We start from the raw sequence: 57,158 nt of genomic DNA, 5'->3' as shown, positions 1-57,158 counted from the left end.
GTCCCTCGGGGGCGGGTGACCGTCAAGCCCCGTCCGCGGCGGGTTCCGGATCCGGCCGCGCCGGACCGTGCCGGCAGCCGGGTTCCCGGCCGCGCCGGACCGATGTAAGGACCGGTCGAGGACCGGGTCAGAGGCGGTACATTCGGAGAGTGTCAATTCGCGCTGGAGTGCGCGGTAGCGATAGCCTGAAGACACTATGGCCGAATTCATTTATACGATGCACAAGGCGCGCAAGGCGCACGGTGACAAAGTCATTCTCGACGACGTGTCGATGTCCTTCTACCCCGGGGCCAAGATCGGCATGGTCGGCCCCAACGGCGCCGGCAAGTCAACCATTCTCAAGATCATGGCCGGCCTCGAGCAGCCCTCGAACGGCGAGGCCCGACTCAGCCCCGGATACTCCGTGGGCATCCTCCTGCAGGAACCCCCGCTCAATGAGGACAAGACCGTGCTCGGCAACGTCGAGGAAGGCGTCGGAGAGATCAAGGCGAAGCTCGACCGCTTCAACGCGATCTCCGAAGAGATGTCCGACCCCGACGCCGATTTCGACGCACTCATGGAGGAGATGGGCAAGCTCCAGGAAGCGATCGATGCCGCGGACGCCTGGGACCTCGACTCCCAGCTCGAACAGGCGATGGACGCTCTGCGCTGCCCGCCGCCGGATGCCGAAGTCTCGGTCCTCTCCGGTGGTGAGCGCCGCCGCGTGGCACTGTGCAAGCTGCTCCTCGAGAAGCCTGACCTGCTGCTCCTCGACGAGCCGACCAACCACCTCGACGCGGAGTCCGTGCTCTGGCTCGAGCAGCACCTGAAGTCCTACCCCGGCGCCGTCATCGCCATCACCCACGATCGGTACTTCCTCGACCATGTCGCCGAATGGATCGCCGAGATCGACCGCGGACACCTCTACCCCTATGAGGGCAACTACTCGACCTACCTCGAGAAGAAGCGCGAACGACTCCAGGTCCAGGGCAAAAAGGACGCCAAGCTCGCCAAACGTCTCAAAGACGAACTCGAATGGGTGCGGTCGAACCCGAAGGCCAAGCAGACGAAGTCGAAGGCCCGCCTGGCCCGCTACGAGGAGATGGCCGCCGAGGCCGAGAAGACGAGGAAGCTCGACTTCGAGGAGATTCAGATTCCGGCCGGACCGCGCCTGGGCGACATCGTCATCGAAGCCGACAACCTCGAGAAGGGCTTCGACGGGCGACTGCTCATCGACGGCCTGAGCTTCTCGCTTCCGCGCAACGGCATCGTCGGCGTCATCGGACCCAACGGCGTCGGCAAGTCCACCCTGTTCAAGACCATCGTCGGACTCGAAGAGCTCGACGGCGGTGACCTCAAGATCGGCGACACGGTCAAGATCTCCTACGTCGACCAGTCCCGCGGGGGAATCGACCCCGACAAGTCTCTGTGGGAGGTCGTCTCCGACGGCCTCGACTTCATCCAGGTCGGTGCCGTCGAGATGCCCTCGCGCGCCTACGTCTCGGCCTTCGGATTCAAGGGACCCGATCAGCAGAAGAAGGCGGGAGTGCTCTCCGGCGGTGAGCGCAACCGGCTCAACCTCGCCCTGACGCTCAAGCAGGGCGGAAACCTGCTGCTGCTCGATGAGCCGACCAACGACCTCGACGTCGAAACCCTCGGTTCGCTCGAGAACGCGCTGCTCGAGTTCCCGGGCTGCGCTGTCGTCGTCTCGCACGATCGCTGGTTCCTCGACCGCGTGGCCACGCACATCCTGGCCTGGGAGGGCACAGCGGAGAACGAAGCCGACTGGTACTGGTTCGAAGGCAACTTCGAAGCCTATGAGAAGAACAAGGTCGAACGTCTCGGTGAGGACGCCGCCCGTCCGCACCGCGTGACCCACCGTCGCCTCACCCGCGACTGAGTCCCGAGCGTCGCTGCGACCCAGTCGCAGTGCTCGTCTCTGAGGCCACACACTGGTGCCCCGGTCATTCGTGACCGGGGCACCAGTGCATTGCGCGGGCGAATTTAGGAGAAGAGCTGCCCCAGCAGCAGAATGCCCTTGAACAGCAGCCGGACGAGGTAGGTGCCGGCGACACCGACGACGATCGCGATCAGCGCGATGGGTCCGATCTCCATCTCCGTGTTCTCCCGCATCCACACGAGCGCGAGGATGGTGATGACGACGAAGAGCGCGACATTGACCAGACGACTGAGGATCGTCCCGAGGACCTCCATCATGGAAGTGTTCTCACTCATCGGGTCTCCTTGACTCGCACCATGCCCTCTTGGGCGACGGTGGCGAGCAGTGAGCCGTCCTGAGAGAAGATGCGTCCGTAGCCCAGCCCGCGACCGCCCTGCGCGGCAGGCGACTCCTGGACGTAGAGCATCCATTCGTCGACCCTGACGCGGCGATGCCACCACATGGCGTGATCGAGGCTGGCCACGCGCAGCCCGGGAGTCTTCCACGTCAGACCCTGACGTCGCAGCACGGGTTCGAGGAGATTGAAGTCACTGGCGTAGGCGAGTGCTGCGGCATTGAGCACGGGATCGTCGCCGAAGGCCGAACCGGTGCGGAACCAGGCGTGCTGTTCGCTGCGTTCGGTGTCCTTGACGCCGGCACGATGCAGCGAAGCTTCGACGGGGCGGACCTCGAAGGGGCGTTTGGCCAGCCACTCGGTCGCCTGCGGCGAATCGTCGCCGGCGAGGATGTCCTGCAGCTCCGGGCAGTCGAGGGGATCCGGCAGCCCGGTGGGCATCGCCTCGGAGTGCTCGAGGCCCTCCTGCTCATCCTGGAAGGAGGCGATCAGGGAGAGGATCGGGGCGTTCTTCTGATAGGCGTGGACCCGTCGGGCCGAGAAGGACCTGCCGTCACGCAGACGTTCGACACCGAATTCGATCGGCTCGGAAACGTCACCGGCGCGCAGGAAATAGCCGTGCAGAGAATGGATCAGCCGCCCCTCCGGCATCGTCGCCGCGGCCGCGACGACACACTGCGCGAGGACCTGACCACCGTAGACTCGTCCGTCGGGCTTGTACTGACTGCCGCCGACGAAGAAGTCGCTCTCCCGCGAGGCAGAGGTGAAATTGAGAGGTTCGAGGTCGAGGAGCTTGCGCAGCTCGGCCACATTCGCCTCGGCTGCGGTGTATTCGGCATCGGTCATTCGGTTCTCCCAAGCTCCTGCACGGACATTGCGCCGGCACGGTCGTTCTCGCGTCGTCCACGATCCTATCGCGAGCGACACCAACGGGCCGAAGATGGCATGATGGGGACCATGCACCTAGGCACCACCGATCCCCATCTGGGCGAATATACGCGGGTACTGTTGGAACTGAGATGGGGTGACATGGATGCCTATGGGCACGTCAACAACGTCACCCAGCTGCGCCTCCTCGAAGAGGCCCGTGTCAGGGCGCTCGGATCTCCGACCCACAGCTCCGATGCTCCGACGACCCCCGGTGAGTTCGGCGTCGCCGAGTCCGTGACCGGCATCGAGATTCCGCAGGTCTTCGCCGCCGCGTCTGCGACCACCGAACTGCTGGTGGCCTCGCACCAGATCGAGTACCGGAAGCCGATTCCCTATCGTTCCGGTCCCATCGCCGTCGACCTCGTCATCAGCGAGGTCAAGCCCGCCTCGATCACGGTCGGCTACGTCATCTGCGAGCCCGACGGCTCGGTCGCCTACTCCCTGGCAGAGACGGTGGTCGTCTTCATCGACGTCAGCAGCTCCAGGCCGCGCCGCCTGAGCGAGGGGGAGACGCTCGCCCTCGAATCGGTCCTGCGTCCGGGTGTCCCGCTGCGGAGCAAGCGGCGATGACGGCGCTGGAGGTCGCCGACCCGCTGGCGATGAAGGACCTGGCCGCATTCACCTCGATGGCCCACCGGCTCGACGCCGACGGAGCGATGCGCCTGCACGTGTCCTCGACCGTTCTCGTCGTCACCGTGGCACCGCTGTACCCGCACGGCATCGGAGATTCGACCCCGCTGGTGCTGGCGATGCGGATGCTGCGTCTGCGCGGACCGGAGATGGACGGATTCGACGAGGTGGTGCCGCTGTCGAACCTCATGGATCGGTTCGCCCGGGAGGAGAACGGCACCACCCTGCCGGTTCCACCGAATCCGGTGCTCGTGTCGTGGAGCGGGATCGCTCCGCCGAAGAGCCGCTGGCTGTCCGTGGACTCGATTCCGGTGCATCAGCTCCGCTCCGCCGCCGAGGCTGGGGTCGAGGAGATCAGCGCGGGCAGTCCCGAAGGGGCGGGGTCGCAGGCGGTCAGGTCCCTGCGCGCACGAGTGTGGTCGCGGCCGATGGAGGCCGCCGGCGGCACGAAGCTTCCGGCCAGCATGGCCTTCGCCGCCGAGGGGCTGAGATTTCTGCCGGGGGACTCCACCGACCTCGAGGTGATGGAGTCGACCGGATGGCTGCGGCTGGTCAGCCCCGGCGGCCACCTGCTCACCCGCACCCGCGTCTGACACGGCGTCATTCGTCTCACGTGCGGGTGGGGGTAGGGCGCCGACGTCCCAGTCGGCCCGCCTCAGCGGACGTTGGGGTTCGTGTTGACCATTGCCGTGGCGGCTCTCTGGAAATAGTCCCAGAAGACCTCGTCGTAGAGCGGAGGCAGCCCGACATCGTCGAGAGCGGCGCGCATGCAGCGCAGCCACCGGTCGCGTGCGTCGAAGTCGACAGGGAACGGGAAGTGCCGCATCCGCAGGCGGGGGTGGCCGCGCTCGGCCTGATATGTGCCGGGGCCGCCGAAGTACTGTTCGAGGAACATCTGCAGCCGGTGCTTCGCACCCTCGAGGCTGTGTCCCTCGGGGTACATGGCGATGAGCACCTCGTCCCGGTCCACGTGCTCATAGAAGACATCGACGAGCCGCGTGAAGGTCGGATGTCCGCCGACGGCTTCGAAGATGGTCTCATTCGACGTCTGCTTCACTTCTCAGTCGTCCTTGTCCGCGGAGTCGAGTCCGGATTCGTCTGCACTGGTCCGGATCTCGTCATCGCTGGGCAGTGGTGAGGGGGAGTCCTCGGCACGGTGCTTCTGCGCGGGAATCCGCGTGGCTGCGGTGGTGCGTGCCGCGGCCGTGGGCGCAGCGTCGGTGCTCCGCGGCTCATCGGCGGATCGGCGCTGACCTGTCGTGGTCTGCCCGGGCGCGGACTCGGCCTGCGGCATGGTCTTGAGCACGGTCTCCTGGAGCACCGGGAAGTGGATGCCGCGCCGATCGAATTCGTCCATCAGCTCGGCACGGAAGGCACGTTCGACCTTCCACTGCAGATTCGGGCGGGTCTTGATCATGGTCCGAATCACCCGGTATTCGGCAGACAGGGACTGGATGCCGGCGATCTCCGGAGGTTCGAGCATCGCAGGGGCGACGTCCGGATCCCGGGTGAGCGCGGCCGTGACCTTCGCGGTGATGTCCCGATAGTCATCCATCGAGGTGGTGTAGTCGACGGGAATCTCGAGCACTGCGCGGGCCCAGCCCTGGGACAGGTTTCCGACCCGGAGGATCTCGCCGTTGCGCACATGCCACAGTGTGCCGGTGAGGTCACGCACCTGAGTCTTGCGCAGACCGACGTCCTCGACCTCACCGACGGCTTCGCCCAGATCGACGGTGTCACCGATGCCGTACTGATCCTCGATGACCATGAAGAAGCCCGACAGATAGTCGCGCACGAGTTCCTGGGCACCGAAGGCGACGGCCACACCGACGATGCCGGCCGAAGCGAGAATCGGTGCGATGTTGAAGTTGAGGTTGTCGAGGATCATCAGCGCGGCGATGGCGCTGATGACGATCGTCGTCACCGAGGACAGCATCCGACCCACGGTCTTCGCGCGTTGGGCACGACGCTCGCGGATGACCTCGGGCTCCGTGCCCGCCCGCTGGGCCTGGACGGCAGTGCCGGAGAACTTGTTCGCCGCCTGGCTCGTGCTGCCGACGGTGCCCTTGGCCACGGCCGCCGAGAAGCGGCGGATGAAGAGCCGGACGATCATATTCAGCGCCACGGCGGCGACGATGATGACCAGGATCTTCAGGGGAGCATCGAGGAGGAAGTCCCAGTCGATCTCGGGTGCTGATATGAGGTCAGAGTTCAGTGCTTCCAAAGTCATGATGTCTGAAGACTAACGTCCCAATTTCAATGATCGCTTGGAAGTGCTGGACACTCGCTGAACTTCGAGCGCTCGCTGCGCATCGGCGAGATTCTCCCGCATCAGGCGCAGCAGGCCCTTCGGCGCCGCCGGATGCTCGGCCAACCAATCCTGCGCCGAGGCGACCGTGGCCGAACTCACCGGCGGGAACAGCCGCAGAGTCATCGTCTGCGCCATCTCCAGGGTCCGGGTCTCCCACCAGCCGGAGACGCGCTGGAAGTACTCCTGGGCGAAGGGGCGCAGCGGTGCCTGAGCCTCGATGGGTCCACCGGTCTCGGTCTCCAAGCCCGTGGCGAAGCCCGTGGCCAGGGCCGCGAGTTCGGAGTTGGGAAGTTCGGCATCGTCCATCATTCGGGTGAAGGCGAGCGATTTGGCCGCCGAGGTGGGGCGTGCGGACCGTGCGGTTGCCGCCTGGCGGAGGCCGGTGGCGCTGGGGTCGCGCTCGGCCATTGCGGCAATGGCAGAGTCGTCGACGGCGTCGTGTCCGGCCAGGGCGATGAGGATCTCCCATCGGAGGTCGGTGTCGACGGTGATGCCGTGGACCGTCGTCGTGGACTCCTCCGACCAGGATCGCAGCGTGGCCAACTGCTCGGCATCGGTGGCGTGCTTGATGAACCCGCGGACGAGCTGGAAGGCCTGGTCCGTGCCCTCAGGCACGGTCGTGAGCAGTTCGGCGAACCGTGCGGCCACGTCGGTGTGGGTGCGGGTGCGGGCCTCGGGCGGCAGATAGGAGCCGACGGCCGTCTCGAGCTGGCGCAGCTGGGTGAGCAGCCCGGAGGAGTGGGTGATCCCGCCGATATGGGCGAGCACCGTGTCGATGTAGTCCTGCACCGGACGTTCACCGTCGCGGACGGCATCCCAGAGGGTGCTGAGGACGAGCAGCTGGGTGAGCGAATCGTCGAAGTCGCTCAGCCGTCTGGCTGCCGTGTCCATGCTCTCAGGATCGAAGCGGACCTTCGCGTAGCTGAGGTCGGCATCGTTGACGATGACGACATCGGGTTTCGGCAGTCCGCGGGCGTCGGCGACGACCGTGGCATCGGAATCGATGTCGAGCGGGAAGGTGTGCTTGCGCACGAGCCGACCGGACCCGTCATCGGAATAGAACCCGATGGCCAGTCGGTGCGGACGCAGGGAGGGCGCGGGCTGACCGTCGAGGACCCAGGGCTTCTGCGTGACGCGCAGCTCGGCGACCACCTTGGCGGTTGTGCCGGTGCTCTCGTTCGGCTCCTCAGTTGTGAGTTCGGCCTCGATGAGGTTCACCCCGGACTCCTCGAGCCACAGCTTCGACCAGCTGGCCAGGTCCCGACCGCTCGTGGCTTCGAGTTCGTCGAGCAGATCGCTCAGTTCGGTGTTCGACCACGCGTGTTTGTCGAAGTACTGCTTGAGTCCGGCGAAGAACTCCACGCGGCCGACCCAGGCGACGAGCTGTTTGAGAACAGAGGCGCCCTTGGCGTAGGTGATTCCGTCGAAATTGACCTCGACATCGGCGAGGTCCTCGATGGAGGCGACGATCGGATGGGTGCTCGGCAGCTGATCCTGCCGGTAGGCCCAGGACTTCTCGACCGTGGCGAACGTCGTCCATGCCTCGGTGTACTTCGTCGCCTCGGCGGTGGCGAGGGTGGACATGAACTCGGCGAAGGACTCGTTGAGCCACAGGTCGTTCCACCACCGCATGGTCACGAGGTCGCCGAACCACATGTGAGCGAGCTCGTGGAGGACCGTGACGGTCCGGCGTTCGACCAGAGCCTCGGTGGGGCGGGAGCGGAAGACGTAGTTCTCGAGGATCGTCACCGCCCCGGCGTTCTCCATCGCCCCGGCGTTGAACTCGGGGACGAAGAGCTGATCGTACTTCTCGAACGGGTAGGCCACACCGAACTCGCGTTCGTAGAACTCGAAGCCGGCGCGGGTGATGGCGAACAGGTTCTCGGCGTCGAGGTGCTCGAACAGGGAGGCCCGGCAGTAGAGGCCCAGCGGCACCGGCGAACCGTCGGACGAGGTCAGCTCCGAGTGCACGCCCTGATAAGGACCGGCGATGATCGCGGTGATGTAGGACGAGATCGGCGTGGTCGGGGCGAACTGCCAGACGGCCGTGCCCGGGATCGGAGGCTCGCCGAGGTCGACGAAGACCTCCTCGGGGTCGCTCGGATTCGGAGTCGGGGAGTTCGACACCACGGTCCACGAGGCCGGAGCGACGACGGTGAAGGAGAACGGGGCCTTGAGATCGGGCTGTTCGAAGACCGGGAAGACCCTGCGGGCGTCGGGGACCTCGAACTGGGAGTAGAGGTAGATCTCATCATCGATGGGGTCGACGAAGCGGTGAAGTCCCTCACCGGTATTCATGTACGAGAAGTGCGCATCGATGATGAGCTCATTCTCTGCGGCGAGGCCGGGCAGGGTGATGCGGGAGGGGGCGACCACCTCGGCGGGTTCGATGTCGAGTCCGTTGAGTCGGATGCGCTCGACGCTCGCGGTGATGGCATCGATGAACGTCGTCGACTCGGGCACAGCGGTGAAGCGGATTCGCGAGCGGACCCGGAAACTCTCACCCTCTCCCGTGAGGATCAGCGTGTTCTCGTAGCTCTGCACATCGACCAGGGACGACCGTCGGCGTGCTTCGTCGCGGGTGAGGTTGTATTGGGGCACTGTGGGGTGACCTCCGCTTCGGAACCGGGTGTACTCGGCCATTGTTTCATGAACGTGCAGGGAACTTGTCGGGTCCTTCGTCTCATCGTCGAACGGGCACGTTTCCCGCACGGACATGCCTTGGTAGATTGGCCTCGGACAGCGCGGGCGGTTCGCCATCACCCGCACCCCGTCAACAGAGGAGTCAGATTGAGCAAGGAAACACTTGACCTGTGGTTCGACACGGCCTGCCCCTGGGCCTGGATGACCTCCCGGTGGGGGCTCGAGGTCGCCAAGGTGCGCGACATTGATGTGAAGTTCCACCCCATGAGCCTCAATTTCCTCAACCGTGACCGGGACATCCCCGAGGACTACCGTGCGCTGATGAACCGGGCGTTGGCCCCGATGCGTGTGGTCACGGCCGCCATCGCCGAGCACGGCGAGGAAGTCGCCGAACCGCTGTACACGGCGATCGGCACCCGCATCCACCCGGGTGGGGAGCAGGACTTCGAGAAGGCCGTCTCCGAGGCCCTCGCCGAGGTGGGGCTGCCCGCCGAGCTGCAGAAGTACGGCGAGACCGAGGACTACGATGCGGCTCTGCAGGCCTCCCACGACGAAGGTCTGGCACTCGTCGGCGACGATGTCGGAACCCCGATCTGCCGGGTTGCCGGGACCGCCTTCTTCGGTCCGGTCGTCACCCCGGCACCGAAGGGCGAGGACGCAGGACGCCTGTTCGATGGTGTCCTCGCGGTCGCCTCGACGCCGGGCTTCTTCGAGCTCAAGCGCACGCGCGACCAGGGACCGGTCTTCGACTGACCGCTCCGGCCCACCGGCCGCATCGCGGCCGACCCACCGCTCCACGACAGATCCGTCTCACGGATCGCTGAAAGGCACCCACACATGAAGGTTCATCTCGGAACCGACCACGCCGGCTTCGCATTCAAAGAGGTCCTCAAGGCTCACCTCGGGGAAGCCGGGCACGAGGTCGTCGACCACGGCGCCCTCGAATACGACGCCCTCGACGACTACCCGGCGTTCTGCATCGCGGCCGCTCAGGGCGTTATCGATGACCAGGCGGCAGGCGTCGAGGCGCTCGGCGTCGTCATCGGCGGATCCGGCAACGGCGAGCAGATGGCGGCGAACAAGGTCAGGGGCATCAGGACGGCCCTGGCCTGGAACCCGGACATCGCCAAGCTCGCACGCGAGCACAACAACGCCCAGGTGGTGGCCGTCGGTGCTCGGCAGCACTCCGAGTCCGAGGCCGTCGACATCGTCGATGCCTTCCTGGCCGAGCCCTTCTCCGGAGACGATCGCCATCAGCGGCGCATCGCCATCATGGCCGACTACGAGGTCAAGGGCCAGGACGCGCTGTGACCTCGCGTGACCACCGCGGCAGGGAGACTGCGCACGGGGGAGTGCGCTCGTGAGGATACGGGGCGCCGTGCTGCGGGAGATGGAACGGCCGCGTCCCTTCGCGGACTCGCAGCCGATGGCCGTCGAGGAGCTCGAACTCGATGCGCCGGGTCCCGGCGAGGTGCTCATCCGGATGAGTGCCGCCGGGGTCTGCCATTCCGATCTCTCCGTCGTCGACGGCAACCGCCCCCGCCCGCTGCCGATGCTGCTCGGGCACGAAGGAGCGGGCACCGTCGAGCAGCTCGGCGAGGGCGTCGACGATCTCGAGATCGGTCAGCAGGTGGTCACGGTGTTCCTGCCTCGGTGCGGGGAGTGCGCGAACTGCCGCACCGACGGCAAGCTGCCGTGCACTCCGGGCAGTGCCACAAATGGTGCCGGGACTCTGCCCTTCGACGGTCACCGGGTGCGGCTCCACGATGACACCGGCGCCGAGGTGCTCCACCACCTCGGCGCGTCCGTGTTCGCCACCCATGCCGTGGTCAACCGGGCGTCTGTGGTGCCGGTGGCCGATGACGTTCCGGCACCGATCGCCGCCGTGCTCGGCTGCGCCGTGCTCACCGGCGGGGGAGCGGTGCTCAACGCCGGTGCTCCGGGACCAGAGGACGAGGTGATGATCGTCGGTCTCGGTGGTGTCGGCACCGCCGCACTGATCACTGCCCTCTCGATCGAGACCGCCGGTGTGATCGGCGTCGATGCGAATCCCGAGAAGCTCGTTCGGGCCAAGGAACTCGGCGCCGTCGAGGTCTATACCCCCGAGCAGCTCGGTGACCGGAAAGCGCCGATCGTGATCGAATGCGTCGGTCACGCGCGCGCCTTCGAGACTGCGTTCTCGGCGACTGCGGTCGGCGGGACGACTGTCACGGTCGGACTTCCGGCTCCGGACGCGATCTCGCAGATCACCCCGGTGACGCTGACCGCTGAGGCGCGGACCGTGGTCGGCTCCTACTTGGGCTCGGCAGTGCCGAGCCGGGACATTCCCGTCTACGCGGATCTGTGGCGTGAGGGAAAGCTGCCCGTCGAAGAGCTGATCTCTGACACCATCGGACTCGAGGACCTCAATTCCGCCTTCGACGCGCTCTCCGAAGGGCGCGTGGTGCGTCAGATCATCGACTTCTCCCGCTGAGTCCCGCGCGGCGGCGGCCGGGCCGACCGGAGGACTGTTCCGGGAGGTTCCCTGAGAGCTGTTTCGGAAGGTTGGCTGAGTGAGCCGCGGGGGATTTCGACGGACTTCGCTGATTTTGCCGATGTCGGTGGACTTCGCCGGTGTCGGTCAACAGTTCCGTTGAAAACAACGTCTCCCTCGACAATGTTTTCAACGGAACTGTTGACCGAGCGGACGTGACGGTCCGGAACCGGTCGTTGTGACCCGTGCGGGCATTGCTCACGACATGACCATGGACGTGATGAAGTACGACCTCACGCAGCCAGAAACGAAGAATGTCCCACGCCGTCGAGTGAACGATGACGTGAGACATTCCCGTGAGCGGGTGGCACCCCCTCGTTGGTCGGGATGACAGGATTTGAACCTGCGACCCTCTGTTCCCAAAACAGATGCGCTACCAAGCTGCGCCACATCCCGCGACCAGGACTATCTAACCATAGGCCGCGGCTCGGGCGCACCTTGTGGACGCGTCCCGGCGTCGATGGGATGCAGCTCACACATATGTCGGTTCGACTGCAGCTCGCGGCGCATCAGGGGGTTGTGGCACAGCTCACGAAGTGCCGATTTGGCCGACGGCGAGATCGTCGACTATAGTCGATCAAGCAACACGGGGATGTAGCTCAATGGTAGAGCCTCAGTCTTCCAAACTGATGGTGCGGGTTCGATTCCCGTCATCCCCTCCACGATGTCGCCGCTGGTCACAGCGGCGACATTTTTCTTTCCCGCGATGTTCCGCCGGATCTGGAGGCGGGACAGTGTCTCTGGGGTAGGATTCCGCTCAACCCCGATCCGCCTGACGCAAAGATCCCGATGCCTCCCGAACCTCGACCACGGCCGCCCCGCCGAGCGCTCTCCCGCCGCAGGGTGATCGCCGGTGCGCTGTCGGGCGCGGGTCTGCTCGGCGCAGGATTCGCCGCTTCCGGGGGCACCGATCTGCTCCGAGCCGTCGGTCGCGATGACCCGACGAGGTCGGTCACCGTGGCGTATACCTCGGCGACGGAGCGAACGGGCATCGACGCCGAAGCGGCCGCACGCCTCCCGGCCGGGTCTCGAGTCATGCCGGAACTCTCAGACACCGGTCCGGACCGGAGGCAGCAGGAATTCCTCGATCGCTGTCGGCCGTGGGTGGAGTCGCTGCCGATGCATCGACGTGAGCTGGCCACCTCGGCGCTGCTCGATCTCTGGGTTCTCTCGGATTCCCTCCCCGGCACCGTGGCCAGCTGGACGGGGCCGTGGCGGTGCATCTGGCCTCGCGACACCGCATTCTCCGCGATCGCGCTGGCGCGGGTCGGCGGGATCGACCTGGCTTGGAGTCATCTTCTCCACCTGCAGTCGCTGCAGGACGCCGACGGATCCTTTGCCGCGCGCTACCTGCCGGAGACCGGAGGGGTCCCAGATGATCGAGCAACGCAGTCCGACGCGATAGGACTCCTGCTCTGGGCCGTCGCCGAAGTGGCGGATTCGGCAGCACGGAACGGCCGTCCCGTGAACCTCGAGGACATGGCGCCCATGCTCCGCCGGTCGAGCTCCCGTCTGATCTCGCACACCTCCCACGGCACCCGACTTCCCCCGGTGTCTCCGGACTACTGGGAAGTCGCTGAATCGAGGGTGACACTCGGGATCGCCGGGCCAACCCTCATCGGCCTCCAATCGCTGCTCGAGCTGGCGGAGTCCTCTCCGCAGATCTTCGCGGGCAGCGCCGGGGGAGTCGCCGGCCTCGAGGAGGCGGCCGACGGCTTCCGTGAGACCTTTGCGCGGACCTTCACCGCGAACGGACTGCAGCGCTATCCCAGTTCGGGCGGACTCGATTCAGCTCTCTCCTATCTCCCGGCAGCCGGCCTCGTCGCGGGTCGCCGGGCCCACGGCCGAGGTGCGAGAGCCGACCTCGCTCTGGGCATCGCCGATCTCGATCGGGCCAGGCGGCTCCTCGAGCAGCCTGCGGGCGGCATCCGACCCGGCCACGGCTGGATCCTCGATCGTTCGAGCTGGACGCCGTCGACCTCACTCATGGCACTGGGCTACGCCCGCCTCGGCGCCGTCGAGACCGCCGAGGAGATGCTCGATTGGCTGAGCGAGCATCGCACTGGCCCGGGCTCCCTGCCGGAGAAGGTGAGTGAGGACGGCGTCCCGGTCTCGGTCGCTCCGTTGTCCTGGACGGCATCGAACGTCGTCATCTGCCTCGACGAGCTCTACGGCGGCACCTGAGCGGTTTCGTGTTTTGCCCGGTGTTTCGCGTAATATGGGTGACTGCGTCTTGCGGACGTACGCGAACATGTCGCGGACTTTCGCTCCCCTTCGGTCACGAGCTGACCGTCCAGGTCGCCGAATGACCGAATTTGCATGACTGTCGAACTTGAAAGGTCCCACTGTGAATAGCTCCGTCGAGCAACTCGACCCCACGCGGGTCAAGATCAGCGTGGAAGTCCCATACGCCGAACTCAAACCGAGCGTCGACGAGGCATATAAGACGATCGGTGCTCAGGTCACCGTTCCCGGCTTCCGCAAGGGGAAGGTGCCCACGCGCATCATCGACCAGCGCATCGGCCGTCCTGCAGTGATCCAGGAAGCCATCAACAACGGCCTCGACGGCTTCTACCGCGATGCCGTCGAAGCCAACGATCTCAAGCCCATGGGGCAGCCCGAGGTCGAGATCTCCGAGGTTCCCGGACTCGACGGAACCGAAGACGGCGACCTCACCTTCACCGTCGAGGTCGACGTGCGCCCCGAGATCGAACTGCCCGCCTTCGATTCGATCTCCGTCGAGGTCGATCCCATCGAGGTCACCGATGCCGACGTCGATGCCGAACTCGAGCAGCTGCGCACCCGCTTCGGAACCCTGACCTCCGTCGACCGCCCCGCGGCGACCGACGACTTCGTCACCCTCGACCTGGTTGCGACCATCGACGGCGAAGAGATCGACACCGCCTCTGACATCTCCTACCAGGTCGGCGCCGGAACCATGCTCGAAGGCATGGACGAGGCTCTGGACGGACTCTCCGCAGAGGAGACCACGACCTTCGAGACCACCTTCGCAGGCGGCGAGCACGCAGGTGAGACCGGCAACGTCTCGATCACGCTCTCGGCGGTCAAGGAACGCGAACTGCCCGAGGCCGACGACGACTTTGCTCAGCTGGCCAGCGAGTTCGACACCATCGCCGAACTCCGCGATGACCTGCGCGAGCAGGCCGCGAAGCAGAAGGAGACCGACCAGGGCGTCCAGGCCCGCGACAAGGTGCTCGAGCACCTCATCGAGACCCTCGAGGTTCCCGTGCCGGCCAAGGTCGTCAGCGAAGAGGTCGAACGTCACCTCGAGTCGGAGAACCGCCTCGACGACGAAGAGCACCGCACCGAGGTCACCGAAGAGACCGAGCGCAACCTGCGCACGCAGTTCATCCTCGATGCCATCGCCGAGGCCGAGCAGGTCGAGGTCAGCCAGCCCGAACTCATCGAGTACCTGATCTCCGCCTCGCAGCAGTACGGAATGAACCCGAACGAGTTCGCCCAGATGCTCGACAGCTCCGGTCAGGTCAACGCCCTGGTCGGTGAGGTCTCGCGCCGTAAGGCTCTGGCAGCAGCTCTTGCCGGTGCCACGGTCAAGGACACCGCGGGCAACGTCGTCGACATGGAGGCCTTCACCTCGCCCGCCGAGGACGAGGCCGATGACGCCGAGGCAGTCGCCGCCGAGGCGACCGCGCCGGAAGGCGACGGAGAGAACTGAGGGACGACCGCCTCGGCGGACCCCGAATCTGACGGTGGGCACGGAGATCTCCGTGCCCACCGTCGTTTTCTGTCTGCGGGAACCTGCCCGGGAACGACCTGCCCGGTGCGAACCTGGCCACCGTGTCCGCGCGTGCCCGGGTCGCACATGTCTTGGTGTGCCGTGGAATTCCCGTGCGAGGTCCTGTCAGCTGGACGGATTCGCCCTCCGATCACGCTGATGGCGAACATGGGGGCCGCGCCGGACTAAAACCGTGGGGCGAGCAGTTAGAGTCCATATCAAGCCATCAACAGACAACAGGAGTGAAACGTGAGCGCACACGACATGACCTCTCCCGTCGGCCTTGACGCCGGTGGGGGAATGGGTCTGGACGACCATATCTTCAATCGTCTGCTCAAAGAACGCATCATCTGGCTCGGCTCAGAAGTGCGCGACGACAACGCCAACGCCATCTGCGCCCAGATGATGCTGCTGGCCGCCGAGGATCCCGATTCGGACATCTCGCTCTACATCAACTCTCCGGGCGGCTCGGTCACCGCCGGCATGGCGATCTACGACACCATGCAGTACATCAAGCCCGACGTGTCCACCGTGGCCATGGGCATGGCGGCATCGATGGGGCAGTTCCTGCTCTCCTCCGGTGCCCCCGGCAAGCGCTATGCGACCCCGCACGCCCGCATCCTCATGCACCAGCCTCTCGGCGGAATCGGCGGCACCGCCACCGACATCAAGATCCAGGCCGAGCTGATCCTCAACATGAAGAAGCAGATGGCCGAGCTGACCGCTCAGCAGACCGGAAAGTCGCTCGAGCAGATCCTCAAGGACAACGACCGCGACCACTGGTTCACCGCTGAGCAGGCCCTCGAGTACGGCTTCATCGACAAGATGATCACCCGTGCCTCGGACGTCGAGAACAACTGAGCGGGAGTGAAGGAAGAATGAATTCAATGAACTTTATGCCAGGCTCCACCTCCGGAAACATGCCGCAGTCCCGATACGTCATGCCGCAGTTCGAAGAGCGGACCCCGTACGGCTTCAAGCGTCAGGATCCCTACACGAAGCTCTTCGATGATCGTGTGATCTTCCTCGGTGCGCAGGTCGACGACACCTCCGCCGACGACGTCATGGCCCAGCTGCTCGTCCTGGAATCGCAGGACCCGGACCGCGATATCACGCTCTACATCAACTCGCCCGGTGGTTCCTTCACCGCGATGACCGCGATCTACGACACGATGCAGTACATCAAGCCGGAGATCCAGACCGTCTGCCTCGGACAGGCTGCCTCGGCCGCGGCCGTGCTGCTGTCTGCCGGCAGCCCCGGCAAGCGTCTGGCTCTGCCGAACGCCCGCGTGCTCATCCACCAGCCCGCCATGGAGGGGCAGGGACAGGGTCAGGCCTCGGACATCGAGATCCAGGCCGCCGAGGTGCTGCGCATGCGCGAGTGGCTCGAGGGCACCTTGTCGAAGCACTCGAACAAGACCCCCGAACAGGTCTCGAACGACATCGAGCGCGATCTCTTCCTCACCGCCGAGCAGGCCAAGGACTACGGTCTCGTCGACCAGGTCCTGTCCTCGCGCAAGGAAGCCAACTGATCATCCCTCGATGATCTCCGCACCAGCGTTTCGGGTCCGGACGGTGCCCAGCCGTCCGGACCCGAAACGCTGTCGGGGAGACGACACACCGAATGACGTCGCTGGAGGCTCGTGTCAGCGACGTATGGGAAGCTATTGAGGTACAGGAAACACGAGCGGTAGAGTTGGGGCCAAGCGCCCTGGCGAAAGGTTGTGACAGTGGCTCGCAGTGCGGACGGAGCAGACCTGCTCAAATGCAACTTCTGTGGCAAATCACAGAAGCAGGTTCGGAAACTCATCGCCGGACCCGGGGTGTACATCTGCGATGAATGCATCGGTCTGTGCAACGAGATCATCGAAGAGGAGCTCAGCGAGACGAGCCCGGATCACGCCGAACTCGAACTGCCGAAGCCGCGTGAGATCTTCGACTTCCTCCAGGAATACGTCGTTGGGCAGGAGCCCGCGAAGAAGGCGCTCTCGGTCGCCGTGTACAACCACTACAAGCGCATCCGCTCACTGCAGAGCAACGAGGACACGAAGACGCTGGGCGCCGAAGACTCCGAGGTCGAGATCGCGAAGTCGAACATCCTTCTCGTCGGACCGACAGGATCCGGCAAGACCTATCTGGCCCAGTCGCTGGCGAAGCGGCTCAACGTTCCCTTCGCCGTCGCCGACGCCACCGCGCTGACGGAGGCCGGCTATGTCGGCGAAGATGTCGAGAACATCCTCCTCAAACTCATCCAGGCCGCCGACTTCGATATCCAGCGCGCCGAACACGGCATCATCTACATCGACGAGATCGACAAGATCGCCCGCAAGTCCGAGAACCCCTCGATCACGCGCGACGTCTCCGGTGAAGGCGTTCAGCAGGCGCTGCTGAAGATCCTCGAGGGCACGCAGGCCTCGGTTCCTCCGCAGGGTGGTCGCAAGCATCCCCACCAGGACTTCCTGCAGATCGACACCACGAATGTGCTGTTCATCGTCGCCGGCGCCTTCGCCGGGATGGAGGAGATCGTCGCCGGACGCAAGGGCAAGCACGGCATCGGGTTCGGTGCCCTGCTGCAGTCGAAGAACGACGAAGAGGATCTCTACGCGGACATCCTGCCTGAGGATCTGCTCAAGTTCGGTCTGATCCCCGAGTTCATCGGGCGTCTGCCCGTACTCGCCACGGTCTCGACCCTCGACCGGGCCGCCCTCATGTCGATCCTCACCGAACCGAAGAATGCGCTGGTCAAGCAGTACCAGCGGATGTTCGAGTTCGACAACGTCTCACTGACCTTCGAGACCGAGGCGCTCGAGGCCATCTCCGATCTCGCGCTGCTGCGCGGCACCGGTGCGCGCGGTCTGCGCTCGATCATGGAAGAAGTGCTCCAGCCGGTGATGTTCGATGTGCCGTCGCGTGAGGACATCGCCGAGGTGGTCGTGACCAAGGACGTCGTCGACAGCAATGTCGCCCCGACCCTCGTTCCCCGCACCCAGTCCCGGACGAACAAGAAATCAGCTTGAGCCCTCACCATAGATGAGGCTCTTCGCCGACACCCGTCCGCTCCGCTACGCCGACTTCCGGCGGCTGTGGCTGGCCAACATCGTCACCGTCATCGGCGCGCAGATGACGGTTGTGGCGATCCCGGCGCAGATCTTCCACATCACCGGGTCCTCCGGTTACGTCGGCTTGGCCGGGGCGTTCGGTCTCGTGCCGCTCATCGTCTTCGGACTCTGGGGCGGGTCGCTGGCCGATGTCATCAACCGACGCACTCTCCTCATCATCTCCACTCTCGGACTCATCGTGACGAGTGCGCTCCTCGCGCTCATCGCCGTTCTCGGCGTCGAGAACGTGTGGTTGCTGCTGAGCGTCTTCGCCATGCAGCAGGCCTTCTTCGGTCTCAACCAGCCGGCCAGGGGCGCTCTTCTGCCCACCATCGTTCCCTTGGCCCTTCTGCCGGCGGCGAACTCGCTGAACATGACCGTGGCCACCCTCGGCGCTGTCATCGGCCCTGTCATCGGCGGAGCCCTCATTCCGGTGTTCGGATACCAGCTGCTCTATGTCATCGACGCCGTGTTCCTGGCGGCCACGCTCTACGCGGTGCTCCGGCTGCCCCCGCTGATTCCGCAGAAACAGTCACACACCCGTTCCGGGATCAAGGGAGTCATCGACGGCTTCCGCTACCTGGGAACGAACACCGTGGTCATGGTCTCGCTGCTCGTCGACGTCATCGCTATGGTCTTCGGAATGCCCCGTGCCCTGTTTCCGCAGATCGCCGTCGAGACCTTCGACGGTCCGCCCGCAGGCGGCCTCGTCTTCTCCCTGCTCTTCGCGGCACTGGCCGGAGGCAGCGCCCTGGCGGGCATCTTCTCCGGCTGGGTCTCGAAGGTCCAGCGTCAGGGGCTGGCTGTCATCGTCGCCATCATCGTGTGGGGCGCGGCGATGACGCTGTTCGGCATCTCCCTCGAATTCGCGAGGGGATTCTGGCTCGCCGCCCTCATCATCGCGCTGTTCGGTTTGGCGCTGGGCGGGGGAGCGGACATCATCTCCTCCGCATTCCGATCGACGATGCTGCAGGAGGCGGCCACCGACGATATGCGGGGTCGGATGCAGGGGGTCTTCATCGTCGTCGTCGCCGGAGGCCCGCGGCTGGCTGACATCCTCCACGGCTCCGTCGCCGAACTCACCGGCACCACGCTTGCCTCGGCGGGAGGCGGCATCGCCGTGATCGTCCTCGTGCTCGTCTGTGCGGTGATGTTCCCCGCATTCCGGAAGTACCGAGTCGAACGCGGCGAGGGACCCGAGCAGACAGTCGCCCTCGACAACTGACGGGAGCGCCCGGTCACCTCAGCGTGTGCAGGTGACTGGGCGCTCGGGCGTCATTTCGGAGAGCTTGTGGTTCGCTCAGCCCTGGGTGGCCGAGTATACGGCGTTCTCGGCGGGTTGGACCACGACGAAGCCCGGGCCGTGGAATGCCAGCTGCACCGACTCGCCGGATCCGCGACCGAAGAAGGTGCCGACGCTGACATCGGTCTTGATCTGCGGCGCCAGTGCCGATGACCAGCAGACCGCCGCCTGCGGGTCGACGAAGGTCGGCTGCTGTGAGCAGTCGAGGACCATCGGCGCACCCTTGCAGCAGATCGCGGCGGTTCCCTGGCCGGCGAGTTCGAGGTTGAACAGGCCCGAACCGCTGACCATCGCCCCGACACCGCCCTTGATGCGTCTGATCTCCCAGTTCAGGGCATCGTCGAAGGCGAGCAGGTTCGCGGTATTGACAGTCAGCGCGTCCTGCGGTCCCTCCAGGGCCATCATGAAGATGTTCGAGGCCTCCCGGGCGAAGAACACCTCACCGTGGCCTTCGACGCGCATGACGTTGCCGCCTTCACCGGTGGCCGCCTTCTTCATGAACTGGCCCATCGACTTCGAACCCTGGTGGGCGAATTTCACGTCACCCTGGTAGGCGACCATTGCGCCCTTCGTGGCGATCATCGGAGCGTTGGGGGTGATGACCGTGCGCAGCATCTTGTCCGACTGCAGTGTCCAGCGTTCCTGATTCTGGACTTCGGCGTTGCGCTTCGAAAAGAGTTCGCTTCTCATGGTTCAAAAGCCTTTCATGCGAGAAGAAGTCCTGTACTTCTTCGGCTGTCGAGACAATCGTAAGCGCTCGATGGGCGGGACGGCCCTGATTTGGTGTGTTCATCTTGGAACAGCAGCGCCGGGTGTGCGAGCTCGTATGCTCGCACACCCGGCGGGTGCTGTGTGCTGTGGTCGGGCGGTCACCGCCCGGGGGCCTCAGTCCTGAGGCACGAAGTCGACCGCGGTGATCGCGATCTCCTCCCCGGACTCCTCGGCGACGAGATTCTCGATTCGTCCGGCGGCGACCAGGTCACCGTGAGCGGCCCCGATTGCGGCCACGACCGCGGCCGGGGCCGCAATCGTGAGACTGCGCACCTGAGTCTTCTGGGAGACCTTCGCCTCCGTCTTGGTGCGACGGATCTCGGTCAGCACCGCGGCCACGGAGGCCAGCAGTGTCGGATCGACCGCGGATGCCGGGTCTGCCAGCTGCTCATCTCCCGGCCAGGGCGACCGATGCACGGAGCCGGTCCGCCACCAGGACCAGACCTCTTCGGTGACGAAGGGCATGATGGGAGCGAACAGGCGCAGCAGGACGTCCAGGGCCGTGGCCAGAGTGACGTGAGCCGAGAGCTGCTCCGACTCGCCGGCGGCTCCATAGGACCGGTCCTTGACCAGCTCCACGTAGTCGTCGGTGAATTCCCAGAAGAAGCTCTCGCTGACCCGCAGCGCATGGGCGTAGTCGTAGTCGGCCATATGCGCGGACGCGGACTCGACCACCTCGGCGAGCTTGGCCAGCAGCGCCCGATCGAGCTCATGGTTGACGGCGCCGAGCTGACCGATGAGTCCGGCATGCACACCCTGTGCCAGGGCGAACTTGGAGGCGTTGAGCAGCTTCATCGCGAGGCGACGGCCGATCTGCATCTGGGTCACATCGTAGGCCGTGTCGGCACCGAGCCTGGCGCTGGCCGCCCAATAGCGGACGGCATCGGGACCGTACCCGGGCTTCGGCTCGGCGAGGATGTCCGAGGGCACGACGACGTTGCCCTTCGACTTCGACATCTTCTTCCGGTCGGGATCGAGGATCCACCCGGAGAGTCCGGCGTGCTTCCACGGGGCGACGTCGTTGAGGGAGTTCGCACGCACGACAGAGGAGAACAGCCAGGTCCGGATGATGTCGTGGCCCTGCGGGCGCAGATCGAAGGGGAAGACCTTGGAGAAGAGATCCTCGTCCCGGCTCCAGCCGCTGAGCAGCTGCGGGGTCAGCGATGAGGTCGCCCAGGTGTCGAGCACATCGGGGTCGGCGCTGAAGCCGCCGGGGACGTCGCGCTGCTCGGCGGTGAACCCGGCAGGCACCTCGGCGACGGGGTCGACCGGCAGGGACTCGGGGACGATCGGGTTCTCGTAGTCCGGCTGTCCCTCGGCGTCGAGGCGGTACCAGAGCGGAATCGGCACACCGAAGTAGCGCTGTCGGGACACCAGCCAGTCACCGTTGAGATTCTCGACCCAGTTCTCATAGCGGGAACGCATGAAGCTCGGGTGCCACTCGATCTCACGGCCGCGGGCGATGAGCTCATCACGCAGCTGCGCGGAGCGTCCTCCGTTGCGGATGTACCACTGGCGGCTGGTGACGACCTCGAGCGGCTTGTCGCCCTTCTCGTAGAAGGGCACCGGGTGGGTGATCGCTTCGATCTCACCGATCAGGTCACCGGATTCGACGAGCATCTCGGCGATGTCCCTGCGGGCAGAGAACGTCGTCTTCCCGGCCAGCTTCTCGTAGTTGGCGACCGCGTCCGGCTTCGGGGATGCCGCGATCCACTCGGGAACGTCAAGATTCAGGCGTCCGCCCCGGTTGATCACCGCGCGGGTCGGCAGATCGAGTTCTCGCCACCAGGTGACGTCGGTGAGGTCGCCGAAGGTGCAGACCATGGCGATGCCGGTGCCCTTGTCGGACTTCGCGAGCTCATGGGCACGGACTTCGACGCTGACCCCGAAGAGCGGGGAGACGACGTTCGTGCCGAAGAACGGATTGTAGCGCTCGTCCTCCGGGTGGGCGACGAGTGCGACGACGGCCGGGATCAGCTCGGGCCGGGAGGTGAGGATGACGATCGGGTCCGCCGAGGTGTCGGCCAGTCCGTCCGCTCCCTCCGGGAAGAACTTCACCTTGTGGTAGGCGCCGTCCTTCTCGCGGTCCTCCAGCTCCGCCTGAGCCACAGCCGTTCCGAAGGTCACGTCCCACATCGTCGGTGCGTCCTGCGAGTAGGCGTGGCCGTTGGACAGGTCCGTGAGGAAGGCGCGCTGGCTGACCGATCGGGAAGTGTCGTCGATCGTGCGGTAGGTGTACTTCCAGTCCACGGACAGGCCGGTGGAGCGGAAGAGATCCTCGAAGATCTGCTCGTCCTCGGCCGAGAGCTTCTCACAGAGTTCGATGAAGTTCTGGCGGGAGATCTTGACGAAGTCCCGCGAATTCTTCGCCGGCTTGGCCGGCGGTTCGAAGCTCGGGTCGTAGGGCTGGCTGGGGTCGCAGCTGACGCCGTAGTAGTTCTGCACACGTCGCTCGGTGGGCAGACCGTTGTCGTCCCAGCCGAGGGGGTAGAACACGTTTTTGCCCTGCATGCGCTGGTAGCGGGCGAGGATGTCCGTCTGCGTGTAGGAGAACACGTGACCGACGTGCAGGGATCCCGAGGCCGTCGGCGGGGGAGTGTCGATGGAGTAGACCTGCCCACGGTCGGTGTCGACGTCGAAGTCGTAGACCCCGGACTCGCTCCATGCGGCGTCCCACTTGTCCCGCAGACCCTCGAGGGCCGGTTTGTCCGGTAGGTTCACTGACTCGTGTGTCGAGTCCGAAAAGGCAGGTGTGTTCATAACTGCTGATTTTCTCACCCGGACCGTCTCTGGCCAAACCGGTCGTCTCCGGGACGGACACCGTTCGATGAAGCTGCCTCGGCGAGGTCGGGAAGCCGGTCGGGTGGTGGCCCGTCTCACAACCTGAAGACGTCTTGAGACGAGTTGAGTGGCAGTAATGAGATTATTGGCTCATGGCGACCTTGGACAGAATTCCGACAGAGAATCCGCCGCCGACCTCGACGGCATGGATGAACCCGGCACGGGCGATCGCGATCGTGGCCGTGGTCGCCATCCACTCCTTGGGCACAATCGTCGAACAGAACTTCGCCGCCATGGGCGCTGACTGGTGGGTCGCCAATGCCGTGGACTCCGCCTGCCGCTGGTCGGTGCCGGTGTTCATCATGATCTCCGGGGCGCTGGCCCTCGACCCGGCGCGGGGCAGCAAACCCCGGAAGTTCCTCAGCAAACGGGTGTGGCGAATCGGGATCCCGCTGGTGTTCTGGACCGCGGTCTATCTGCTCTTCCGCCGGTATTATCTCCAGCCCGGAGATGACAACTGGAACCCCGGCATCGCCATCCTCACCGGATCCCCGTTCGTCCAGCTCTACTTCCTCTACGTGCTTGCGGGTCTGACGCTGCTGACTCCGTTCTTCCGACTGCTCAGCGTCCACGGCTCCCGCCGCCTGCAGTGGGGCACCGGCCTGATCTTCCTCGGGATCGGCATGCTCGACCAGTGGGTGTCGATGATCTTCGACGTCGGGGAAGCCAACATCGCCACCCGCTTCCTTCCCATGGCCGGCTTCTACATCCTCGGTTGGGTGCTCCGCGACATCGTGCTGAACAGGCGCGCGGTGATCCTCTCGTGGGCGACCTTCCTCGCTTCGGTCGGCGTGACCACACTGTGGGCCGGGTTCGGTCCGGGGGAGAAGCCCTGGATGTTCCCCTATGAGTACCTGTCTCCGGGCGTGGTCGTCGCCTCTCTGTCGGCCTACCTGCTGCTGCATCACCACATGCGCACCGGTTTCGGCTTCCTCCACTGGTTCTACCCCTACTCCTTCGGCGTGTTTCTGCTCCACCCACTCGTGCTCTATCCGGTCCGCAACGAGATGGGATTGCCGACGACGGTTCCCGGAGTGCTCCTCCACGCCTTCGTCATGCCGATCGCCTACACCGTCGTCTGCGCCGTGGTGACCTGGGTGGCCGTGAAGATTCCCGGAGTGCGAGCGGTCTTCGGCGAGGGCGGCCCACGCAACCCGCACTCCCGACCTTCCGGGAAGTCGGCTCGAGCAACGCCGAGTCCCTCAGGGTCGGCGGCTGGTCCGACACAGGATCCCTCCGAGAAGTCGGCTGGTCCGACACAAGGTCCCTCCGGAAAGTCTGTTGGTGCGACCGAGAGCCCCTCGGGAACGACACCCGACCCGGATCCACAGGACGCCTGAGGATCCGTAGACTGGTCATCGGAAGTCAAGAGCACCCAGACCGATCGAAGACAGGGGTACGAAGATGGAGACGTTGAGAGCAGTGGTGACGGGCGCGAGCTCGGGCATCGGGGCCGCCACCGTGCGACAGCTGCGCGAGCAGGGCTGGGACGTCGTGGCCGTGGCCCGCCGGGAGGACAAACTCAAGGCCCTCGCCGAGGAGACCGGAGCCAGCTACTTCGTAGCGGACATGACCGATGACGAGGCCGTCGCCTCCTTCGCCGAAGAGGTCATCGCCGCCGGCCCCGTCCACTCCCTCGTCGCCAATGCCGGAGCCGCCTACGGCACCGATACCGTCGCCGAGGCGTCGGTGGCCGGGTGGCGGGACATGTTCGACGTCAACGTCCTCGGCGTGCTCCGTGTCGTCAAGGCCTTCCTGCCGGCGCTCATCGAATCCGGTCGCGGCGACATCGCCGTGATGTCCTCGACCGCTGGACACCAGGCCTATGAGGGTGGAGGCGGCTATGTCGCCGCCAAGCACGGCACTCATTCGATCGCCGCGACTCTGCGTCTCGAACTGGCAGGCGAACCCGTGCGAGTCATCGAGATCGCTCCCGGCATGGTCGCCACCGACGAGTTCACCCTCAAACGAGTCGGCGGCAGTCAGGAGCGCGCGGACAAGGTCTACGAAGGGGTGGAGAATCCCCTCACGGCCGAAGACGTCGCCGATGCGGTGGTCTACACCCTGACCAGACCCCACCACTTCAACGTCGATCTCATGGTCATCCGCCCCATCGCCCAGGCGGCCCAACACAAGGTGGCGCGCAACCAGGGGCTGTGAACAGCTTCCCGAGTGGTCGGGGAGCTCGGCCCGGGTATACGATTGTAACTGCGATGATCCGGCCATCACCGGGGAGCTTCCGGAAGAACAGATTCCTCATCCGTCGAGGACCACCTCGGCGGGATGACGATCCCAGTAGAACCGGACGGTTGGACCCGTCATCGATCCGGCTATGAGCGATCCGTGCTCGTGCGTCTTCACCGACGGCGGCTGCGGATAAGCGAGGTGGTACCGCGGCAGAGATGTCGTCCTCGTGACAGTGACCGCAGTGAACCAAAAGGACGCTCATGACCCAGCCTCTGTATCCCAAGGTGTATCCCAAGGTGTCGACCTCGGCGTTCGGCCTGTCCGCCTCGCCGAACTTTCCCGCGATCGAGGACGCCGTCCTCCGCTACTGGCAGGACGACGACACGTTCCAGGCCTCGATCGACCAGCGCGATCCGGGCGAGAACGGGGAGAACGAGTTCGTCTTCTACGACGGCCCTCCCTTCGCGAACGGCCTGCCGCACTACGGCCACCTGCTCACCGGCTACGTCAAGGACGTCGTGCCGCGCTTCCAGACCATGCGGGGCAAGAAGGTCGACCGCCGCTTCGGTTGGGACACCCACGGCCTGCCCGCCGAGCTCGAGGCCGAGCGGCAGCTGGGCATCACCGACAAGTCCGAGATCGGCCGGATGGGCCTGGCCGCCTTCAACGATGCCTGCCGCTCCTCTGTCCTGCGCTACACCCAGGAATGGCAGGAGTACGTGACCCGCCAGGGCCGCTGGGTCGACTTCGACAATGACTACAAGACGCTCAACGTCGAATACATGGAAAGCGTCATCTGGGCGTTCAAGCAGCTGTGGGACAAAGGCCTCGTCTACGAGGGCTACCGCGTTCTGCCCTACTGCTGGAAGGACGAGACCCCGCTGTCGAACCATGAGCTGCGCATGGACGACGACGTGTACAAGATGCGTCAGGATCCGGCCGTGACGATCGGCTACAAGCTCAAGGACGCCGAGGAATGGGTCCTGATCTGGACCACCACGCCCTGGACCGTGCCTTCGAACCAGGCCGTGGCCGTGAATCCGGACATCCCGCTCGTCGCGGTCGTCCCCGGTGACGACGGCGCCGCGGAACTCCAGGGCAAGACCCTCATCCTCGCCGAGGCGCGCCTGTCCGCCTATGCCCGGGAGCTGGGGGAGAACCCGGAGATCCTGCGCAGCTTCAACGGCAGCGAACTCGTCGGTCGCGAATACGAGCCGCCGTTCCCCTACTTCGAGGGCCGCCAGGACGAGTTCGGGCAGCGGATGCACACGATCCTCTCCGCCGACTTCGTCACCGTCGAAGACGGTACCGGCATCGTCCACCAGTCGCCGGCCTTCGGCGAGGAGGACAAGGAGCTCACCGATTCCTACGGCATCACTGCCGCCCGCCCTGTCGACGACGCGGGTCGCTTCGACTCGACGGTGCCCGACTATTCCGGCCAGCAGGTCTTCGAGGCGAACAAGGCCATCATCAAGGACCTGCGCAACCACACCGGTCCGCTGGACGGCAGGTCCGCGCTGCTGGTCCGCCACGAATCCTACGAACACTCGTACCCGCACTGCTGGCGCTGCCGGAACCCGCTGATCTACCGTGCGGTGTCCTCCTGGTTCGTCCGCGTCACCGAGTTCAAGGACCGGATGGTCGAACTCAACGAGCAGATCAACTGGGTGCCCGACAACGTCAAACACGGACAGTTCGGCAAATGGCTGGAGAACGCCCGCGACTGGTCCATCTCACGCAACCGCTTCTGGGGATCCCCGATCCCGGTGTGGATCTCCGACGACCCGTCGTATCCCCGCACCGACGTCTACGGCTCGCTGGCGGAGATCGAAGCCGACTTCGGCCGACTGCCGCGCAACGACTCCGGCGAGGTCGACCTCCACCGGCCGTGGGTCGACGACCTCACCCGCCCGAACCCCGATGATCCCACCGGACAGTCGGTGATGCGCCGGATCCCGGAGATCTTCGACGTGTGGTTCGACTCGGGTTCGATGAGCTACGCCCAGGTCCACTACCCGTTCGAGAACTCCGAATGGTTCGACAACCACTTCCCGGCCGACTTCATCGTCGAATACGTGGGACAGACCCGCGGCTGGTTCTACCTGCTGCACGTGCTCGCGACCGCGATCTTCGACCGACCGGCCTTCACCAACTGCATCTCCCACGGCATCGTGCTCGGCTCGGACGGGCAGAAGATGTCGAAGTCGCTGCGCAACTACCCGGACGTCAACGAGGTCTTCAACCGCGACGGATCCGATGCGATGCGCTGGTTCCTCATGGCCTCGTCGATCCTGCGCGGCGGCAACCTCGTCGTCACCGAACAGGGCATCCGCGACGGGGTGCGCCAGGTGGTTCTGCCGCTGTGGAACACCTGGCAGTTCTTCGCCACCTACTCGAACACCGCCGACGGCAGCGCCGGTGAGAAGTCCGGGTACCAGGCACAGACCCGCTACGACTCCACCCAGGTGCTCGACCGCTACCTGTTGGCGAAGACGCACGACCTCATCACCGAATTCGCCGAGGCGATGGAGGGCCTGGACATCTGGGCCGCCTGCGACCTCGTCCGCAGCTACCTCGACATGCTCACCAACTGGTACGTGCGGCGCTCCCGCCGCCGGTTCTGGGACGGCGGTGCCGACACGCACGAATCCTTCGACGTGTTCTACACCTGCCTCGAGGCCTTCTGCCGAGTGGCGGCGCCTCTGCTGCCGTTCACGGTCGAGGAGATCTACCGCGGACTGACCGGGCAGCGTTCCGTCCACTTGGCCGACTACCCTGACGCCGCGGCGTTCCCCGCCGACGCCGAGCTCGTGGAAGCCATGGACCTGACCCGGGACATCTGCTCGACGGCATCCTCGGTGCGCAAGGCCAACCGACTGCGCGTGCGACTCCCGCTCGCGCAGCTCACCGTGGCCACCGACGCGCAGCTCGGTGCCGCATTCACCGACATCATCGCCGATGAGCTCAACGTCCGCTCCGTCGACGTACTCGACGTCGCCGAGGCGGAGGCGGCCGGCTTCTCGCTCTCACAGAACCTCGTGGTCAATGCCCGCGCAGCCGGACCCCGGCTTGGCAAGCAGGTGCAGCAGGTCATCAAGGCCTCGAAGACGGGGGACTGGTCGGTCGTCGACGGCACCGTGACCAGCGGCGGCATCGAACTCGTCGAAGGGGAGTACACCCTCGACTCGGTCGCCGAGTCCGGCACGGACGGCATGGAACTGGCCGCCCTCGATTCCGGATTCCTCGCCCTCGACACCCGGGTCACTCCCGAGCTCGAAGCCGAGGGTGTGGCCCGCGATGCGGTCCGCGCCATCCAGGGCATCCGCAAACAGCTCGATCTGCATGTCTCCGACAGGATCACGGTGAGAGTCGACGCAGACTCCGAGGTCGCCTCGGCGCTGCGTCCGCACACAGATCTCATCGCCGGTGAGACCCTGGCGACCGCCCTCGAATTCGACGCGATCGATGACTCGGCTGTGCAGGTGTTCACTCCCGAGGAGCTGCCTGCGGGCACTCGGCTGACCGTGAGCCCGGCATGAGCGGCGAGGACACCTCCGGTCGCAGCGGAGACGAGCCCGAGATCATCGAGTCCGCCGGTGCGGACGAGGCGGCGCGAGGAGAACTCGCCCGCGTCTACGCCGCGCTGTTGGCCCGGGCAGGCGAAACCCAGGTCGAGCTGCGACTCGATGCGACCCGGCGAGCCTGCGAGCTCCTCGGCGACATCCACACCGCGGCCCCGGTGATCACGGTCACCGGGACGAACGGCAAGACCTCGACGGCACGGATGATCGACTCGATCGTCACCGCCCACGATCTGCGGGTGGGCCGGTTCACCAGCCCTCACCTGCATTCGGTGACCGAGCGCATCTCGGTCGACGGGGCGCCCGTGGCAATCGAGACCTTCGTGCGGATCTTCGATGAGATCTCCGCCTACCTCGAGATCGTCGATGCCGAGCTCGCCGCCGAGGGCCGGGCCCCTCTGACCTACTTCGAAGCCCTGACAGTGCTGGCATTCGCGGTCTTCGCCGATGCCCCCGTCGATGTCGTCGTCACCGAGGTCGGCATGGGAGGGCAATGGGATTCGACCAACGTCGCCGACGCCGAAGTGTGCGTATTCACCCGGATCGGTCTCGACCACCAGCAGTTCCTCGGTGACACCTTGGCCGAGATCGCGGGCACCAAGGCCGGGATCCTCGACCGCAACGTGGATCCGAGTCCGGCACCGAGTCCGGTCGCGGTCATCGCCGAACAGGCTGAGGAGGCCCAGACCGTCCTCGACGCCGAGGTGGAGCGCCGGGGTGTCTCAGCCCTGACCGAGGAGCGGAACTTTCGGCTCCTCGATCGCCAACGCGCCGTCGACGGCCAGCTGGTCACGGTGCAGGGACTGCGCGATGTCTACACCGACGTCTTCGTTCCCCTGCACGGAATCCATCAGGCCCACAACGCGGCGGTGGCGATCATCGCGGCCGAGGCGTTCCTCGGCGACGAAGGAAAGCCTCTCGACCTCGAGACCCTGGCCGAGGGACTCTCACGCACCACCTCGCCGGGTCGCGCCGAACTCGTGCGCACCGGCCCGAGCGTCGTCGTCGACGGGGCACACAACCCCGATGCCGCTCATGTGCTCGCCGACACCCTCGCCGAGGCCTTCGACTTCGACTACACCGTGATGGTGCTGGCGATGCTTGAGGACAAGGACATCCACGGGGTGCTCGAAGAGCTCCACCGCAGCGCCGACGCCTTCGTCATCAGCGAGACGATGAGTCCGCGGGCGCTGAGCGCGGAGACACTCGCCGAGGCAGCCCGGGAGTGGGTGGACGAGGACTCGGTGATCCTCGCCGCCGATCTCAACGCCGCCCTGATGAAGGCCATCGACCTGGCGAACGCGGCCGAGGCGAACAGCCCCGGCATCGTCGTCACCGGTTCCCTCTACACGGTGGCCGAGGCCCGGCTGCTGCTGGGCAGGGGAGAGAGCGAATGAAGTCGAAGTACCCCGTGCTGTGCGGGTCGATCCTCATCTGCGAACTCTTCGTCGTCTACTTCGCGGTACTCACCGCCTATGGGCTTGCGGTCAAGACCGCCGGCTCGCTGACCCTCGGGCAGCTGCTCATCGGCGCGTCGGTCATCGCAGTGCTCGCGATCGCGGCGGTGGGCATGCTGCCGCGCAGGATCGGCCAGAAGCGCCCCGGAGTCATCCTCGGCTGGATCGTGCAGGCCCTCCTGCTGGCCTCCGGCTTCGTCCTCAACTCGATGTTCTTCGTCGCGGTGCTCTTCATCGCCCTGTGGGCGGTGGCCGTGTACTGGTCGGCGCGCATCGACAGGGAAGTCGCCGAGCGGTCCTGAGGCCGCCTCGGCGAATTGATCACCGGGCACCCGTGCCCGGTAAGCTGTGAACAGTCGTCGACACATGCAACGGAAGGACCGGAATGGAACGCACTCTCATCCTCATCAAGCCCGACGGGGTGGCCCGCGGACTGGTGGGTCAGATCCTCGCACGGATCGAGGCCAAGGGCTACACGATCGATGCCCTGAGCCTGCGGTCGGCGACGGCCGAGGAGCTCGCCGCCCACTACGCCGAACACGAGGGCAAGCCCTTCTACCAGCCGCTGGTCGACTTCATGTCCGAAGGACCCATCGTCTCGATCATCGCCTCCGGACAGGGTGTGATTCCGGGCTTCCGGTCACTGGCCGGAGCCACCGATCCGACGTCTGCGGCACCGGGCACCATCCGCGGTGACCTCGGCCGCGACTGGGGCGAGAAGGTCCAGAAGAACCTCGTCCACGGCTCCGACTCCGTGGAGTCGGCCGAACGGGAGATCGGGATCTGGTTCCCGGCCTGAGGCCTGAGAACGCCTGATCCGAGGAAGCGGATCGTCAGCTCCGGCCAGGCGATCCCCGAAACTGGTGATCAGACGTGAAGCGGGTGCCCTGCCGACAGGCGGGGCACCCGCTTTTTCGCTGCTCGGGCCGAAGGAGCCCCGCCGGGACCGGATCAGCGCCGAGGCGAGCTCAGAGCGCCACGGAGCCGAGTTCGCAGCGTCGAGCTCGCAGCGTCGAGCCGGAATCAGAACAGCGAGGCGAAGAAGCTCCAGAACTGGGTGAGGATGCACGCGGCGATGATGAGCAGCCACAGCACGGAGACGGCGATGTTCTCCTTCGCCAGCACCTTGACCATCGGATTCTGCGCCGCGGCGGCACCGAAGTGCCCGGACAGCAGATTGCGGGCGGTGACTCCCACGAACATCGGAATCGTCACGGTCCACACGACGATGCACCACGGGCAGCCGACACCGATGGCGTAGATCGAGGTGTAGAACAGGAACATCACGAGCACGACACCGAGGCCGAGGCCGATATTCAAGCCGATCTGGACCCAGCCGGGCAGCCTGGTGCCGGCGAGGATGAGGACGCCGATCAGCAGCGGAAAGACGAAGGCGGCGATGCCGAGCAGCTGGTTCGGGAAGCCGAACAGCTGACTCTCCGGATGCTCCATCACCGAACCGCACGAGAAGAACGGGTTGAAGTCGCAGGAGAGGACCGCATTCGGATTCTCCAGCTTCTCGTACTTCTCCGCGGCCAAGGCGAACGAGGCGATGAAGCCGATGATCGAGGCGATGATGAGGAAGAGGCCGAACGGGAGCCCCCTGAGTACCCAGGATCGGGTCGATTCCGGAACGTCGAGCTCGTCATCGGTGAGTGTCTGTGTGCTGTTCACCCTCCAAGGATGCCTGCCGCGGGCACGTGCGGCAAACCTCATCACTGTGAATTCCCCGAATAGGGTAGTGATGCGGACCACACCGAAGCGCCGGGATCCGGTCCGGGCGCGAAGTTGTGTGACATAATGGCGATACGGATACCTGCTCTCACACCGAGCAGGAGAAGTGCCTCCACCGAGTCGAGGGTAGGACCTCGCAGGTCGACACCAAGATGAGGCAGCCCGGAAGGCCTACGCGCGGAGCGCGAGCCGGAAGTGCCATCCACAGGTTTCGGTCCGATACGGACCATGCAAGGATCCGGAGATCCGCGAGGTGTGGGCGGAGTCTCCGGACTGGGAGAACTGATGAACGACACGTCGAACGACGGCAACGAAGCAAATGATGCAACACAGGGCATTCTCGCCGACCTCGCTGATCTCCAGCACAAGGTGAATGCCGACGGCGACGCCCATGAGGACGTCGATGACACCGTCAGGCAGAGACTCGACCACATCGCCGAGGCGGCGGAATCGCTGCGTACGGGCGGAAGTGCCGAGGAGGCCGACGAGGCTCCGGAACCCGAGCCCCAGCCGAAGCGGGGAGGCCCGAAGAAGGCCCGCGAGGCGGTGGCCAACAGAGGCCTCGTATTCGAGCAGTTCGTCCGTGACAGCTCCGATGATGACTCGGACGACGATTCGGACAGCGACGACGAGGACCAGCAGGCCCAGTCCGCGAATGACCGTGAGGACCGCACCCGGTCCACACCGTCCGTGACTTTCGATCCGCGCAATCCCTTCGCCGCACCCGCCGCGCAGCCCGAGCCGGCGGCGGCTCCGGAACCTCGTGCCACCCCGCCCGCGCCCCACGACGGCGGATTGATCTTCCAGGTGCCCCAGGCCGAGCTGGCCCAGGTCGTGCATGTCGAGGACGATGACGACGATGACTGGGATGGCTCTGATGACGCCGAGGATTCCACCTCGGATTCCCATGATTCGGACGATGACGATCGTGATGACTCCGAGGATGATTCGAACGGCCGTCGGCGTCGCCGAGGCGGACGGGGCCGTCGGTCCCGCAACCGCGACGACTCCACCGATTCGGCCGAGTCGTCCGAGGCCAAGGACTCGTCGCAGTCGACGGATGAGACAGACGATGACGACGAAGGGTCCCGTAGCTCACGTCGCGGCGCACGCTCGAACCGTCGCTCCGAGAACAAGTCCAAGCAGGGCGACTCGGAGCAGAACCAGACGAAGACCGGGAATGACCACTCCGGCGGCGAGTCCCAGACGGAGGACTCCGACGACGGCGACGATGACGACGATGACGGCGACAGCGGATCGCGTCGCCGCCGCCGCTCGCGTTCCCGGACCCGGTCTCGCAGCACCGACCGGGATGAAGTCACCTCGCTGAAGGGATCGACCCGTCTCGAGGCGAAGCGGCAGCGTCGCAAGGAAGGTCGTGAGGCCGGACGTCGACGCCCCGTCATCACCGAAGCCGAGTTCCTGGCGCGGCGCGAGTCCGTCGACCGGACGATGATCGTGCGCGAGAGCGGCGACCAGACCCAGCTCGTCGTCGTCGAAGACGGAATCGCCGTCGAGCACTACCTCAAGGAGAACCGGCAGCAGTCCTCGCTGATCGGCAATGTCTACCTGGGCAAGGTCCAGAATGTGCTGCCGAGCATGGAGGCCGCGTTCATCGACATCGGCAAGGGCCGCAACGCGGTGCTCTACGCCGGTGAGGTCAACTGGGACGCACTCGGAATGGACGGCAAGGCCCGTCGCATCGAGACCGCTCTGAGCTCGGGGGACTCCGTGCTCGTGCAGGTGACTAAGGATCCTGTCGGTCACAAGGGTGCTCGGCTGACCAGCCAGATCTCCCTGCCCGGCCGCTTTCTCGTCTACGTGCCCGGCAATTCGATGACTGGAATCTCCCGGAAGCTGCCGGACAACGAACGCAGCCGGTTGAAGAAGCTCCTCAAGGAACTCGTCGGCGACTCCAACGGCGTCATCGTGCGCACCGCTGCAGAAGGCGCGACCGATAAGGACCTGAGCCGCGATGTCGAGCGCCTGGCCAAGCGGTGGGAGACGATCGAGAAGAAGTCGAAGTCGACGAAGGTGCTCGCACCGCAGCTTCTCTACAGCGAGCCCGACATGATCGTGCGCATCATCCGCGATGTGTTCAACGAAGACTTCAACTCGCTCGTCATCGACGGCGACGGGGCCTGGGACACCATCCACGAATATGTCGAGGCGGTCGCCCCCGACCTGCTCGAACGCGTCCACCGCTACAGCGAAGAAGAGAACATCTTCGACCACTACCGGATCGAAGAGCAGATTCAGAAGGCGCTGCAGCGTACCGTCAGTCTGCCCTCGGGCGGTTCCCTCGTCATCGACCGCACAGAGGCGATGACCGTCGTCGACGTCAACACCGGAAAGTTCACCGGTTCCGGCGGCAACCTCGAAGAGACCGTGACCCGAAACAACCTCGAGGCCGCCGAAGAGGTCATCCGCCAGGTGCGCCTGCGCGACATCGGCGGCATCATCGTCGTCGACTTCATCGACATGGTGCTCGAATCGAACCGCGATCTCGTCGTGCGTCGCCTCGTCGAGTGCTTGGGCCGGGACCGGACGAAGCATCAGGTCGCCGAGGTGACGTCGCTCGGACTCGTGCAGATGACCCGCAAGCGCATCGGCACGGGTCTGGCCGAATCCATGGTCAGCGCCGGCGCCGATCTCTCGGGTCGAGGCCTGTTGCTTCCGGGATCCGAGGAAGACGGTTCCAAATCCCATCGCGGAGGCAAATCCTCGAACGGCTCGAACAACGAGAGCCGTCGCGATCGCAAGCGTCGTGGTGAGTCCAACGGCAAGTCCAAGAACAGCGAAGCCGACTCCTCTGCGGATTCGGTGACCTCGGATGCCTCCCGCTCGGCGGTCGCGGCAATCGCCAAGGCGACCCTGAAGAAGGACGAGGACTCCGACGATGCCGCCGAGCAGCACGCCGAAAAGGCCGGGCAGAACGCCGACAAGGGTCCGCAGGATCCTGCGGGCGATGGGCATGACTCGGACAAGGACGGTCGCAGCGGCTCGGGTCGCTCCGGTTCGGGCCGCAACCGGTCCCGTAACGGGCGCCGCCGGTCGAACGCAGACTCCGAGCAGTCCGCCGAATCCGCAGACAACTCGTCGACTGGTTCCCAGCAGGACGGGACCGCGACGAGTGCGAAGTCTGCACGTTCGGACGAGCAGGCAGAATCCTCAGCAGCAGGCGCCGCAGAGAAGACTCGGCCCGCGACGGCACCCGAGAAGTCGGAACCGGCAGCCGAGCTGCCGTTGATGATCGGCGCCGACACCGCGACCAAGGTCGCCAAGGCGGAGCCGGTCAAGCGTGCGCCTCGCCGTTCGGCCGCGGCCCAGACCAAGCCGAAGGATGACGCGGCGAAGGAGCAGCTGCCGACCTCGTTCGTCATCATCGGCGAGAGCTGATACCGCAGTGCGAGGCTGAGCCCACGCGCACAGCGAGGCGCCCTGCCGGTGATCTCCATGATCATCGGCAGGGCGCCTCGCCATTCACCGGTCTGGGACCGCTCCGCAGCTGGGTGCCCGGCTGAGCGCCCAGGATCGGGGAACTCAGCCGGTCGAACTCTGGTTGCGCGTGGTGCTGATGGTCGGCTGCGCCGCGGTGTCGCCGCACAGCACGATCATCAGGTTGGAGACCAAGTCGCTGCGTTCGGCTTGGCCGAGGTTGACGATATTGCGTCCCTCGATCTCTGCGATGGCCGTTTCGACCATGCCCACGGCTCCCTCGACGATGAGCTGCCGGGCGGCGACGACCGCAGTCGCCTGCTGACGTTGCAGCATCGCGCGGGCGATCTCGGCGGCATAGGCCAGCTGCGTGATCCGCGACTCGATGATCGTCACCCCCGCCGCAGAGACACGGGCGGCCACCTCGTTGGAGAGCTTCGAGGTGATCTCATCGGCGTTGTCGCGCAGAGACATCCGATTCGGATCCGAGGAATCGTAGGCATAGGAGTTCGCTATGTGGCGAACCGCTGTCTCCGCCTGGATGGCGACGAACTCCTCGAAGTCGTCGACTTCGAACATGGCCTGTGCGGTGTCCTTGACCTGCCAGACGACAACGGCTCCGATCTCGATGGGGTTGCCGTCGAGATCATTGACCTTCAGCGTGGAAGTCTCGTGGTTGCGGATGCGCGTGGAGACCTGATCCTTCGAATACAGCGGATTGACGAATCGCAGTCCCGACTGACGGACGGTGCCGACGTACTTGCCGTAGAGCTGCAGGACGACCGCATGTCCGGGAGCCACCGAAGTGCAGCCTTTGAAGAGGAACATCGAGGCCACGAAGCTGATGATGCCGATGACCATGAGGATGACCCCGAGGGTCGCCTGAGCGAAGGTCAGGAAGAAGCCGAGCGCGCCGAGCAGCACGGCGATGAGCAGGAGAATGACTGCGGCGACGATTGCGAAGTATCCCGAGAAGCCGCCGGCCGGGCGCTCTCTGACTCGTTCGCCTTCGGGGGAGACGATGCGCGGGGCACCTCCCGGAGCATTGCCCCCACCTCTGTGCAGGCCGGGGGCGTTGGCCTGCTGCCCCGGCCCGGCCGGGGTCTGTCGAGGGGGACCGCCCTGGGACCGGGCGCCCGGAGGGGTCCCCTGACCGGCGGTGGAATCATAAGGCTGCGGCTGCCCTGAGGGCGGACCGTATCCGGGTCCGCTCTGGCCGGGTTGGGGCTGCCGGATCGGAGGACCTGGCTGATTGCTGTTCGGGGGACCGGGGTTCTGTGACATGCCACCAGTCTAGGACACCAGGTGAGACGGATGTCTCACCGTGAGGACGAATGTGTGATCCAGGTAACAGTTCTGTAACCGAATCGTTCCCGGTGCTCCGAGTGCTTGTCAGTTCGCCCCGGCTACGGAAGCTTTGAACAACATGAACACCTTACTGTTAGCTGCAGATGCTCCCAGCTCGCCCGTCGACGATGCCATCAACACCTGGTTCGACCCGATCGCCACCTGGTTCGGGAACATCATCTTCTTCCCGGTCACCCTCGGGGATCTCTCATTCCCCTTCGTCGTCTTCTGGCTGATCTTCGCCGCCCTCGTCTTCACCGTCTACTTCGGCTTCATCCAAGCCCGCGGGTTCAAGCTCTCGCTCGAGATCATCCGCGGAAAGTACTCCTCCAAGAACGACCCCGGTGAGGTCACCCACTTCCAGGCCCTGGCCTCGGCGCTCTCGGGCACCGTCGGACTCGGCAATATCGCCGGTGTCGGCGTCGCCATCGCACTCGGCGGTCCGGGCGCGACCTTCTGGATGATCGTCGCCGGCCTCCTCGGCATGTGCACGAAGTTCGTCGAGTGCACCCTCGGAGTCAAATACCGTGAGATCGACGAGAACGGCGTCGTCCACGGCGGTCCGTTCAAATACCTGCCGATCGCCTTCCGTCGCTTCTCCAAACCGGTGGCGACAGTGCTCACCGGACTCTTCGCGGTCGCAATCCTCATCTTCGGCGTCGTCGGCGGCGGCATGTTCCAAGCCAATCAGACCTTCGCTCAGGTGCGCACCGCCACCGGCGGCGATGACGGCTTCCTCGCCGGGCCGTTCGCCTCCCTCATCTTCGGCATCATCTTCGCGGCACTCGTCGCCCTGGTCATCCTCGGCGGGATCAAGTCCATCGCGAAGGTCACCGACAAGCTCGTTCCCGGCATGGCGATCTTCTACGTCGTCTCCTGCCTTCTCGTGCTCGGCATGAACTTCACCAACATCCCGAACGCGATCGGCGAGATCTTCGCAGGAGCCTTCAACCCCCAGGGCATCGCAGGCGGCATCGTCGGTGTCATGATCATCGGCTTCCAGCGCTCGGCCTTCTCGAATGAGGCCGGCATCGGCTCGGCGGCCATCGCCCACTCGGCGGTCAAGACCCGCCGGCCCATCTCCGAGGGCTTCGTCGCTCTCCTCGAGCCCTTCATCGACACCGTGATCGTCTGCACCATGACCGCACTGACGATCATCGTCGCCAACCAGGCCTCCTACCGCGAGGACCTCGGCGAAGGTGAGATCGGCGGCGTCGCCTTGGCTTCGGATGCCTTCTCCACCGTCGCCTCCTGGTACCCGATCCTCTTGGCCATCGCCGTCGCACTCTTCGCCTTCTCCACGCTCATCACCTGGGCCTACTACGGTGAACGTGCATGGAGCTACCTGTTCGGTCGGTCGAAGCCCACGATCACGGCCTTCCGGACCCTCGTCTGCGTCTTCGTCGTCATCGGCTGCATCGCCAGCTTCTCCAAGGTCGTCGAATTCGCCGATGCCGCCCTGTTCATGTGCGCCTTCATCAACATCCTCGGCCTCTACATGCTCATGCCTGTGGTCAAGAAGGAGATGAAGAAGTACCTTGCCGATCGTCGGGCTGGTACGCTCAACGATCTCGAGACCAAGGACGCCGTCCCCGTCCCGGACAACGCCTGAGCTTCATGAGGGGCCATCCGACTTGAGCTCGGATGACGGCCTGAGAGTCGAATGATCGTGTGCCGTGACCAGCGTGGGTCGCGGCACACGATCATGTCCGGGCATCGTTAGACTGGGGTGCGTGAATGAGAACAAGGACGACAAGACACGCGCTCAGGAGCGGCTGTTGGAGCTGCGCAGCAGCATCGACAACATCGACGCGGCCCTGATCCACCTGCTCGCAGAGCGATTCAAGCTCACGGAGACCGTCGGCGAGCTCAAGGCCGATCACGGTCTGGCGCCGGCCGATGAGGCGAGGGAATCCAGGCAGGTCGCGCGTCTGCGCAGCCTGGCCGAGGAGTCTCATCTCGATCCGGAGTTCGCAGAGAAGTTCCTTGCCTTCATCGTCGCCGAGGTGATCCATCACCACGAGCGGATCGCCGAATCCCGCGAAGCCTGAGCCGTACCATCGGCGCCGTCGATGGGAGATGGCTCACATCCTCGACGCGGGGTCGATGCGACGGCGACGTCGGTTTGCCCAGCGGGTTGCCGTGGACTAGAATTGAGCGTCGGTGCGCATGACGCACCACGGCTGGTGATTCCTCTCAATGGGATGCCTGCGACGATCCATTCGCGGCAGCCAAGGGACCAACCGCCGTTCGTTTGTGTATAAGCAGAAAGGGTTCGACCATGGTCTATGCCATCGTCCGCGCCGGAGGTCACCAGGAAAAGGTGAGCGTCGGCGATATCATCACAGTCAACCGAATGAAGGCGAAGGCTGGCGAGAGCGTCGAACTCGATGCCGTACTTCTCGTCGACGGTGAGACCGTGACGACCGACGTCGACGCACTGTCGAAGGTTTCGGTCAGCGCCGAGGTCGTCAACGAGCTTCGCGGTCCGAAGATCGTGATCCAGAAATACAAGAACAAGACCGGTTACAAGAAGCGTCAGGGCCACCGCCAGGACCTCACCCGTCTGAAGATCACGAACATCAAGTAAGAGGAGACTTCTCACATGTCAAGCAAAAAGGGAGTCAGCTCGACCCGCAACGGTCGCGACTCGAACCCACAGTACCTCGGCGTGAAGCGCTTCGGCGGTCAGGTCGTCAAGGCCGGCGAGATCATCGTCCGCCAGCGCGGAACCAAGTTCCACCCCGGCTCCAACGTCGGCCGTGGAGGGGATGACACCCTCTTCGCGCTCACCGCGGGATCCGTCGAATTCGGCAAGCGCAACGGTCGCAAGATCGTCAACATCGTCGGCGCCTGATCTTCGGGATCCGGTTCGACAGCAATTGATCTCTCCCCGCACAGGGGATCATGAAGGGTGAGTCACCATGACTCACCCTTCATCTGATATAAGGACATTATGGCCACCGAGTTCGTAGACCGCGTCACCGTCCATCTCTCCGCAGGCGACGGCGGAAACGGGTGCGCCTCGATCAGGCGCGAGAAGTTCAAACCGCTCGGCGGGCCCGACGGCGCCAACGGCGGAGACGGCGGAAACATCATCTTCGTCGTCGACAGTCAGACCACGACCCTGCTGCCACTGCACCACCGCCCCCACCTGCGGGCCGACGGCGGCGGCATCGGCAAGGGAGACATGCGCGACGGAGCCGACGGCGGTGACCTCGTCGTCGCCGTCCCCGAAGGCACAGTCGTCAAGACCACCAGCGGTGACATCATCGCCGACCTCGTGGGCGCGGGCACCGAATACATCGCCGCAGCCGGAGGGCGCGGCGGTCTCGGCAATGCAGCCCTGGCCTCGACCAAACGCAAGGCGCCCGGCTTCGCGCTCCTGGGTGAGCCGGGGGAGACCCTCAGCCTCGTCCTCGAGCTCAAGACCATCGCGGACATCGCCCTCGTCGGCTATCCCTCTGCCGGCAAGTCGAGTCTGATTGCCGCACTTTCGGCGGCGAAGCCCAAGATCGCCGACTACCCGTTCACGACTCTCGCGCCCAACCTCGGTGTGGTCCAGGCCGGGGACACCCGCTTCACGGTCGCCGATGTACCCGGTCTGATCCCCGGCGCCTCCGAGGGCAAAGGCCTCGGACTCGAATTTCTGCGCCACGTCGAACGCTGTGCCGGTCTCGTCCACGTCATCGACATGGCGACATGGGAGCCCGGACGCGATCCGGTCTCCGATCTCTCCGTCATCGAATCCGAACTCGCCGCCTACGCGGTCGACCTCGACGACGGGAGCGGACTGCTGCCCCTGTCCGAACGGCCCAAGCTCGTCGCCCTGAACAAGGTCGACATCCCCGATGGTCGCGATCTCGCGGACATCGTCCGTCCGGATCTCGAGGCCGCCGGCTACCGGGTATTCGAGATCTCGGCCGTCAGCCATGCCGGACTGCGGGAGCTGTCCTTCGCCATGGCCGAACTCGTCGTCGCCGAACGAGAACGCCGCACCGCCCTCGAGGCGATTCCGCAGCGCGTGGTGATCCGTCCCAAGGCGGTCGACGACCGCGGATTCGAAGTCCGCACCGAACACGATGCCGACGGTCCGGTCTTCCGCGTGCTCGGCGACAAGCCGCAGCGCTGGGTGCGCCAGACCGACTTCGGCAACGACGAGGCCGTCGGATTCCTGGCAGACCGCCTCGAACGCATCGGCGTGGAGGAATCCCTGTTCAAAGCCGGTGCGAAACCCGGCGACACGGTGATCATCGGCGGCGCCGACGGAGTGGTCTTCGACTGGGATCCCACTACCGTGGGCGGAGCCGAGCTGCTCGGCTCGCGCGGAAGCGACCTGCGACTCGAGGAGGAAGCCCGCGCCACCCGCAAGGAGCGCAAGGCTGCCTATCACGAGCGGATGGATGCGAAGGCCGCCGTCCGTGCCGAGTTCGAAGAGGAACGACTCGCCGAGCGAGCGCAGCGCGCGCGACCGGCATCGACCGACCGGTCCGAGTCCGAGCCCGATCAGCGGTGAGTCGGGCCGTCGGTGATGAGACCTCGACGCGCTCGGACATCGCCGGTGCCCGGCGCATCGTCGTCAAGGTCGGCTCCTCGTCCCTGACCACGCTCGACGGCGGGCTCGATGAAGCGAAGCTCATCGCACTGACCGATGTCATCGGCGCGCATCGGGCCGCCGGACACGAGGTCATCCTCGTCTCCTCCGGTGCGATCGCGGCCGGCCTCGAACCGATGGGACTGCGCAAGCGTCCGCGCGACCTTGCCACACAGCAGGCGGCCGCGGGCGTCGGTCAGGGACTCCTGATGGCCGCGTACACGCGAGCCTTGGGTCGCTATGACCTCGTCCCCGGCCAGGTGCTGCTCTCGGCGGATGATCTGATTCGACGCACCCGATACAAGAACGCCCAGCGCGCCATCGACAAGCTGTTGGCCTTGGGGACGCTGCCGATCGTCAACGAGAACGACGCCGTAGCCACCGAGGAGATCCGCTTCGGCGACAACGATCGCCTGGCCGCTCTGGTCGCCCACCTCGCTCACGCCGACGCACTCGTCCTCCTCTCCGACGTCGACGCCCTCTACTCGGGACCTCCGCAGCTCTCCGACTCGATCCGGATCGATCGGGTCGGCGGGGCCGCAGACCTTGAGGCGATTGCCATCGGCGGAGTCGGTGCTGCCGGCACCGGCACAGGGGGCATGGCGACGAAGGTCGAAGCGGCCACGATGGTCGCCGATTCCGGCATCCCCGCCGTGCTGACCTCGGCAGGGAACGCCGCCGGCGCTCTCTCAGGTGAGCATGTCGGCACCTACTTCGCCGTCACCCACCGTCGTCGGGGCACCCGTCTGCTGTGGCTGCGTCACCTGGCCAGGACATTCGGATCGGTGACCATCGACAAAGGCGCGGAGTCGGCTGTGCTCTCCCGTGGAACCTCCCTGCTGGCAGCCGGTGTGACAGCCGTCGAAGGCGGCTTCGAAGCGGGAGATCCGGTCGAAGTGAGGAACCTCGAGGGGGAGGCCATCGCACGCGGAATGGTCAACTTCTCCGCAGAGGAGCTGCCGTCGATGTTCGGTTGCACTACCGAGGAACTTGGCACCCGACTGGGAAATGACTACCGTAAAGAAGTCATCCACCGAAACGATCTCGTTCTCACACACGTGAGCGGGGGGAGATAGCACATGACCGCTGTATCCGAGATACACCCGAAGACAGTTCGGGGCGTCACCAGGGTGGCCCGCAATGCCAAGGCCGCCGCAGGCCGACTGGCGACCTCGTCGACGGCAGAGAAGAATGCGGCGCTCACGGCCATCGCCGAGGCACTCAGGGCCAATTCCGAGCGCATCGTCAAGGCCAATGATGCCGATATCGCCGCCGGCACCGAAGCAAGAATGAGCACCGCGCTGCTCGATCGGCTGCGACTCGACGGCGACCGCATCGAGGCGATCGCCGCCTCCGTCGAGACCGTCATCGATCTGGCTGATCCCGTCGGCAACATCGTCGTCGGACGCACCCTGCCCAACGGCATCCGCCTGACCCAGACTCGGGTGCCGATGGGAGTCATCGGAGCCATCTACGAAGCCCGGCCGAATGTCACCGTCGACATCGCGATCCTGGCGCTGAAGTCCGGCAACGCCTCAGTGCTGCGCGGAGGTTCCGCCGCCGCACAGTCGAACGCCGAGATCATCTCGATCCTCCGCAAGGCCGTGGAATCGGCCGGACTGCCCGCGGACACCGTCAACGGCATCGACCAGTACGGGCGCGAGGGAGCCAGCGTGCTGATGAACGCCCGCGACTACGTCGATCTTCTGATTCCCCGCGGGGGAGCCGAACTCATCAGCATGGTGGTTCAGGAATCCATCGTCCCGGTCATCGAGACCGGCATCGGCAATGTGCACATGTTCGTCGACTCCTCTGCGACAGTGAAGACCGCGGTCGACCTGGTGCTCAACTCCAAGACACACCGGCCCAGTGTCTGCAACTCGCTCGAGACCCTCCTCGTGCATGAGCGAGCCGCCCGACGAGTGCTGCCGAAGATCCTCGAACGCCTCGACTCGGCCGGAGTCGTCGTCCACGCCGACACCGATGTCGCGGCTCTCGCCCCCTCGACCATGAAGATCAAGAGGGTCTCCCGCCGAGACTGGGCCAAGGAATACCTCGGCCTCGAACTCGCGGTCAAACTGGTCTCCGGCATCGACGAGGCGATCGAGCACATCCGCGCCTATTCCTCAGGACACACCGAGGTGATCGTGACCAAGGACCTCGACAATGCCGAGACCTTCGTCACCGCCATCGATGCCGCCGCAGTGGGAGTGAACGTCTCGACCCGCTTCACCGATGGAGGCGAACTCGGTTTCGGCGCGGAGGTCGGCATCTCGACGCAGAAGCTCCACGCACGCGGACCGATGGGCCTCGAACAGCTCACCACCACGAAATGGGTGATGATGGGCAACGGGCAGATCAGAGAGTGAACCCCGGGCCGCGGTTCCGCGTGCAATCGGGCTGCGGTGACCGACCATGGCCATGTCGATGCCGTCTTCTGGCATCGTTCATGAGAAACTGAGAACAGAACACGACGAGGCGCCGACGAAGCCTCACCTGCCTGATGTAAGGAGAACACCCGTGAACGCAGCCATCCTGGCGTCCGCTGCCGAGGGCGCGGAGCATGCCGTCCACCACGAACTTCCGATGGATCCGATCTTCTTCGGTCTCATCACCTTTGCCATCTTCATGACGCTGGCGGCCGTATCCCGGTCGTGGAAGGGTATCTCCTACCGCCACTGATATGGCTGAACGCACACGCAGAGTCGGTGTCATGGGCGGCACCTTCGACCCCATTCATCACGGCCACCTGGTTGCAGCGAGCGAAGTCCAGTCGACTTTCGACCTCGATGAGGTGGTGTTCGTCCCGACCGGTCGGCCCTACCAGAAGGACGCCGGCGAAGTCACCAGTGCCGAACACCGGTACCTGATGACGGTGATCGCCACGGCTTCGAACCCGCGCTTCACTGTGTCCCGGGCCGACGTCGATCGACCGGGAGCCACCTACACGATCGACACTCTGCGCGACCTGTCCCGGAGCTACGGACCGGATACGGAGTTGTTCTTCATCACCGGCGCGGACGCTTTGGCTCAGATTCTGACGTGGAAGAATGTGGATGAGCTGTTTTCTTTGGCGCACTTCGTCGGAGTGAGTCGGCCGGGCCATGAACTTCGCGGTGAGGGCCTGCCGGTGGATCGTCTGAGTCTGGTCCAGATTCCGGCCCTGGCGATATCTTCAACGGATTGCAGACAACGAGTGATGGACGGGGCACCGGTCTGGTATCTGGTGCCAGACGGAGTCGTCCAGTACATCGCGAAATACGAGTTGTACAGGAGTGAGAATGGCTGAGGAGCAGTTCACGTCACGTCGAGCGCGGCGCGAAGCCGAGCGGTTGAAGGCGGAACAGGCGTTCGAGGTACGCGACACCCCTGAACAGTCGAGCGATGAAACGGCGGCCCTGCGTGCCCAACTCCTGACACCGGCTCCCGGGGCCCCGTCGGAACCCGCAGCCCCGTCGGCGCAGCCGAAGGAGAAGGCCGGCGAAGTGGACGACGACACCGACCGAGCGCCCATCGATGCGGAACCCGCACCCCAGGTATCCCACGAACGGGGACCGCTGGCCACCGACCATCCGCTCGAGGAGCGGCCGCCGGTCAACGCCGAGGACAGACTCGACCCGCAGCGGACTCCGCTGCCGCACTTCGAGTCCCGCGCGGCGCGCAAGAGGTACCTGCGCGAGCATGGACTGTCCCTCGACGGAGACCTCTCCACGGGCGCCATGCCGGTCATCGCCGAACCGGAGGACGCCGGATCCGAGGACACTGGACCCGAGGATGGCGGCGCGAAGATCCCAACCGACGATTCGGCGAAGACACCGCCGGCCGCAGGGACGGAACCAGGAGCCTCGGCCGCGAAGCCGGAGGCCGTGACCGCGAAGTCGGAATCGGTGACGGAGAAGCGTTCGGCACCGACACGCCCACAGGCTGCAGATGATTCGGCGCCGTCCGGGGAACCGGAGTATGTCCCTGCGCGGAATGCCGAACCCGAGTCCTACGACACCGCAGGATTCGGCGGTGCCGCCGAGGAGGTCGCCGCCCGAGACTTCGAATCGCCGGTCACTGCCGATTCGGGCCCCCGACCTGTATCGCCCGAGAACGAACCCTACGACGCGCTGTCCAAGCCGCTGTCCGCCCTCGAGTCTGATGACGGCGACGTCCCGTCTCTGACGACAGCGGAGATCACCGGCACCGGCGTGGCCGAGGCCACAGATTCGCGAGCGGTCGAAGAGACCGCAGCGACGACGCCGGCGAGCCCGAACGCAGCTCCGAAGCCAAGCACCGAGAAGCCCAGTGCCGAGAAACCCAGCACCGACAAACCCAGTGCTGAGAAACCGGGTGCTGAGAAGTCGAAGGCACGCAGCAAGGGCTCGAAGGCGCGCTGGAAGGCGCCGAAAACGGAAGCCACGGCCCCGGGGAGCTCGACTGCCGAGACCGGCACGACGAAGGCGGCGTCCGGCGAAACCGAGGGCCGCTCACGACGGATGCCGATCGTGCAGCCGCCTTCGACCTCCGGGGTCCGCGTGGTCACCGCCTCCTCGGCGCAGATCCCCGAAGCAGCCGAGGACCGAAGCTCGACAGAGTCGGCGTCGGCAGCAGGAACCGGCACAACCGGCACCGGCGTGAACCAGGATCAGGAGGCAGGCACGCCTGCGAACCAGGCATCCGGCCCGGCCGACAGCACGGCGGCTGAGGCTTCCCCGGATGACGCGGCACGCGCCTTGGCTGCCAACCCGGAGACCCGTCCGATGGACACCGTACCGGAAGCGTGGTCGCTGCCGAACGCGAACTATGAGGACGAAGAGACCGAGAATCCGCCGGCGGAACGCATTCGTGCAAGTGCTGTCACCGGACACGACGGTCGGATCCTTGTCGGTGAGGAACCCTCGAAGGTTCCGTTCATCGCTCTCGGCGTGGCGGCCACCGTCGCCGTGGCACTCATCGTCATCGCCCTGGTCATGCTTCTGTGACGGGCTCAGAAAGCAGCACCCACCCGAAAGGATCGCGTGAGCGAGATCGTTGAATCCACCGAAATGCTGAGAACTGCGGCGAAGGCCGCGGACGAGAAGCTCGGCTCCGACCAGGTCGGCCTCGATGTGAGCTCCACGCTCTACATCACCGATGCCTTCCTCATCATCTCCGCCGACAACGAACGGCAGATCGCCTCGATCGTCGACGCCGTGGAAGAAGCGGTGCAGACGACCCACGGGCGCACTCCGCTCCGACGCGAAGGACGCGGCAGCGGCGACTGGGTGCTGCTGGACTTCGGCGACATCGTCGTGCACGTGTTCTCCGCCGAACAGCGTGAGTACTACGCACTCGAACGCCTGTGGAAGGACGTTCCGGTCATCGACCTGCAGCTGCCGGCCGCAGACGACGCTTCATGACCAAGACGGTCATCTTCTGGCGTCATGGCCAGACCGACTTCAATGTCGCGGGACGCTTCCAAGGTCAGTCGGATGTGCCGCTGAACGACCTCGGTCGCGCGCAGGCCGCCGAAACGGCGCAGAATCTTCAGCACCTGCATCCCGAGCTGATCGTCTCCTCCGATCTCTCTCGCGCCGCCGAAACCGCCGATCACCTTGCCGAACTGCTCGACCTCGAACCGGTCCGAGACGCTCGATTGCGTGAGACCGCCTTCGGCGACTGGGAAGGCTCGACCCGAGCAGAGGTCGCCGAGAACTGGGCCGAGGAGCTGGCGGCCTGGGCGGCAGGAGCGGATATGAGCCCACCCGGAGGCGAATCACGCAGCCAGTCGGGACAACGGGTCGCCGAGGCGATCGTCGACCTCGTCTACACCACCGATGCCGAGACGATCGCCATCGTCGCTCACGGCGCTGTTCTGCGGGGCGCGGCGGAGATCCTGCTCGGGCTCACCGGCAGCGGCCGCCTGGCCGTTCTCGGCAACTGCGGACACGGTGAGTTCGGCTTCACCGGTGAGAACTGGGTGCTGCGCAGTTGGGGGACCCGCCCCGCCCGGTAGCCGCCCGTTCCGCGGGCCCCTCTGCGGTTCGCGGCCCTCCCGCCGCCGGACGCAGGTCACAACTCAGCCGCGCTCGGCATTCACCGAGCGGATGAGTCCGATGAGGGCCCGCGCCGATTCCTCCCAGTCGAACTTCTCGGATTGCACGCGGCCCGCCGCCGACGCCTCGGCCCACACAGTCTCATCGCTGAGGTCTGCGATGCGCGCCGCCACCGAGCGGGGATCCTCGGGATCGAAGTACACGGCCGCATCACCGGCGATCTCATGGAAGATCGGGATGTCCGAGACGGCGACCGGCACTCCCTGCGCCATCGCTTCGATCACGGGCAGACCGAACCCCTCCGCCCGCGACGCAGTGACCAGGGCGGTGGCCGAGTCGAGGAGTTCGGCATACTCGTCGTCGCTGACACCGCGGTGGAAGACGACCTTCGCCCGATCCGGAATGAGCGCACGCAGCTGAGCCTCACGGCGCCCCTCGATCCGGCTCGCAATGTGCAGCGTCCACCCCGGCAGGAACTCCAGCGCGAGAATCAGGGTCTCGACGTTCTTGTACGGCAGGAAGGCACCCATGTAGACGAGCGACTTCGCGTCATGCCTGTTCACGGTGCGAGCATTCTCCGCGGTCACCTCGGCGGCATTGGAGACTACGGTCACCGGTTTCGAACTCAGCGAATGGGCGGCGATGAGCTCCTTCGTCGTCTCCGATACTGCCGCGATCGCATCGGCACGGTTGAGCAGCAGCCGCTGCGGGGCGTAGCTGAGGTGGTAGGCCCGCCACAGCCATCGCACCGGCAGCGGTAGGTCGCGCGGAGGCTGCGGGTGCGAATAGTAGATGAGATCGTGGATCGTCAGGATCAGCCCGTATCGGCGACCCGTGGACCCCATCACCTGCATGGTGGAGAAGACCACGTCGGCTCCCAGCGCATTGAGCTCGGAGGCGATGAAGACCTCAGCCGGAGACGTGGGGGAGTTGAGCTTGACCCACCGGCACTGCGGCAGCAGATCCAGCTGAGCTTCGTCATTGATGATCGCGGTGACTTCGATCTCGGTGTCTGCTGCGGCGTCGAGCAACGCTGCGAGCAGGCACGATCCATAGCGAGAGATGCCGTCGTGATGGGTGGTTCTGGTGAAGCGGGCGTCGAAGAACACCGACACCGTTCGACCGGTCTGAAGGTTGCGTGTGCTTTTGCTCATGGAACTCCGAGTCGATAGTCTGAAGTCTTGTAAGTCTGAGTCTGTCAGAGTGTACGTTCATCGTGGCGAAGGATCAGTGTGTGAAGGAACCGTCACCGATGTCACCGGACCCGAAAGCTCGGACATGATCCTCACGATTCTCGCACTTGCCTCACTCGTCATCCTCACCCCGTTCATCACGCGGCTCTTAGGCCGCGCCAGCGGGTGGCCGCTTGCTGCCGCCTACCTAGCGACAGCCGCCTTGTTCACCCCCACCGCCGCCGAGGTGATGGCGGGTAAGACTCCCGAATTCTCCGTCCCGTGGATCCCCTCCTTCGGAGTTGAGCTGGCGCTGCGCGCCGACGGCATCGGCGTTCTCTTCACCTATATCGCCCTCATCATCGGTGCCGTGGTCTTCGTCTATTCGACGGCCTATCTGTCGCCGGGACGGAACACCAGCTTCTACTGGCTGATGGTGATCTTCACCTTCTCGATGGTCTCCCTGGTGCTCAGCAACGACCTGCTGGTCCTCTTCGTGTGCTGGGAGCTGACCTCACTGGCCTCCTTCTTCCTCATCGCCCGCTCTGGCTCTCCCGGTCAGGCACCGGCCCTACGTACGATGTTCTTCACCTTCATCGGCGGACTCAGCCTCCTGGTGGCCACGGGAGTGATCATCGCGGTGACCGGGACGACGAACGTCAACGAGGCGCTCAATTCCTCCGTCTGGACGGGCCAGCCCGCGGTGACGACATTGGTGGCGGTGCTCATCGCCGTGGCCGGGATGACGAAATCCGCGCAGTTCCCGTTCCATTCGTGGCTGCCCGATGCGATGGCCGCCGCGACACCGGTTTCGGCCTATCTGCATGCCGCGGCCGTGGTCAAGGCCGGCATCTTCCTGATGATGCGCTTCTCGCCGACGTTCCATGAGACGGCTGCCTGGAATGCGCTGCTCATCATCGCCGGTCTCCTCACCGCCTGCATCGGCGGATGGTTCGCCCTCAACCAACACGACGTGAAGAAGCTCATGGCCTTCTCCACGGTCTCGCAGCTGGGCCTCATCACCGCCGTCATCGGAGTCGGCACCGAGGCGGCGATCGCCGCCGCGGCCCTGCATGTGATCGCCCACGCCCTGTTCAAATCCGGTCTGTTCATGATGGTCGGCGTCGTCGACCACATTGCCGGCACCCGCGATCTCGCTCGGATCCCGGGCCTCATGCGTCAGGCACCGGGCGCATTCATCGTCATGATCATCGGCTGCGCTTCCATGGCGGGCATCCCACCGCTGCTCGGATTCGTGTCGAAGGAGTCACTGTTCACCGCTCTGACCGAGGCCCCGGGCGGCAGCGGGATCGGCTGGGCCGCGCTCATCGTCGCCGTCGGCGCCTCGGTGCTCACTTACGCCTACTGCGCCAAGACCGTGTGGGGCTGCTTCATCGACGGGCGCGACGTGGACCGATCGCAGCTCCACCGCGGTTCCCCGGTGATGCTCACCGCAGCGGGGCTGCCGATCGTGGCCTCCCTGCCGCTGGGGTTCGCTCTCTTCGTCTTTGACCACCCTCTCGATCGGGTTGTGCGCGCGGCGGTTCCCACCGCCTCGGATTCGGTCCACCTGTCCCTGTGGCACGGGTTCAACGTCGAACTGGCCGCCTCGGCGCTGATCATCGTCATCGGCGTGATCCTCATCATCAACCGCTCCCGCGTGTTCGCGTTCTTCCACCGTGCCGCGCCGGGCACCGACGGCGCTGCCGTCATCGCCGGCATCACCTTCGTTCTTCGCCGCCTCGGCCGCGGCCTCGGCGCATTTGTGCGCCCGATGAATTCCGGACCGTACCTGGCAACGTCGCTCGGGGGCCTGGCCCTGCTCGCCCTGGGGGCGATCCCCGCCGTCTATGGGGACCTGCCGCCCTTGCAGGAGGGGCTGTGGCGTCCCGTCGACGTGGTCGTGCTCGTCCTGACCACCGTTGCGGTGATCGTCGTCTGCACCTCCCATTCGCGGCTGACGACCGTCGTGGCCCTGTCCGCGGTGGGCATCCTCGCCACCGTGCAGATCCTGGCGCTCGGTGCCCCCGATGTCACCCTCACCCAGCTTCTGGTCGAGGCGATGACGATCATCGTCATCATGCTCGTGCTGCAGAAGCTCCCACGTGCGTTCTGGCGGTTCCCGAAGCGGCTTCAGGTTCCCCGGCTGCTCTTCGCCGTCCTCGTCGGTGCCATGGTGACCGGACTCACCCTGGTGCTCAACGGCCGCCGGGAACGCTCGGATCTGGGCCTGTACTACATCCAGAACGCCCCCGAGATCAGCGGCGGGAGCAACATCGTCAACACCATCCTGGTGGAGTTCCGTGCCCTCGACACCCTCGGTGAGCTCACGGTCCTCGGTATGGCCGGAATCGCCATCGTCGCGGTGATGTCGACGGTCAAGGACAAGTTCATCGACCCACCGGCTGAGAACATCCCCGAACCACCCCGACAGGCATGGGTGTCGATCCGTCCAAAGGGCTCGACGGCCTACCGGGCCGTGCACGAAGCCTGGCCGAACGTGATACCTCTGCAGCTGACGATCAAGGTGCTCGGGCCGCTGCTGGCAGCGTCCTCGCTGGTCATCTTCTGGCGCGGGCACAACTCGCCCGGCGGCGGCTTCATCGCCGCGCTGGTCGGCTCTGCGATCATCGGCCTGGCCTATCTGTCGACGGCGAAGGACCGGGCCATCGGTCCGCCGCGTGCCCCGCTCTACCTCATCGGCAGCGGTGTCGCCACCGCCGTGGTCACGGGAATCATCGGGCTTCTCTTCGCCGGGTCCTTCCTCAAACCCCTGCATACGGAGTTCGCGGGACAGCACTGGACGACGTCGATGCTCTTCGACGTCGGCGTCTATCTGGCCGTCCTCGGGCTCATCCTCCTGTCCTTCAACCTCCTCGGCGTCTCTGATTCCGCAGCCACGCCTGCCGGAGACGATGTGCTCACCAACGGCATCATCCGCCGCGACGTCGAACGCACCCGTGAACGCGCCGACGAGCTGCTCTACGGCGAACTGCGCGGACCGATGGACGCGATCCGGGGAGAGCGTCCGGAGCGGGAGCGTCGCGTGCGGAACTCCGACGCGGACGAGAAGGTGCGGGCGTCCTCGACGCACATCCTCGACGGCGATGCCCCGCCGGATGCCCAGGGCTCCGACGACCTGTCCACCGAATCCGCCGAGCAGGAGGGAAGCCGATGATCCTCGCTCTCACGATCGGCGTCCTCACCACTGGCGGCGTCTACCTCATGATGCAGCGGTCGATGGTCAGGGGAGTGTTCGGACTGACGTTGATCTCCCACGCCGCGAACTTCATTCTGCTCTCCGCCGGAGTCGGCGCGTGGCGGGTCGAACCGCTCAGCGATCGCGGTGACCAGTCGCTGGCAGCCGATCCGCTGCCGCAGGCCTTCGTGCTCACGGCGATCGTCATCACCCTGGCGGTGACGATCTTCATGCTCGCCCTCGCCGTGCTCGGACATGACGACGATCAGAAACGGGCACCCGAGACCGGGGAGGAGCGCGACTCATGAACCCTGCACTCCTGCTCCTGCTCATCGGTGTGCCGCTGCTCGCCTCGGCGCTGAGCGTGCTCATCACCTCCCGCACCTTCGACCGTATTCTGCTGCTGGCCGCCCCTAGCTTCGTCGGTCTCTCCGGCGTCGGACTTCTGCTGATGCACCGGACGCAGCCCGTCATCGCCCACTCGGTCGGCGGCTATGTTCCCGGCCTGGCGATCCCCTTCGTCTCCGACACGTTCACTGCGCTGATGCTGGTGCTGACCTCACTCATCGCGGTGATCAGCGCGGTCTTCCTCATCACGACCGGTGAGGACCAGTATCGGTTCGTGCCGGCGCTGATCCTCATGATGCTCACCGGCGTGTACGGAGCACTGCTGACCGGTGACCTCTTCAACTTCTTCGTCTTCGTCGAGGTCATGGTCCTGCCGGCCTATGCGCTCATCGCGGTCACCGGAACCTGGCGCCGCCTCGGCGTGGGCCGGATGTACGTCATGGTCAACCTGCTGACCTCGACGATCCTGCTCATCGGAGTCGGATTCGTCTACGGTGCCACCGGCACGGTCAACCTCGCCGTGCTCGCCGACATGGGCACTCCCACCGGTCAGGGAGCCCTGGCCCTGGGCGTGGTGCTGCTGGCACTGATCATCAAGGCCGGTGGCGCACCCTTCCACGGCTGGCTGGTGCGCAGCTATCCGAACACCTCGGCGGGGATGATGTCTCTGTTCTCCGGTCTGCATTCGAAGGTCGCGCTCTATGCGATCTACCGGATCTACACCACCGTCTACGGGGAACCGGCGCCGTGGGTGAACGTCATCGTGATCATCGCGGTCGTGAGCATCCTGCTCGGCTCCCTGTCCGGCTTCGGCCAGATCCGCGTCCGCAACGTCCTCGCCTTCCAGATGACTGCGGGGGTCGGGCACATCCTGCTCGGTGTGACGCTCCTGTCCACGGCTGCGCTCGGGGCCGGTGCCTTCTACATGGTCCACCACATGGTCACGATGGCGGGACTGCTGCTCATCATGGGAGCCGTGGAGCAGACCTACGGGACCGGATCCTTCAAGAAGCTCTCCGGACTCGCGGGACGGGAACGCTGGGCCAGCGTGCTGATGATCCTCGGCCTGTTCTCCCTCATCGGTCTGCCGCCGACCTCGGGACTGTGGGGGAAGGTCGGTCTGATCACCGCCGCCACGGCGAGCGGGAACGGCCTCGCCTGGGCATTGGTCTCGGCCATCGTCATCGGTGCACTCGTGTCGCTGTTGGCCCTGCAGCGGACCTGGCGGAACACCTTCTGGGGGCCGCCCATGCAGACCTATCGCCCCGATTCGGCGGAGACGGGACGAGCACCGGCCGAACCGATCATGCGCAGCGTGCGGATTCCGGCACGGCTGCTGGTCCCGGGCACCGTGATGATCGCACTGTCCGTGGCGATCTTCGTCTATCCGGAGCCGCTGCTCGAGATCACCCGCCGCGCCGCCGAAGGGCTCATCGACCACAGTGACTACATCGAGGCGGTGACCCGACCATGATGCGTCTCATCCACGGCATCTCCTACGTCGCCTACATCCTGTGGGCGATCGTCACCGGCTCATTCACCATCGCCTCCCGACTCTTCGTCTTGCGTGAGGCCTATGCCCGACCGATGATCGTCGAGCTGCCGCTGCGCTGTGCCACCGACCTCGAGGTGACGGTGTTCGCCTCGTCGATCACCATCACTCCCGGGACCCTGGTGACCGCGATTGCGTCGGGCACCGCGACACAGCCGCCGGCGCTGTTCGTCCATGCCCTGTTCGAAGACTCCGAGGAATCGGCGCTGGAGGGCCTCATCGATATGGAATCGCGGCTGCTGGCGATGACGCGCGGACGCGCCCCAAGAGCGGCGAGCCGGGACCTCGCGACTGACGCATCCGAAGGAGGCACCCGATGAACATCGTCGTCAGCATCTGCATCGTCATCCTCGCCGCCGCGATCATCCTCGGCCTCATCCGCGTCCTGACCGTGAAGGATCTGGGATCGCGGGCGATCGTCAGTGACCTCGTCTACTTCTCGGCGATCGGGATCCTCACGATGATCGGCATCGCGGTCTCGTCCTCGATCGTTCTCGACGTGATCTTCCTGTCCTCGATGGTCGGCATCCTCGCCACCGTGGCACTCTCGCGGATCCTCACAAGGGGGCATCGCTGATGAACGATGTTGTGGCTGCCGTGCTCGTCGGGATCTTCGGAATCACCGGCTCCCTGATCATGCTCGCCTCGGCGATCGCGATGTTCCGCGTCAGAGACGCACTCTCGCGCATCAACGCCTTCTCCCCGGCGACAGGACTCGGGATGCCGTTCATCGTCATCGCGGCCTATGTCTACGACCTGCATTCCAGCGGATTCTCGTGGGGGTCGCTGCTCATGGCTGTGGTGGCGCTGCTGTGTCTGATCATCGTGTCGTCCGTGGCCAGCAATACGCTCTCGCGCTCGGCCGTGCTCTCCGGCCAGCCGATCCATCGCAAGACTTCGCCGAATCGGCTGGCCCAGCCGCCGGCGGGCGTGATCGACGAAGCCGAGCGCTCCGAAGACTGAAGACGGGTGCCGGACTCAGTCCCGGCCGGTGGTGCGCATGGTGATGTTGATCCTGCCCCCGCCGAGGTGGCTGAGCCGACCGTGGTCCGGTGCGGTTCCCGGGAGGATCTTGGTGACTCCGTGGTAGGCGAAGCGCGCGGGTCCGCCGAAGACGAAGGCATCGCCGCTGGCCAGCCGGATGTCCTCGTAGGGTCTGTTGCGTGACTCCGAATTGCCGAACCGGAAGATGCAGGTGTCGCCGAGGGAGAGTGATACGACCGGTGCCGGATCGTATTCGTCCTTGTCCTGGTGCATGCCCATCTTCGCGGTCTCGTCGTAGTAGTTCACGAGCGCGACGTCCGGTTCGTAATCGGAGGCAGTGAGGCCCCACACCGAGGCGGCCGAGCCAGGTTGGTCGTCGTCCCGGGCGACCGCCTCGGCGGCGGAATCGATGACCTGTCGACCCAGCCTGGTCATCCAGTCCGGGAAAGGGAGAACGGTCTCGTTATTGACGTCGCGGGCCCTGCGGTCATAGGCCCCGGGGCGCCAGTGCCAGCCGAGTCCGATTGTCTTCACGCTCATCGGGTGGCCGCCGATGCGGGTCGAATGAGCGGGTACGGGCCCGGCCTGCCACTGTGACCAACGCGCGATGATCCATTCCTGCGCACGCTCGTCGAGGTACCCGGGCAGCCACACGGCACCGGGGGAGACGAGGCGGGGACGCCTCTCGAAGGCCTCGTCGGCGAAGAGGGAGTCCACTGCTCAGAGTTCTGAGATCTCGATGCTCTCGTCCTGCAGACGTGCCGCCGAGACTTCTTTGCCGATGAGTGCGCGCAGCTCGTCGCTGTAGTCCCAGATGTTGACATTCATGGCTGCGGTGACGCGACCGGCTCGGGTCCAGAAGGCGATGAACTCACCGCTGGACCTGTCGCCGCGGATGACGACATCGTCGTCTGCGCTGCCGTGGCCGACGTACTCCATGCCGAGGTCGTACTGGTCGGTGTAGAAGTACGGCTGCCAATCGTAGGACTTGGTGCCCCCGGTGATGGTGGAGGCGGCGACCTCGGCCTGCCGGACGGCATTGTCCCAGTGTTCGACGCGCAGACGCTCGTCGAGAAGGCTGTTGTGGGCCTTCGCGATGTCGCCGATCGCGAGGATCGTCGGTTCACTGGTGCGCATCTGCTCGTCGACGATGATGCCGCCATCGACGTAGAGTCCCGCCGCGGCGGCGAGTTCGACGGTGGGATCGGCGCCGATGCCGACCACGACGAGGTCGGCCGGGACGCTGCCGGCGCTGGTTTCGACGGCTTCGACGGCAGAGTCGCCGGTGAAGGCGGTGGTTTCGGCGTCGGCCAGGAATTCGACCCCGTTGGCCCGATGGAGATCCTCGAAGTGCTGACCGAGCTCATCACCGAGGACGGATTTGAGCGGCGGAGCCGAATGCAGGATCACGGTGACATCGCAGTCCTTGGACCTGGCCGCCGCGGCGACCTCGAGTCCGATCCACCCGCCGCCGATGATCGCGACCTTCTTTCCCCGGCCGAACTGAGACCGGATCGCGATTGCGTCGCCGGCGTCCCTGAGGGTGTGGATGTTGCCGAGGTTCTCACCCGGCACATCGAGCGTGCGGGGAGTCGAACCGGTGGCGAGGATCGCCTGCCCGTAGCTCAACGTCTCACCGTTATTGAGAGTCACGGTCCGGTTCTTCGGATCCAGGCCGGTGGCGGTGGTCCCGAAGAAGGTCGTGACATCGTGGTCGGGGTACCAGTTCTCGCCCCGCAGAGCCGAATCGGCCGGATCGCTGTCCTCGAGCATGACCTTCTTCGACAGGTCGGGTCGATAGTACGGTGCTGTAGGGTCGGCGCCGACGAGGGCGATCGAGGAGGCGTACCCGCCTTCCCGCAGTGATTCGACGACGGTTCCACCGCCGATTCCTGCTCCGATGATGACAGTTCCGAATTCCTGAGTCATTGCCAGTCCTTCCTCGAGGGGGATTTCTCCCAGCCTGTACCGACCTGAGCCGTTCGTCAAACGCCGCGGCGAACTTCGCTTCCTCTCGTTTTGTGTCGAACAGTGCTCCCGGCGTAAAGTGAGAGACGGAAGGGGCTTTAGCTCAGTTGGTAGAGCGTTTCGTTCGCAATGAAAAGGTCAGGGGTTCGATTCCCCTAAGCTCCACAATCGGTCGCCTGCGACCACCGACGAATCGGGCAGAGGTGCATTCGAAGTGAGAACGCGGACAGCTGTCATGGCGGGTCTGCTGGGTCTCTCGAGCGCCGTTCACTTCTCTCGTCCCCGCGTCTTCGACGCGATCGTACCGCCCGGACTGGGCAGCCCACGGAACTGGACCTATGTCAGCGGTGCCGCCGAACTCGGCTGCGCGCTGCTGCTGGCAGTCCCGCGCACGCGCAGGCTCGGAGGCGCCGCATCCGCAGCGCTGATGGTCGGAGTCTTCCCGGCGAACATCTACACCGTGGTCAAGCACTGGGAGGAGCCCAGG

The 57,158-nt window shown here is 65.4% G+C and carries 51 protein-coding genes and 3 tRNA genes (2 of these 54 cut by a window edge); 41 read left to right on the top strand and 13 right to left on the bottom strand.

Annotated elements, in window-relative coordinates; genetic code table 11:
• Both ACH82I_RS02830 and ettA read left to right on the top strand, forming a co-directional pair.
• Window positions 1-19: the final stretch of a DUF6993 domain-containing protein gene (locus ACH82I_RS02830; protein WP_413335354.1), read on the top strand. Its footprint begins 689 nt before the window's first position; the window shows 19 of its 708 coding nt (coding positions 690-708); its start codon lies off the left edge, out of view; its stop codon occupies window positions 17-19.
• Between the two features lie 177 nt (window positions 20-196).
• Window positions 197-1,879, top strand: coding sequence for an energy-dependent translational throttle protein EttA (gene ettA / locus ACH82I_RS02825; RefSeq protein ID WP_230743839.1), 1,683 nt, complete (start codon window positions 197-199; stop codon window positions 1,877-1,879).
• 104 nt (window positions 1,880-1,983) lie between these two features.
• On the opposite strand, the gene ACH82I_RS02820 is transcribed toward ettA, so the two are convergent.
• Both ACH82I_RS02820 and ACH82I_RS02815 read right to left on the bottom strand, forming a co-directional pair.
• A complete protein-coding gene (locus tag ACH82I_RS02820) occupies window positions 1,984-2,214 on the bottom strand; it encodes a hypothetical protein (RefSeq protein WP_230743840.1) in 231 nt (76 codons plus the stop codon).
• Complete coding sequence (locus tag ACH82I_RS02815; protein ID WP_413335351.1) at window positions 2,211-3,119, bottom strand: acyl-CoA thioesterase; 909 nt, start codon at window positions 3,117-3,119, stop codon at window positions 2,211-2,213. Before ACH82I_RS02815 ends, ACH82I_RS02820 begins: the two co-directional genes overlap by 4 nt.
• A 183-nt stretch (window positions 3,120-3,302) precedes the next feature.
• On the opposite strand from ACH82I_RS02815, the gene ACH82I_RS02810 reads away from it, so the two are divergent.
• Window positions 3,303-3,773, top strand: a complete 471-nt coding sequence (locus ACH82I_RS02810) for an acyl-CoA thioesterase (protein ID WP_413335350.1) — start codon at window positions 3,303-3,305, stop codon at window positions 3,771-3,773.
• Window positions 3,770-4,426 (top strand): hypothetical protein, encoded by a 657-nt coding sequence (locus ACH82I_RS02805; protein ID WP_413335348.1) that lies wholly within the window; start codon window positions 3,770-3,772, stop codon window positions 4,424-4,426. Before ACH82I_RS02810 ends, ACH82I_RS02805 begins: the two co-directional genes overlap by 4 nt.
• A gap of 62 nt (window positions 4,427-4,488) precedes the next feature.
• Here ACH82I_RS02805 and ACH82I_RS02800 read toward each other — a convergent pair whose 3' ends face one another.
• The 3 genes from ACH82I_RS02800 to pepN are packed head-to-tail and all read right to left on the bottom strand — an operon-like array spanning window position 4,489 to window position 8,745.
• Window positions 4,489-4,890, bottom strand: coding sequence for a globin (locus ACH82I_RS02800; RefSeq protein ID WP_230743844.1), 402 nt, complete (start codon window positions 4,888-4,890; stop codon window positions 4,489-4,491).
• 3 nt (window positions 4,891-4,893) lie between these two features.
• The gene (locus tag ACH82I_RS02795; RefSeq protein WP_230743845.1) at window positions 4,894-6,063 is read right to left on the bottom strand and encodes a mechanosensitive ion channel family protein; all 1,170 of its coding nucleotides are present in this window, start codon (window positions 6,061-6,063) and stop codon (window positions 4,894-4,896) included.
• A gap of 12 nt (window positions 6,064-6,075) precedes the next feature.
• Window positions 6,076-8,745 carry an aminopeptidase N gene (pepN, locus tag ACH82I_RS02790; protein ID WP_230743846.1) on the bottom strand — a complete coding sequence of 890 codons (2,670 nt, stop codon included), beginning with the start codon at window positions 8,743-8,745 and terminating at the stop codon, window positions 6,076-6,078.
• A 189-nt stretch (window positions 8,746-8,934) separates the two neighbouring features.
• Here pepN and ACH82I_RS02785 point away from each other — a divergent pair, with 189 nt between their 5' ends.
• From ACH82I_RS02785 to ACH82I_RS02775, 3 genes are all read left to right on the top strand, one after another.
• On the top strand, window positions 8,935-9,540 hold the full coding sequence (locus ACH82I_RS02785) for a DsbA family protein (protein WP_413335346.1): 606 nt from the start codon (window positions 8,935-8,937) through the stop codon (window positions 9,538-9,540).
• Between the two features lie 84 nt (window positions 9,541-9,624).
• A complete protein-coding gene (locus tag ACH82I_RS02780) occupies window positions 9,625-10,098 on the top strand; it encodes a ribose-5-phosphate isomerase (RefSeq protein ID WP_413335344.1) in 474 nt (157 codons plus the stop codon).
• A gap of 49 nt (window positions 10,099-10,147) precedes the next feature.
• Window positions 10,148-11,260 carry an alcohol dehydrogenase catalytic domain-containing protein gene (locus ACH82I_RS02775; RefSeq protein WP_413335342.1) on the top strand — a complete coding sequence of 371 codons (1,113 nt, stop codon included), beginning with the start codon at window positions 10,148-10,150 and terminating at the stop codon, window positions 11,258-11,260.
• 379 nt (window positions 11,261-11,639) lie between these two features.
• Here the strand turns inward: ACH82I_RS02775 and ACH82I_RS02770 are convergent.
• Window positions 11,640-11,716 (bottom strand) — tRNA-Pro (locus ACH82I_RS02770).
• 192 nt (window positions 11,717-11,908) lie between these two features.
• Between ACH82I_RS02770 and ACH82I_RS02765 the strand changes: the two genes are divergently transcribed.
• The 7 genes from ACH82I_RS02765 (at window position 11,909) to ACH82I_RS02735 (ending at window position 19,400) form a co-directional block, all read left to right on the top strand.
• Window positions 11,909-11,982: transfer RNA gene (locus tag ACH82I_RS02765), tRNA-Gly, on the top strand.
• A gap of 127 nt (window positions 11,983-12,109) precedes the next feature.
• Entirely contained in the window at window positions 12,110-13,504 is a 1,395-nt protein-coding gene (locus ACH82I_RS02760) for a hypothetical protein (RefSeq protein ID WP_413335340.1), read from the top strand.
• 163 nt (window positions 13,505-13,667) lie between these two features.
• The gene (gene tig / locus ACH82I_RS02755; protein ID WP_413335338.1) at window positions 13,668-15,017 is read left to right on the top strand and encodes a trigger factor; all 1,350 of its coding nucleotides are present in this window, start codon (window positions 13,668-13,670) and stop codon (window positions 15,015-15,017) included.
• Between the two features lie 324 nt (window positions 15,018-15,341).
• Window positions 15,342-15,938 carry an ATP-dependent Clp protease proteolytic subunit gene (locus ACH82I_RS02750; protein WP_230744376.1) on the top strand — a complete coding sequence of 199 codons (597 nt, stop codon included), beginning with the start codon at window positions 15,342-15,344 and terminating at the stop codon, window positions 15,936-15,938.
• A 26-nt stretch (window positions 15,939-15,964) separates the two neighbouring features.
• Window positions 15,965-16,609 (top strand): ATP-dependent Clp protease proteolytic subunit, encoded by a 645-nt coding sequence (locus ACH82I_RS02745; RefSeq protein WP_413335336.1) that lies wholly within the window; start codon window positions 15,965-15,967, stop codon window positions 16,607-16,609.
• Window positions 16,610-16,807: 198 nt separating this feature from the next.
• On the top strand, window positions 16,808-18,094 hold the full coding sequence (gene clpX, locus ACH82I_RS02740) for an ATP-dependent Clp protease ATP-binding subunit ClpX (RefSeq protein ID WP_413335334.1): 1,287 nt from the start codon (window positions 16,808-16,810) through the stop codon (window positions 18,092-18,094).
• A 13-nt stretch (window positions 18,095-18,107) separates the two neighbouring features.
• Window positions 18,108-19,400: an MFS transporter gene (locus tag ACH82I_RS02735; protein ID WP_413335332.1), complete on the top strand. Its 1,293-nt coding sequence runs from the start codon at window positions 18,108-18,110 to the stop codon at window positions 19,398-19,400.
• Window positions 19,401-19,475: 75 nt separating this feature from the next.
• On the opposite strand, the gene ACH82I_RS02730 is transcribed toward ACH82I_RS02735, so the two are convergent.
• The gene (locus ACH82I_RS02730; protein ID WP_413335330.1) at window positions 19,476-20,168 is read right to left on the bottom strand and encodes an AIM24 family protein; all 693 of its coding nucleotides are present in this window, start codon (window positions 20,166-20,168) and stop codon (window positions 19,476-19,478) included.
• 195 nt (window positions 20,169-20,363) lie between these two features.
• Entirely contained in the window at window positions 20,364-23,009 is a 2,646-nt protein-coding gene (valS, locus tag ACH82I_RS02725; RefSeq protein WP_413335328.1) for a valine--tRNA ligase, read from the bottom strand.
• 173 nt (window positions 23,010-23,182) lie between these two features.
• On the opposite strand from valS, the gene ACH82I_RS02720 reads away from it, so the two are divergent.
• The 6 genes from ACH82I_RS02720 (at window position 23,183) to ndk (ending at window position 31,114) form a co-directional block, all read left to right on the top strand.
• Entirely contained in the window at window positions 23,183-24,430 is a 1,248-nt protein-coding gene (locus ACH82I_RS02720) for an acyltransferase family protein (protein ID WP_413335326.1), read from the top strand.
• A gap of 64 nt (window positions 24,431-24,494) precedes the next feature.
• The gene (locus tag ACH82I_RS02715) at window positions 24,495-25,250 is read left to right on the top strand and encodes an SDR family oxidoreductase (RefSeq protein WP_230743857.1); all 756 of its coding nucleotides are present in this window, start codon (window positions 24,495-24,497) and stop codon (window positions 25,248-25,250) included.
• A gap of 287 nt (window positions 25,251-25,537) precedes the next feature.
• A complete protein-coding gene (gene ileS, locus ACH82I_RS02710) occupies window positions 25,538-28,816 on the top strand; it encodes an isoleucine--tRNA ligase (RefSeq protein WP_413335324.1) in 3,279 nt (1,092 codons plus the stop codon).
• Window positions 28,813-30,255, top strand: a complete 1,443-nt coding sequence (locus ACH82I_RS02705; RefSeq protein ID WP_413335322.1) for a bifunctional folylpolyglutamate synthase/dihydrofolate synthase — start codon at window positions 28,813-28,815, stop codon at window positions 30,253-30,255. The genes ileS and ACH82I_RS02705 overlap by 4 nt, the downstream gene beginning before the upstream one ends.
• Window positions 30,252-30,617, top strand: a complete 366-nt coding sequence (locus ACH82I_RS02700) for a DUF4233 domain-containing protein (protein WP_230743860.1) — start codon at window positions 30,252-30,254, stop codon at window positions 30,615-30,617. Before ACH82I_RS02705 ends, ACH82I_RS02700 begins: the two co-directional genes overlap by 4 nt.
• Before the next feature lie 83 nt (window positions 30,618-30,700).
• On the top strand, window positions 30,701-31,114 hold the full coding sequence (gene ndk, locus ACH82I_RS02695; protein WP_230743861.1) for a nucleoside-diphosphate kinase: 414 nt from the start codon (window positions 30,701-30,703) through the stop codon (window positions 31,112-31,114).
• A 224-nt stretch (window positions 31,115-31,338) separates the two neighbouring features.
• Here ndk and ACH82I_RS02690 read toward each other — a convergent pair whose 3' ends face one another.
• The gene (locus ACH82I_RS02690; RefSeq protein WP_230743862.1) at window positions 31,339-31,989 is read right to left on the bottom strand and encodes a vitamin K epoxide reductase family protein; all 651 of its coding nucleotides are present in this window, start codon (window positions 31,987-31,989) and stop codon (window positions 31,339-31,341) included.
• 345 nt (window positions 31,990-32,334) lie between these two features.
• Between ACH82I_RS02690 and ACH82I_RS02685 the strand changes: the two genes are divergently transcribed.
• Window positions 32,335-35,448 (top strand): Rne/Rng family ribonuclease, encoded by a 3,114-nt coding sequence (locus ACH82I_RS02685; protein WP_413335319.1) that lies wholly within the window; start codon window positions 32,335-32,337, stop codon window positions 35,446-35,448.
• 144 nt (window positions 35,449-35,592) lie between these two features.
• On the opposite strand, the gene ACH82I_RS02680 is transcribed toward ACH82I_RS02685, so the two are convergent.
• On the bottom strand, window positions 35,593-36,771 hold the full coding sequence (locus ACH82I_RS02680) for an SPFH domain-containing protein (RefSeq protein WP_413335317.1): 1,179 nt from the start codon (window positions 36,769-36,771) through the stop codon (window positions 35,593-35,595).
• 142 nt (window positions 36,772-36,913) lie between these two features.
• On the opposite strand from ACH82I_RS02680, the gene ACH82I_RS02675 reads away from it, so the two are divergent.
• From ACH82I_RS02675 to ACH82I_RS02620, 12 genes are all read left to right on the top strand, one after another.
• Complete coding sequence (locus ACH82I_RS02675) at window positions 36,914-38,446, top strand: alanine/glycine:cation symporter family protein (RefSeq protein ID WP_413335315.1); 1,533 nt, start codon at window positions 36,914-36,916, stop codon at window positions 38,444-38,446.
• A gap of 121 nt (window positions 38,447-38,567) precedes the next feature.
• The gene (locus tag ACH82I_RS02670) at window positions 38,568-38,885 is read left to right on the top strand and encodes a chorismate mutase (RefSeq protein WP_230743866.1); all 318 of its coding nucleotides are present in this window, start codon (window positions 38,568-38,570) and stop codon (window positions 38,883-38,885) included.
• Window positions 38,886-39,115: 230 nt separating this feature from the next.
• Entirely contained in the window at window positions 39,116-39,424 is a 309-nt protein-coding gene (gene rplU, locus ACH82I_RS02665) for a 50S ribosomal protein L21 (protein WP_230743867.1), read from the top strand.
• A 15-nt stretch (window positions 39,425-39,439) separates the two neighbouring features.
• Window positions 39,440-39,691, top strand: a complete 252-nt coding sequence (rpmA, locus tag ACH82I_RS02660; RefSeq protein ID WP_230743868.1) for a 50S ribosomal protein L27 — start codon at window positions 39,440-39,442, stop codon at window positions 39,689-39,691.
• Window positions 39,692-39,790: 99 nt separating this feature from the next.
• Window positions 39,791-41,350, top strand: coding sequence for a GTPase ObgE (gene obgE, locus ACH82I_RS02655; RefSeq protein WP_230743869.1), 1,560 nt, complete (start codon window positions 39,791-39,793; stop codon window positions 41,348-41,350).
• Window positions 41,347-42,504 carry a glutamate 5-kinase gene (proB, locus tag ACH82I_RS02650; RefSeq protein ID WP_230743870.1) on the top strand — a complete coding sequence of 386 codons (1,158 nt, stop codon included), beginning with the start codon at window positions 41,347-41,349 and terminating at the stop codon, window positions 42,502-42,504. Before obgE ends, proB begins: the two co-directional genes overlap by 4 nt.
• A gap of 3 nt (window positions 42,505-42,507) precedes the next feature.
• Entirely contained in the window at window positions 42,508-43,797 is a 1,290-nt protein-coding gene (locus tag ACH82I_RS02645; protein WP_413335311.1) for a glutamate-5-semialdehyde dehydrogenase, read from the top strand.
• A 151-nt stretch (window positions 43,798-43,948) separates the two neighbouring features.
• Window positions 43,949-44,110: a hypothetical protein gene (locus tag ACH82I_RS02640; protein ID WP_230743872.1), complete on the top strand. Its 162-nt coding sequence runs from the start codon at window positions 43,949-43,951 to the stop codon at window positions 44,108-44,110.
• A gap of 1 nt (window position 44,111) precedes the next feature.
• On the top strand, window positions 44,112-44,717 hold the full coding sequence (nadD, locus tag ACH82I_RS02635) for a nicotinate-nucleotide adenylyltransferase (RefSeq protein WP_269067026.1): 606 nt from the start codon (window positions 44,112-44,114) through the stop codon (window positions 44,715-44,717).
• Window positions 44,710-46,395: a hypothetical protein gene (locus tag ACH82I_RS02630; RefSeq protein ID WP_413335308.1), complete on the top strand. Its 1,686-nt coding sequence runs from the start codon at window positions 44,710-44,712 to the stop codon at window positions 46,393-46,395. The genes nadD and ACH82I_RS02630 overlap by 8 nt, the downstream gene beginning before the upstream one ends.
• Window positions 46,396-46,458: 63 nt before the next feature.
• Window positions 46,459-46,812: a ribosome silencing factor gene (rsfS, locus tag ACH82I_RS02625; protein ID WP_269067105.1), complete on the top strand. Its 354-nt coding sequence runs from the start codon at window positions 46,459-46,461 to the stop codon at window positions 46,810-46,812.
• Window positions 46,809-47,408 carry a histidine phosphatase family protein gene (locus tag ACH82I_RS02620; protein WP_413335306.1) on the top strand — a complete coding sequence of 200 codons (600 nt, stop codon included), beginning with the start codon at window positions 46,809-46,811 and terminating at the stop codon, window positions 47,406-47,408. Before rsfS ends, ACH82I_RS02620 begins: the two co-directional genes overlap by 4 nt.
• A 63-nt stretch (window positions 47,409-47,471) precedes the next feature.
• Here the strand turns inward: ACH82I_RS02620 and ACH82I_RS02615 are convergent, their stop codons facing one another.
• A complete protein-coding gene (locus tag ACH82I_RS02615; protein WP_230743877.1) occupies window positions 47,472-48,602 on the bottom strand; it encodes a glycosyltransferase family 4 protein in 1,131 nt (376 codons plus the stop codon).
• A 124-nt stretch (window positions 48,603-48,726) separates the two neighbouring features.
• On the opposite strand from ACH82I_RS02615, the gene ACH82I_RS02610 reads away from it, so the two are divergent.
• Genes ACH82I_RS02610 through ACH82I_RS02585 form a run of 6 tightly spaced genes read left to right on the top strand, consistent with a single transcriptional unit; the run spans window position 48,727 to window position 54,682 of the window.
• On the top strand, window positions 48,727-51,798 hold the full coding sequence (locus tag ACH82I_RS02610; RefSeq protein WP_413336734.1) for a DUF4040 family protein: 3,072 nt from the start codon (window positions 48,727-48,729) through the stop codon (window positions 51,796-51,798).
• Window positions 51,795-52,127, top strand: a complete 333-nt coding sequence (locus tag ACH82I_RS02605) for a sodium:proton antiporter (RefSeq protein ID WP_230743878.1) — start codon at window positions 51,795-51,797, stop codon at window positions 52,125-52,127. Before ACH82I_RS02610 ends, ACH82I_RS02605 begins: the two co-directional genes overlap by 4 nt.
• Window positions 52,124-53,641 (top strand): monovalent cation/H+ antiporter subunit D family protein, encoded by a 1,518-nt coding sequence (locus ACH82I_RS02600; protein WP_230743879.1) that lies wholly within the window; start codon window positions 52,124-52,126, stop codon window positions 53,639-53,641. Before ACH82I_RS02605 ends, ACH82I_RS02600 begins: the two co-directional genes overlap by 4 nt.
• A complete protein-coding gene (locus ACH82I_RS02595) occupies window positions 53,638-54,039 on the top strand; it encodes a Na+/H+ antiporter subunit E (protein WP_413335303.1) in 402 nt (133 codons plus the stop codon). Before ACH82I_RS02600 ends, ACH82I_RS02595 begins: the two co-directional genes overlap by 4 nt.
• Complete coding sequence (locus ACH82I_RS02590; protein ID WP_230743880.1) at window positions 54,036-54,296, top strand: monovalent cation/H+ antiporter complex subunit F; 261 nt, start codon at window positions 54,036-54,038, stop codon at window positions 54,294-54,296. Before ACH82I_RS02595 ends, ACH82I_RS02590 begins: the two co-directional genes overlap by 4 nt.
• A complete protein-coding gene (locus ACH82I_RS02585; protein WP_230743881.1) occupies window positions 54,296-54,682 on the top strand; it encodes a cation:proton antiporter in 387 nt (128 codons plus the stop codon). Before ACH82I_RS02590 ends, ACH82I_RS02585 begins: the two co-directional genes overlap by 1 nt.
• 15 nt (window positions 54,683-54,697) lie before the next feature.
• Here ACH82I_RS02585 and ACH82I_RS02580 read toward each other — a convergent pair whose 3' ends face one another.
• Together ACH82I_RS02580 and ACH82I_RS02575 are read right to left on the bottom strand one after the other, a co-directional pair.
• Window positions 54,698-55,420, bottom strand: a complete 723-nt coding sequence (locus ACH82I_RS02580; protein WP_413335300.1) for an alpha-ketoglutarate-dependent dioxygenase AlkB family protein — start codon at window positions 55,418-55,420, stop codon at window positions 54,698-54,700.
• 3 nt (window positions 55,421-55,423) lie between these two features.
• Window positions 55,424-56,632 (bottom strand): NAD(P)/FAD-dependent oxidoreductase, encoded by a 1,209-nt coding sequence (locus ACH82I_RS02575; RefSeq protein WP_230743883.1) that lies wholly within the window; start codon window positions 56,630-56,632, stop codon window positions 55,424-55,426.
• A 131-nt stretch (window positions 56,633-56,763) separates the two neighbouring features.
• Here ACH82I_RS02575 and ACH82I_RS02570 point away from each other — a divergent pair.
• Window positions 56,764-56,836: transfer RNA gene (locus tag ACH82I_RS02570), tRNA-Ala, on the top strand.
• A 49-nt stretch (window positions 56,837-56,885) separates the two neighbouring features.
• On the top strand, window positions 56,886-57,158 hold the 5' portion of the coding sequence (locus ACH82I_RS02565) for a hypothetical protein (RefSeq protein WP_330166642.1). The gene runs 84 nt beyond the window's last position; only the first 273 of its 357 coding nucleotides appear in the window; it begins with the start codon at window positions 56,886-56,888; its stop codon lies beyond the right edge, outside the window.

Source organism: Brevibacterium sp. GP-SGM9, assembly GCF_047300845.1.
Taxonomy (GTDB): Bacteria; Actinomycetota; Actinomycetes; order Actinomycetales; family Brevibacteriaceae; genus Brevibacterium.
Note: the sequence above shows the minus strand (reverse complement) of the source record. Positions and strands in the feature narration are given on the sequence as shown.

Excerpts from the sequence above, each read along its gene's own strand:
- ettA (WP_230743839.1), top strand. The coding sequence starts at position 197 with ATGGCCGAATTCATTTATACGATGCACAAGGCGCGCAAGGCGCACGGT.
- ACH82I_RS02820 (WP_230743840.1), bottom strand. The coding sequence starts at position 2,214 with ATGAGTGAGAACACTTCCATGATGGAGGTCCTCGGGACGATCCTCAGT.
- ACH82I_RS02815 (WP_413335351.1), bottom strand. The coding sequence starts at position 3,119 with ATGACCGATGCCGAATACACCGCAGCCGAGGCGAATGTGGCCGAGCTG.
- ACH82I_RS02810 (WP_413335350.1), top strand. The coding sequence starts at position 3,303 with ATGGATGCCTATGGGCACGTCAACAACGTCACCCAGCTGCGCCTCCTC.
- ACH82I_RS02805 (WP_413335348.1), top strand. The coding sequence starts at position 3,770 with ATGACGGCGCTGGAGGTCGCCGACCCGCTGGCGATGAAGGACCTGGCC.
- ACH82I_RS02795 (WP_230743845.1), bottom strand. The coding sequence starts at position 6,063 with ATGACTTTGGAAGCACTGAACTCTGACCTCATATCAGCACCCGAGATC.
- ACH82I_RS02780 (WP_413335344.1), top strand. The coding sequence starts at position 9,625 with ATGAAGGTTCATCTCGGAACCGACCACGCCGGCTTCGCATTCAAAGAG.
- ACH82I_RS02760 (WP_413335340.1), top strand. The coding sequence starts at position 12,110 with ATGCCTCCCGAACCTCGACCACGGCCGCCCCGCCGAGCGCTCTCCCGC.
- ACH82I_RS02750 (WP_230744376.1), top strand. The coding sequence starts at position 15,342 with ATGACCTCTCCCGTCGGCCTTGACGCCGGTGGGGGAATGGGTCTGGAC.
- ACH82I_RS02745 (WP_413335336.1), top strand. The coding sequence starts at position 15,965 with ATGAACTTTATGCCAGGCTCCACCTCCGGAAACATGCCGCAGTCCCGA.
- ACH82I_RS02735 (WP_413335332.1), top strand. The coding sequence starts at position 18,108 with ATGAGGCTCTTCGCCGACACCCGTCCGCTCCGCTACGCCGACTTCCGG.
- ACH82I_RS02730 (WP_413335330.1), bottom strand. The coding sequence starts at position 20,168 with ATGAGAAGCGAACTCTTTTCGAAGCGCAACGCCGAAGTCCAGAATCAG.
- valS (WP_413335328.1), bottom strand. The coding sequence starts at position 23,009 with ATGAACACACCTGCCTTTTCGGACTCGACACACGAGTCAGTGAACCTA.
- ACH82I_RS02720 (WP_413335326.1), top strand. The coding sequence starts at position 23,183 with ATGGCGACCTTGGACAGAATTCCGACAGAGAATCCGCCGCCGACCTCG.
- ACH82I_RS02715 (WP_230743857.1), top strand. The coding sequence starts at position 24,495 with ATGGAGACGTTGAGAGCAGTGGTGACGGGCGCGAGCTCGGGCATCGGG.
- ileS (WP_413335324.1), top strand. The coding sequence starts at position 25,538 with ATGACCCAGCCTCTGTATCCCAAGGTGTATCCCAAGGTGTCGACCTCG.
- ACH82I_RS02705 (WP_413335322.1), top strand. The coding sequence starts at position 28,813 with ATGAGCGGCGAGGACACCTCCGGTCGCAGCGGAGACGAGCCCGAGATC.
- ACH82I_RS02700 (WP_230743860.1), top strand. The coding sequence starts at position 30,252 with ATGAAGTCGAAGTACCCCGTGCTGTGCGGGTCGATCCTCATCTGCGAA.
- ndk (WP_230743861.1), top strand. The coding sequence starts at position 30,701 with ATGGAACGCACTCTCATCCTCATCAAGCCCGACGGGGTGGCCCGCGGA.
- ACH82I_RS02685 (WP_413335319.1), top strand. The coding sequence starts at position 32,335 with ATGAACGACACGTCGAACGACGGCAACGAAGCAAATGATGCAACACAG.
- ACH82I_RS02680 (WP_413335317.1), bottom strand. The coding sequence starts at position 36,771 with ATGTCACAGAACCCCGGTCCCCCGAACAGCAATCAGCCAGGTCCTCCG.
- ACH82I_RS02675 (WP_413335315.1), top strand. The coding sequence starts at position 36,914 with ATGAACACCTTACTGTTAGCTGCAGATGCTCCCAGCTCGCCCGTCGAC.
- rplU (WP_230743867.1), top strand. The coding sequence starts at position 39,116 with ATGGTCTATGCCATCGTCCGCGCCGGAGGTCACCAGGAAAAGGTGAGC.
- rpmA (WP_230743868.1), top strand. The coding sequence starts at position 39,440 with ATGTCAAGCAAAAAGGGAGTCAGCTCGACCCGCAACGGTCGCGACTCG.
- obgE (WP_230743869.1), top strand. The coding sequence starts at position 39,791 with ATGGCCACCGAGTTCGTAGACCGCGTCACCGTCCATCTCTCCGCAGGC.
- ACH82I_RS02645 (WP_413335311.1), top strand. The coding sequence starts at position 42,508 with ATGACCGCTGTATCCGAGATACACCCGAAGACAGTTCGGGGCGTCACC.
- nadD (WP_269067026.1), top strand. The coding sequence starts at position 44,112 with ATGGCTGAACGCACACGCAGAGTCGGTGTCATGGGCGGCACCTTCGAC.
- ACH82I_RS02630 (WP_413335308.1), top strand. The coding sequence starts at position 44,710 with ATGGCTGAGGAGCAGTTCACGTCACGTCGAGCGCGGCGCGAAGCCGAG.
- rsfS (WP_269067105.1), top strand. The coding sequence starts at position 46,459 with ATGCTGAGAACTGCGGCGAAGGCCGCGGACGAGAAGCTCGGCTCCGAC.
- ACH82I_RS02620 (WP_413335306.1), top strand. The coding sequence starts at position 46,809 with ATGACCAAGACGGTCATCTTCTGGCGTCATGGCCAGACCGACTTCAAT.
- ACH82I_RS02615 (WP_230743877.1), bottom strand. The coding sequence starts at position 48,602 with ATGAGCAAAAGCACACGCAACCTTCAGACCGGTCGAACGGTGTCGGTG.
- ACH82I_RS02610 (WP_413336734.1), top strand. The coding sequence starts at position 48,727 with ATGATCCTCACGATTCTCGCACTTGCCTCACTCGTCATCCTCACCCCG.
- ACH82I_RS02605 (WP_230743878.1), top strand. The coding sequence starts at position 51,795 with ATGATCCTCGCTCTCACGATCGGCGTCCTCACCACTGGCGGCGTCTAC.
- ACH82I_RS02600 (WP_230743879.1), top strand. The coding sequence starts at position 52,124 with ATGAACCCTGCACTCCTGCTCCTGCTCATCGGTGTGCCGCTGCTCGCC.
- ACH82I_RS02595 (WP_413335303.1), top strand. The coding sequence starts at position 53,638 with ATGATGCGTCTCATCCACGGCATCTCCTACGTCGCCTACATCCTGTGG.
- ACH82I_RS02590 (WP_230743880.1), top strand. The coding sequence starts at position 54,036 with ATGAACATCGTCGTCAGCATCTGCATCGTCATCCTCGCCGCCGCGATC.
- ACH82I_RS02585 (WP_230743881.1), top strand. The coding sequence starts at position 54,296 with ATGAACGATGTTGTGGCTGCCGTGCTCGTCGGGATCTTCGGAATCACC.
- ACH82I_RS02575 (WP_230743883.1), bottom strand. The coding sequence starts at position 56,632 with ATGACTCAGGAATTCGGAACTGTCATCATCGGAGCAGGAATCGGCGGT.